This window comes from Kurthia sp. Dielmo (genome assembly GCF_000307285.2).
In the GTDB taxonomy this organism is placed as follows: Bacteria; Bacillota; Bacilli; order Bacillales_A; family Planococcaceae; genus Kurthia; species Kurthia populi.
Genome location: NZ_HE578961.1, coordinates 183,315 through 240,985, shown reverse-complemented (window position 1 = coordinate 240,985; position 57,671 = coordinate 183,315). Strand labels below are relative to the sequence as shown.

Genomic DNA, 57,671 nt, shown 5'->3' with positions numbered 1-57,671 from the left:
CCTACTGACCACTTAAAGATAAAACCAGTGATTGCTCTTTTCGTAACTACATCTTCATAACTAACATCGAGTTCTGTATACTTGTTGATTTCCTCTACTGCTACATCTAGCACACCACGCTTAAATGAGAATGTTTTGTTTTGATATGTTTTGCGATCTTCTACACCAAACAATCGAAGAGTAGCTTCTTTAGATAATTGCTTATACCAGTTGCCATAATTAGCTTTTAAATAGTCGTACAGTTTCCATGAAAAGCTACTATTGAACTGTGCTGTGATAGCTAAATCGTTCATTACATATTTTTCTTTTAGGCCTGTTATATGAGGAAGCATATCTTCTGTCCATTTGAAAGAAAACTTCCCATTGTCGTAACTGATTTTTTGAAATACATTTAGGTATTCGAAACTGTCCTTCTCTAAATCTTCCGTTGAAAAATCTAACTTCAATAATTTTCTAGCATCTTTTTTCGCCTGTGCGGACTGGTACCTACTTAATTCAAACTTATTTTCAAAATCTACTCGTGCAAACTCAGTGACTTTTGAATCTTGCTGCGTACGGAATATTGTATAGATAAGTAATTGCATCTGATTTAAAGTAAGGCTTTCGCTCATCTTCGCCATAGAAAATTCATTACTTTTTTTAACTGCATTATCATTGCTAATCATAAGCTCGTTCTTTTTATTACTTCTCAAAAATAATCACTCTCCCCTTTAATATGATGTCTTTTCTAATGTTGATTATATGTTTAGAGCGCAAAATGTATTCAAATTTTACGCTTACGTCATTTTCTTAATAGGATGGAATTTCCATAAAACACAATATGTAGCCTTTTTCATACTGAAATCCCCGCTTATCTTGTTCTAGAGCGCAAAATATATTCAATTTCATTACAGTATTTGTTTTACTTAATAGTAAAATCACTTGTAGCTGAATATATAATGTGCTCTAACAGAAGTTGAGCGCATTACGGTGAAGCAAAAGCGCTCTCTGTGAATACATTTTGCGCTTTAAGTTCTTCATTCACGTAGATAGATGCTTAAAATGCCTATATATCAATCTTTTAGACGCATCTATACCGCTATGATTCAAGGATAATAGTATGCCAAAACGACGCGAAAATGCTAATTAAATATATTTTACACTATAAATCGAATGAGCGCATTATCTAAAACACAATGCGCTCATATTGAATATATTTTACGCCCTCTCTGAATATATTTTGCGCTCTAACAAGACTTGAGCGCTTTATGTGTAATGCAATGCGCTCTCTGTGAATACATTTTGCGCTTCTAATTGTTATTAGATAATGTTGCTTATAGGTAATAGGTTGATTCTCCTCTCTTATATATACTGAAATGCCTACGTATATAGGGGGAAGGTTGGGATATTCATATAATAACTGAGGTTTTTTGTGAATATATTTTGCGCTCTCTGTGAATATATTTTGCGCCCAAACTGAATATATTTTGCGCTCAAACCGAATATATTTTGCGCTTAAGTTGAATATATAAAGCGCTCAAACTGAATATATTTTGCGCTCTCAACCTTCGCGAACGTAGTCATACCAGTGGTTTAGAAGTTTGTTAAAGGTTATTAAATCTATTAAGTCTATTAATCTTTATATAAATAATATATATATAATCTATAACCTGTAATTTTTATATCAATCTTTAAAAAGTTATCCACAGTTTTTTTTGAAATAGCTGTGGATAACTTTGCAAAATAAAAAAGCGAGGTTTCCCCCGCCTTAACTATCTAATCGACAAACTTTTTTTATCAATAGATGCTATGAATAGATTTTCTTTCAGTTTTTTAAACTTACTTGCAGACGTTTGAAGTAATTCAGAAAACACAATTTCTTGTGTACCTACTTTTGCTTCGAGCATTTCTTGCTTAGGAATAGCATATAGCGATCCCCACTTAGAAGTATAGTAAGTATCTTCATTGCGAGTACTTTCTAAATAAACGCTCTTTGGCTCACTAGTATCTTCGTATGCCTTGTAGCCCATAGGTGGCTCATATACGAAATCTGCTTCTTTAAAAGCAAATACAACCTTCCCAGTGCTTGTGGATAAAATCGAAACATAAGGGACTCGAGCGATTCCATCTGCAATGTTGCCTGTGGATAACTGCCCTTTATCTACACCATTATAGGTGAAACCGATTTTTCCATTTTCATAATCCATGTAAACACCGATTACTGTATCTGTAGAAAATGAGCTTGTATAACCATTAGAAACATTACCAGTTGTTGAATACGCAACTCCACTGTTTGTAAGGTATGTACGATTAAGCGAGCTAGATGACGTTGTATCTAAGTAAGTAGACTCTTGTGCTAATCCAACGTGGATCGTGCCGTTATTTGTGATAACTTTTACTTCGAAGTATCGGCGTCCATTTGTAAAACGCTTATTAGCAAAAGCAGATGTAGTGCCACCAGAGCCAGTCACCGTAAGTTCATCACTAGATACTACAGCTGTTGAAAATGGTGATTTCATTGTAACCATTATGCATCCTCCTCTACTCGTTCAGCACGAGCTTTTATTGTGAAAATATCTTGTGTAGGTTTTGTTACAAACAGTGTTGTTTTTAAACGAACGAGGAATTCGAGTTGTTCTCCGTCTTTCAATACGCCGTCAAAATCCAAATAAGGCTCTGAGACGAACTCCATTCCGTTCCTACTGATTTGTACTTCAAAGTCGTCATGAAGGTTCTGAACGGCGATATGGACGTTTTTAACATCATATCCATATGTGTTTTTCAATCGAACACGCTGCTCCGGTGTCGTTTGGCCTGTAATCACTTCACCGAAATCTAAGTAATGTAGTAATTGTTTCGTATCTGTTGTTAGGTAACGATCCTCGTCGTCCATAAACAGTAAGCCATTATACTCGCCCCAGAACCGCATAGAAGCACTTGATTCAGTCCCAAAAGAATCCTGGAATACGACGTCTACAATGTTCCACGCATTAACGTTGATGCGTGTACTATCAAATACGAGGTCGATACCTACATTAGGATCTGCTAGTCCTGTGAACACACCATCTGCTGGGTAGTAATTTTGACCGTTTAATTTTACTTTGTATTGTACCTTCGTTTTATCTTCATCGGAGATTGTTGCTGTTAAGTGGCGTCCTTCCATTTTTGTTGTGATTTCAGACTGTGTATTCAATACATAAACTGTCGCATTCGTAACGGCTGGTGAATTTAAAGGAATGGAATTCACAAATTCAACTTTCGTCAGTCTTGTTTTCGTCAGTCCATATTCATCATCATCCACAAATACGCCGAGTACAATATTGTCGTATGGCCATAAATTCAAATCAACGTTTTTTAAATCCTCGTTCTTCAATGCATGCTTATCTACATTATCTGCAGTCCAGTCATATTCAATGAAAAGTCCATCTTCAAATGTGTATCGAGTTGAATCTTCTGTTGACGAAAATACATAGCGAGAACGTTTGATGTAGCCTGTTGATACATCTGTTACTCGGAAGTAACTTGCTCTGTTTAAGATTTTCGCGGCTTTAGAAATCTCTACATAGGCTTTCTTCGGAACACCGGTTACTGAAATCGGATCTAAGTTTGTGCCATCTGCAGACCAGTAGCCCACATAAACATCGCCTTCGAATTCATCAAGCACACTAGCTTGCTTCGTGACAGTGGCTTCTTCTGCTCCGTCCAATTCGATATGGAATTCTTCGTCTAGCATATCCCCAATGATGACTGGAGTGTCCATCTTCTGAATGACATATCGGTTAGCTCGATTATCTTTGCTGCTCCACAGAAGTTTTTCTCCAGGTGCTTTCAGCATAATAGCGTCAGTAAGCTTCCCTAACTCTTCGATTAAGATGCCATCATTAGCAACTTGTGTTTCCTTAATAGTGCTCCATGTGTTGTCTTTGTATGTATAAAACACCCCTGCTTCATCCATTACAGCGAAGCGGTCGGGCTCATACGGTGTATTATCTGTAATAACGAAATCAGAAATACTCATGTTTGTAGGTAAGCTCACACCATCTTCCATTGCAAGATAGAATGGAGAGGTTACTTCAATACCTTCTCCTACTTCCGCTACAGCACTTTTTACAAGTGTGCCGTTGATGAACAGTTTTAAGAAGTGTCCATCAAATTCAATTGTGTAAAGACGAGTCGACTTATCTAATGTTACAGGTGTTTCGACAACAGCGATTGGGTAGCCGTTATGGAGGGCTACTTTTAACATGCCATCTTCTGTATAAATAGCGAGACCATTCGTTGAGCCATCTACTTTAGCAGTTCCCATGACATAGCCGTTATTGCCAATAAAGCCTTTAAAAGATAAATTGAATGGCTCTTTGATTCTTTTTAGAATTGGTCCATCGAACATGCCGTACTCACCAGAAGGGATTGTGACAAGTTTAGCCGACGTGTTTCGTGAAACGTTTGTAAACGAAACCTTACTACTAGAATAGTAGTCGATCATGCTGCCATATAGCGAAATGAATTCTGGTTCAGACAGATAGTGCTTTTCTTTGTAATCTTCTAATAACATATTCAATCACTCCTTACAGTGAAATATTTGTAAGCACTTTAAAATCTTCGCGATTAATTTTTTTTAAAAAGATTTTTCCTTCGGGAATTGACTTTGTATCTACAATGTCAGGGATGAACGTAATATTACTCTTGCTCGTCAGCCCACTATTGATTGTTACGTACTGATCATCTTTTACATCCTTTACACTTGTAAAGTTCGCTAATGTGCCAGGCGTTTCAGAATTAGCTGCAGCTAATTCAATCTTGATTCGTATGTATAATTCGTTCGGCTCGATGATGACATTATCAGCGCCAACCTGTTTCCATCGTGACCACGTTAAACCATTTCTTGAGGTTGCTGTGTACACATTGACAGTGCCATATTTATTCGCCAATGTCGTAATTACTTTTTCATAGCCTTTGAATGAGCCTGCTACTTTTACCGACTGTGAAATGAAATAGCCCTCTTGGTGATAAACGTTCACGCCATTTAGTTCGGTCGCTTCCTTGTCCAATGCCAACTTCAATTGATTGTTGCTGTATTCTGTTTTGACGAAAACGCCATTTAGATTAACGAACAGCCCTACAACTTTGCTTTCTATTTTTGCCATCGTCTCACTCCTTGTTATGATTTCGTGTATATAGTACCGAAAAAGAAAACCCTTATAGATCCAATTCGATGATTCCAGCGCAGTCCGGCTCAATTGGCGCTGGTTCCTCATAGATAACATTGCACCCTTTTCGGACAATTAACTTACCGTTCATTTTTTCGTCAGATACAATACGGATCAGTAGTGAGCGTTCATCGTATTCGATGCCTTGTTTTATGATGAACTTTAAATACATGTCATCGACTTTTGAGTTGTAGCCGAATGTAACAGCACTTACGCTGCCAATAGCAGTACCTTCGTGTCTGTCTGAAACATTTACATACGCATCTTTGTATGTGATGATGCGTCGGCTATCATCTGCAGCAGTCAACAATATACGGCGGCCATCTTCAAATTCATACAGCACCTCTAAGCGTTTACCATCTAAGATGAAGGTACCTGTATTGTTCTCGTAGAACATTTTCGTTTGTGAATTAAATAGGCCGAAGCGGGCAACCTCGTCTTGTTTGATTGAATAAAAATCATTTTTGTTGTCGCAGTCCTCGTACTCATTCATTGCTGAACCGTCTTTGTATTCAACTCTCCAGTTCAGAGGGATTGATAAAGCTTGCGCTGTTTCATTAGTAGTAAAAGACATATGTTATGCTCCTATCTGTATTTTTAATAGTCCGTTCTTTTTAGCTATTTTGCCTTTAACGGTCTGAATGGATGTTAGTTGCATACTATCGTATGCATATGTATTGTAAGCAGTTTCGAATAGACCTTCTTTGTAGGGATCTACTTTCATATCTTCTATAGGTAATCTATCTACGAAAATGCATTTTCCTTCATTAGCTGTAATTAAATACTTCGTTTGTGCGCGATTGGTCAGTACTAGTTTTTTTAATGACCGAGTACTGTACGCAGATATACTAGCCGTAGAACTACTGAAGCTACCGCTTATAGAAGCAAAAGCCGTTAAGGACAGTACGTTCTTGATTTCTCGAAACGTTGTTCCCCAGCTTACACGTTCGCTTTTTAACACACCAGTATCATCCAAGTATTCAATGGACGTATATCCACTAGCGTATTTACTGCCATTAAGTGAGGTTTTGTAAACGGAAATATCTACAGGTCCACCTATGGAGTAAGCAGCGGTGTCCTTGTCGAAATTCTCTCGCCTTGTGCTTGCAGAAGCTTGTGCGCTTCCTAAGTATCTATATATGGGCATTCTAACACCTCTTTTCATGTATGCTTGCATACATATAACATAGTATATTCGCATATGATTATACATGTATGCTTGCATACTTTAAACAAAAAAGACATGCGCTGTGCGCATGCCCTCTTTAATAGTAGCGTACCTACTACACGTATTGATAGAACACGCGTTGGATAAGTAAGTTTTTACCTGCCGATGCGTCGACTGGAACGTCAACATATACTGAAACTTTTGCGAAGTTACCAGCTGCATCTGCAACGTTTGAACCGTCTGCAGCAGCAGCGTTCGCAGCGCCAAGGATTTCACCTTCACCTGGTTTGTGTTCTTTTGCTAATGCAACAAACACTACAGTACCGTCAGCTACTTCTTGATCTTCAACTGTAACGAACGTAGGAGCGTCAGTACCAGTAGTACCAGCTGTTTTAACTTCGTAAACGAAGCCGTTCTCTGTTTTTGGTGCAATAATTGCGCCAACAGATAGTTCTGTTGAAGCAGCCCAAGCTACAGCTTTTGCAGCTTTAGGGTTTTTTGTGACACCTTTTGTGCCCAGCACAGCGACACCGCTTACGTTAGCAGTACCAGCGCCACCTTTGCCGACCGGTTTAAAGTCTACTTCATCTAATGTGTCCACACGTACGTTAAACCAGTTATTCTTAACTGCTTCAACTACTGAACCTACAGTATCACCTAAGCCACCTTTACGGTCACGAGTTGTATACTGAACGTTTTGCATTTTTGCAACGTCTGTTGCACCAGCGCGGTTGTTCCAGATGAACATTGTTTTTGTAGCTGATTGAGTATCAGCATCCACTGTTCCGTAGTTTACTGTACCTGTGATTTCGTTAGCCGCTTTATTTTCTTCTAAGTACCACGATACGATTGGTTCTGCCATAATAAAATCCCTGCTTTCTTATGTATTATTTTGTTTTAATTGCTAGACTGATAGATAAGTTTTTACCAACAGTCGTTTTGCTCAAATACCGTACACGTAAGTATGTGCCGATTTCGATAGTGCCGTCCTGTGCAAAGACAATAGCGTCGCCAGTGACATGGGCGTTAGCTTTAATAGCGATTGGACTTTCCGTAATGCTTGTCCATGATTCTAAATCACTCGAACGTTCAATAACGAGTTGAACGTCAGCATTTGGCTTCTCAGATAAGAAGCCTTCGATGGACTGGTAAGTGCCTTCGAAAGGAAATTTCACCATCGCATCTTGCACACCAACCTCTACGTTACCTGGGCAAATAAATAGTACCCGTCGATCATGGCTATTTGATGCTTCTGCAGCAATTTTCTTTTCTACTTCTTTTAAGTCACGTTCATCAACGATGCGTAAACGAGGAGTAGCCATGCCTTCTACTGGAGTACCGTTTGTTCCAGTACCTACATAAAGTTTATCCGTATCAGTCGTTAAACCAATTTCGGCATCGCCTAAAGCATAGTTATTTAATTTCGTTTCTTCACCACGAACATTATAGATTGCCATACAATCACCTCCGACAATATTAGTACCTAGATAGGCTAGACCTATAACATGATTAATTGGCTTTTACAGAAATCGTGCCGTTCGTTTTATTTGTCTTTTCATGCGTTTCTAAATTTATGGCCAGCGGAACAGAAGAAAATCCAGCGACAGACTTGTAGTTTTCCTCTGTAATCTTTACGTAACCAGAAGTAGTCAGCTTTACATAGCTATTTTCTAGTTTCAAAAACAAAGGTTGACGAGGTGAAATGTAGGAGCATACATCGCGGTCTTCATCATATTCTGTCCCAGACACGCCTTCTCTCGTAGGCGATAGTTCGTTTTGAAACACTGTAGCTTCTGTGACAAGATAAGAGTCATCGTTCGATGCTTCATACTGCATACCAGCCTTGCCTTTTGTTGCTAAATGCACTTCGTTACTTGCTAACGCTAAACTTTCAACTCGTACTGATAAATCAATGAGGGTATGAAAGTCGATTCCACAGATCATTTAATCACCTCGTTTTATTCATAGATATGGCACAGTCTCACGCAAGAATGTAAATAACTTCCGGTATAAGTATTGCCAGAAGAAAACTTAAACATACTTACGTTCGAAGTTACGCTACCACCCCAATAGCAGTTTTTATTCTCCGTTAAATTTGGTTGTATACATCCCGGGCCGATTCTTCCCATTGTGATGACGTCATCTGCAGCAACACTACTCGTATATAAATCTGATCTAGTTATAGTTGAGTTACTCGTCGTCGTAGGAACGAAAACGCCTGTTCTACCAACCTGCGTCAATCTATAAGATTTATTTTGGTCATAGTAACAGTAATAATTACTCACTCCCTGCGCAGGAATGGCCAGTTTGTTATTAGCCATAGGAGATGAATAGCCAAGTTCTAAGTTTGGCGTATCTTTGTTTCCTGTTATGTAAACGTAGTATGTTCCGCTTACATGCATTCCACCAATCGTTGTACCCGATCGACCGATTACAGATTCGATGCCTCTATAGTCGATATAGGAAGAATCCGTTGCCTTTGAATAATTATCATGGCCATTGCTACCTAGCCCACTTGAAGTGCGCAACCCCCCTGTCGAAACACCGCCAAATTTTTTAAATGCATTCACATCACCGAATTCAACAGACATTAAGCATTGAAGCATTCCTACGTGAAAGACATCCATCATGCGGTAGCCGTAGCCATTCGCGCTACACATAGTATTGATTGATTTCCACCCATCATCTTTAATTGTGTACAACGTATTATGATAAGCGACAGCTTTACTTGGCAAGCTACGATACTTTCCACCGATTAGGCTAGAAGCGAATGCGCCGACATATTGATAGGCCTGCTCTTTATCGTTACGAACAAAAGCGGGGTGAATAGAGAAACCGTCCACTGGTGTTTCCGAGATTTCAATACGCGTCACATTTTCAGACACGCCATATTCTCCTTCTGCAGCTCGATAATAGAATTTCGGAATTTGAACCATGCAGTTCCAACCGTTGTTTAAGTAATTGGACCAATTCACAGGCGTACCATCTGCCCATTTATTTGTATCATCTTTATCGTGAACACCTTGTACTTGCCCATTCATGTCGAGTGCAACCCTCTTCATCTTGCCTTGTGGCATTTCTTCATCGAAGAATTCCTTTGTTTTTGTTGTGTAATTTACTCGTGGTAATTGTGGCATAAGCGCCCTCCTATTTTTTAATTTTAATTCTGCGTAGGCGGTTCTTAACGTCCTTCATTGTTGCAGAGTGTAAAACAATTCGCTCTAAAATTTCGTCGTCATGCGAGGTTTCTTTGAAGTTACCCGTTGTCAGCGGAATCATTTCTCCGCTATTTAAAAAATAATTTCTATCATCTGAATGGATGATTAAGGCTCTTTTAAACAAGCGTCCAATATCAAAACTGTAACTTTGTCTGTAGCCGTTTTTCACCACACTAGATAAGGTTTGGTACGTTGTTCCGTTCTGCGATATTTCTAGCAAGAAATCTTTACCATACGTGGTGTTACTCCATACTACAAAGGTCATTCGCCAAATGTCTTTCGGAATTTTCATCGTAATGTAGCCCTTACTAGATCCACTATAATATGGAGCAAGGCCACCGTTATGAACATATCCGAACATGGCATCATAAGATGTGTCACTATCCCTGGCATTCAAATTCGTACTAACTACGCATGAACGGTCCATTCGTATTTCAGCGCCTTGTTTTGTATAAAAGTGCATCTCCAGAAAAAAGCCAACTCCGCCATTTTTTAAAGCGGTGGCTCTTAAATAAACCATGAGCATACCTCCTCTCATATATACAGTACGCATTTTTGAAGGAATATTAATTCAAAATAAAAAGCCCCGAAGGGCCTACTTGTTTTAGATGCCTGCAACTTCTGTTGCTTGGAATCCACGACTAGAGTCGAGTAAAGCAAATTGTACAGCTGTACCTTCTTTAAGCTCTAATCCATTTGTTACGTTTTTCTTCGCTACAAAAATTTTTGTTTCTTCTTCTAAACCATCTGCATTTGCGATGTTCGTTTTGATAAAACCGAAACCTTGCTTTGGATTAAACCAATCGACGACACCTTGTTTTAATTCTGCCATGTAAACATGACCTCCTTTTAACATTATTGTGTTCACTATATATAGTACCTATAGCTTTTGCGCATCTACTCGTTGTAAAAAAATTCTTTAGATATTGATACGTATAACACCTTTTTTTAATTCGATGCCGGCCGCATTGTGTGAAGTAGTTCCATTAGCTGCTATAACGCTCGTGCCTTTTTTATAAGTTCCGTTCTCTATGACAACACGCTCTAATCCGACTGCTGTCATTCGGAAATAGATAGTCTTGTAACTTCATTAAAATCCTTATAAGAACCTTCCTCTACTTTGTAATAGAACTTAGGAATCTGTACCATGCAGTTCCATCCGTTTGCTTCATAGGCAGCCCAATCCACATGTGTACCATCAACCCACTTATTGTAATCTACCGCATCGTGTATGCCCTTTACAGCACCATCCGCATCTAGTGCAACCATTCGTAATTTTCCATGCACACTTTCTTTATCAAAATAATCCTTATTGATTTTTCGATAGTTTACTCTCGATAGCTCTGCCATCACGTATCACCTCTTATATAATTATGTTTCGTGTATTCATTTTGCGTTGTGTCTTCTCATGTGATACCACTGTTTTCTTTATAGAAGCAAACTTCGAATCTGTCTGCTTTAAGCTGCCCAACTCGCCATAGCAAACAAACTTAGCTGGAATACCTTCAAACCATCGCATCTCATACGATTCAATTCGATTGGCGTTGTTCCAAGCTGTTGTTGCTCGTAGACGATAGTGTGTGTATTTGGATGTGTTCTCAAACACGACGTCGAATGAACTCTTATAATTCACAGTGTTATACCCACTGTACAGTGTTATCCATCCGCCACCAGAAGCATAAGCTTCGATGACGAAGTTTTTGGGGTAGCCATACCCTGTTGTGTGGTAGCGTAGTTTATTTATCCGCTTTGCAGAAGGAAAAACAATACCAAGCTGTGCGTAACCGCCAGCCATTGAACCGATGTCTGGAGAAACAGCTCGTGTCGTCATAAGCGTGTCGAATAGCGCACCGTATATATTATTATTCATGTATGTATTACGACCTATGATTACACCATGCCCGAACGAATCGTATGCACCGTTGGGCCTTTGAACAGAAACAGGTGTGATGTCTACATAATCCATCTTCATCGCATGCACCTCCAGAATATTAGTACGCAAAAAAAGACCGCTTATGCGGTCTCTTGTCGGACTAGATTTTTTGAGAGTCATTCGTCGCTACTGCTGTATGACTGATTTTTTTGTTAAGCTCTGAAACAAATTCTTTATATGACATTCCGATTCCCGATTTGTTTCGGTCGATAAATACGGCTGTTCTTTCTTCACCGTCATGACCTATAAAATCTATTGAAATGATCTGTTCGTCTGCTTCTACTTTCTTCGTTCCAACTCCAGAAAGTCCGCCGATAATTGCAGCTACAGGACCTAAGAGTAAACCACCCGCAACTGCTCGCCCGATTACAGATTTTTGTTTTTCTCGCAGCTCATTGTTCTTCATGTGCTCTGCTCTTTTTATCTGTCTTAAAGGAAAACTATTCTTCTCACCAATTTCTAAGCGCCTATCTGATACACGTAACTTTGTAAATTCACCAGGCGCTAAATTTGGTATGCCACCAACATGTAAAACATCTAACAGTTGCGCAGAATAGCCTTTATTCTCCATGCTTTTTTTCTCGCCAGAATCCCATATCGCCATGATGACATAGCAAGCAATTATCACGATAATACACCATACAAGAAACATACCCATCCTCCTTTTGTTTGTAAAAATAGCGACCTATTTCGCGTTGTCCACTCTAGTAAATTAGGGAACACTTCATTTTTACTTTTATGAATAGAATTCCTTTTATGTTAAATATGTAAACTCTATAGTATTTACTATTGTTATGTGATTCTTACTATGAAAAAAGGAGCCACTTGTGCGACCCCTTTAGTAAAAATATTAGATGCTGACGGGCTGATTCATGAACGCAGTCACGACATCAATGCCTTTCGAGCCGTCTAGCATATCTGCATTATTAACAATGAACGAATTCTCGCTCTTCTTGCCCTTCATGATATATGTTTGACCTTTCTCTAAAAACTTATGCTTTTTATAGCTTGAAGAGAACATCAATGCTTTGATTTTTTCACCTTCGCAAGATAGTGTCATATGCGCCATCGCACGACCGTTACGATCGTTGCGCACGTTTAACGCTTCAACTACGAATGTGTTATTAACAGTTGCATTATCTTTTAGACGAGAGAAATATGATTTAGCTGATAAGCACATACCCAGTGTTTCACGTTCGTAGCCCATTGCAATTAAACGATCGTATGAATCAACTTCCTCTAAGTCATCTTTGTCTTTGCGAATAATATGGAAACGGTTCACTGTGTCAATTCGGTTCTTACCTAACTTGTCAAAGCCACCCGATTTAATCAACGCCATGCCTACACGTTTGTTGAATGATTTCTTAGGAACACGTTCCACTGCATCTTCAATAGAAGTGTATGGTCTGTTTTCAATTATTGGCGCAGCACTTGCTTTGCTGACACCTTTAATAGAGCATAGGCCGTAAATAATTTCTTTCTTCGTAGCAATCGCTTTGAAATCGAAATCTGATTCATTAATGCTAGGCACAACAACTTTTAATCCGAGGTCTTGCGCTTCTTCTACATATCGAGATTTCTTCGCTTCATCATCTTCCATTGTTAATAGCGCAGCCATGAACTCTGTTGGATAATATGCTTTCAAATACATTGTTAAAATCGTGATGTATGAATAACAAGCTGCGTGGCTTAAATTGAACAGATATGTTGCGTACCCCTCAATGTCCTTCCAGAATTGTTTTAGCTCCGCTTCGGAATACCCATTTGCAATACCTCCAGTAATCGCAGTGCCATGCTTTCCAGTTGGATCGTACATTGGTTGGTCCAGATTGTTTTCGTCATAACCTGCTGGCGCTGGCTCATTACGCTTACCGTAGATAAACCATTGGCGACACATATTCATTTTTTCAATTTTCTTCTTTGCCATGGCTTTACGTAAGTAACTATCTGCTTGGTTATCGTTGAAGTCAGCGACACGTTGGGAAATACGCATTACCTGTTCTTGGTATGCAATGACGCCTTGCGAATCCTCTACGATGTCCCATGTATTAGGCAACGGCTCTTTCGCTTTTTGGATGCCATTCTTAACATTCGCATACATCGTATGCATTCCTGCTTTAAGAGGACCTGGGCGAGCCACAGATGTAATGACTACAAGGTCATTGAATTCAGACGGTTTAATATCGTCAATCAAACCTTTGAACAGATTAGAACCCATTTGGAAGGTGCCGCTTGTCTTTTTATCTCGGAGCAGCTTGAATGCTTTTTCATCCTTCATATCAATGCATTCATATAAATCTTCGAATGTAAGGTTTTCATCAATCGCTTTCAATGCCTTCTTAATAACTGTTACTGTTTTTAATCCTAGAATATCGAACTTAATAGCGTTCAGTGCTTCAAGCTGTACGCCTGTATACAGTGTAACAGTCGTACCATCTTTTGCTTTACGCGTTGGGAATAAATCAGTGACGGGTTCGGGCGTTACTAATACGCCAGAAGCATGTACCCCTACCCCACGAGCAACGCCTTCGAAACGGCGAGCAAGTCGGAAGATTTCTGGATTCGCTTTTTCAAGTGCATCGAAACGTTGCCATTCGTTAGGATCGCTTTCTTTCAATTCGTCGAGGTTTTCAAATGCTAAATCTGGAATATCGAGAATGTCACCAATCTCTTTCGTGATGCCATTTACAACATCGAATGGAATATCAAGCACACGCGCAACATCTTTAATACCAGACTTTACGCCAAGTGTTGAGTAAGTGCCGATATGCGCTACGTGGTCAATACCGTACTTTTCTTCTAAATGTTCGATAACTCTTGGTCGTCCTTCGTAATCAAAATCGGTATCTACATCGGGCGGCGATGTACGATCCGCAGTAAGGAATCGGAAGAACAGCAATCCATTTTTAATCGGATCAATTACGCGTGTTACACCTAGTAGGAACAATGTTAAGCTACCCGCTGCAGAACCACGCCCTGGTCCAGTTGGTACGCCATTTTCGTTTGCCCATGTGATGTACTCTTCTACAGCTAACATATAGGGCGCATAGCCTTTTGGATTGATGATACTTAGTTCGTCACTTAAACGTTTCTCGTAGATACGCAGATTGATTTCAGGATTTTTCGCTTTGTACTTGTATAGGTTTTGGAAGCAACGTGATGTTAGAACAGTTGCGCTATCTAAACCATGCGGAATGTCTAGCTTAGGAAACAGCGGTTTGTCTGAATTCAGCTTCACATCTTCTACAGAAGCGGCAATAGCGTTCGTGTTGTTCAAGCCTTCAACGATTGCTTGAATGTATGTATCTCGGTCGTATAAATCTTTTTCAGCAAAATCAGTCGCTTCAATCATAGAAATCTGTTCAGAGAAATAGTAAAGCATTTCATCGAATGAACGGACCCAGAAGGAATTGTCGTAATGCATACGAGCATCTTCCGCTTTCTTCTTACCAGTACCGATACAAAGTAATGTATCGTGGTCATCGTGATCTGATTGCTCTGTGTAATGAACATCGTTCGTTACGATGAATTGCTTATTGTTTGCACGAGCCCAGTTGATTAATTTAATATTTGCTACCCACTGTTTTTTAAAGTTGTTAGGTTGTAATTCTATGTATAGGTTTTCACCATAAATGCTATCCCACTCTTCTAAGATAGCGATTGCTTCATTGTCTTTACCGCTTGCGAATAATTCGCAGACAATATTATGTACGCATGCTGTTGTGCAAATGACGCCTTCTGAATACTTGCGCATCATCTCTGTGTCGCATAGGAAACGACCATTATATGTACAGTGGTCAGCCGCTTCGGATTGAAGCTTCACTAGGTTGTGCCACCCTGTTTGATTCTTCGCAAGGAAGATAATATGATATTGGCTTGTGTCGTATTCATAATTTCTAATGAATGGTTCGAGCTGTCTCTTCGTAGGCTTTTTGTTATTGATTTTTTCTGGAACATCGACGCCATCTGCACGAGCTTGCTTGATTGCATACTCGGTACGTTCATCGGCAGTTAGGCTCAAAATGTTTGTATCTTGCGTCCAGTAACCTTCGAAGCCAAGAATCGGCTTAATGCCTTCTTGTCGCAAGCTTCTTTAAAGTCGAGTACCCCACATAAATGATTGTGGTCGGTGATGGCCATTGCTGGCATACCAAGCTCTTTTGCTTTCCTTGCTGAATCCTCTGGGCGGTTAAATCCATCCAAGAAGCTATATGTAGTATGTAAGTGTAAGTGAATGAAGTTTCTTACGCCAATGGCAGTGGCGGCATTCTCAATCGCTTTTAAAATAACTTCACTTTCTGTTTGCGGCAGTTCAATTGTTGATAAATCCATAAGATATTTCCTCTATTCGTTTTTATTATTTTGCTCTAGTTTTAAATAAGCATTTGTTAGTCGGGTATTCATTTCTTCCATGGGGATGATTTCGTTAAACCATCCATCAACGGAAATATGTGTTTCGTATATAGTGCGTCCACGAATAGTAGTACGCTTCTGGTTATATGAAAAGGACAGCTTACTAATAGGTGTTCGTGTTACGTATGAAAAGTATTTCTCTATTATCTCGATACTTTCATTCACTCGGTTCAGTGATGCGAAGATAATGAACGTATTTTCCACATCTACACCTATCATTCTTCGAACGGTCCTCAGCATGCGTAGTCCTTCTAGGCGATGTAAGCAATAAATTAAATCCATGTGGCAGCAGGATCCTTTACGACATCTCTTACTCGCTGTGCTGCATTCAACGCATCATCAAAGAAATTAAATGCAAGTACATTGAATAGCTTTAAGTGTGCGCTTCGTTCGTTTAGCTTTTTATTTTCGTGATTGGTACGATAGCAAATATCGCTTTTGTTTATTAGAAGGCATAGGTCTTTCCTATCCTTGAATCGAATAATGAACACATCTTGTTTTTTGTATTCTTCTGCAGATAACTGTGGTGCTTCTGTTCGATAACGCAAGTCGTATCGCGGCTCAGATATAAAGCGTTCTTCTCGGGAGCGTCTATATAAAGAAATCCTATGCTCTTTTATAGAATCGAGCCTTGCATCATAAGCCCACACGACACAGATAGATGTCTCATTTTTATCCATCATCATATCAAGTAGATTCACTACGCCACCCCTTTGTATACCAATTGAATTGCAGATTCCAATGAGGTGATTTTACGAGCGCTAGTGCATTCTACGATAAGCTCAACAAACAGTACGCCATCTTCCCTACGCGCTTTTCCAAAGCAACGATCTAGCACATCTCTATTTTTAACGATGATAATTTCGCCTTCGCACTCAACATCGAATAAAGTATATGGCTTCATCAATGAATTTATAATCGCTTGATGCGATTCAATAAAAGTTTGTCTACCTTTGCACTGAAAGGCCATTGTTATTCTCCCGTTGGCTTTTGCATCTAACGCTACGGATGAACATTTTACAATGCCATACGGAGCATGAACCATCTTCTTAACTAACATGTCTAGCAAGTTCATTTAATCATTCCTTTTCTGATTCAGTCACTTCTAAAAAGTTCGGCTGATTAACATAAATAGTGAATACGGATTTCTCGACGATCTTCGATTCGTTGATTGGTAAGTCTCGGTAATAATCTTTCGTTCGCTTTTCGATACTAGCTATACGCAATTGAGCAGTTGAACTAGGAATAACAACAGACACTCGTTTGTCCTTGATGCCATCTGCAATCAACTCAACATCATCACCGTTTAAAAGTGCTTGCTTCACGCGGCTCTCCAATTTAATGCTTACGCTGAACTTCACTTCAAGATACGTTTTCATTGTTCCTACATTTAGACGAGCTGTGTGCGAATGCTGATTAAAGTAAAATGTTTTAACTGGTAGCTTCATACTTTCACCTCCCTTCAATTACACTACATCATTACGATGCAATGGTTGCTGTACTTTTCTCTGCAACGAATATGTTCGATACATTCAACGTAGCATATCGTTTATTTAAAAAGTTGATGTCGATTGAGCCAACAATATCAATTGTTTTGGGCTCTCCTAGTTGCGAGTAGCGTATGCCTTGTCCCCATGCCCATATCTTCAAGGTACGTTGACCATCGTCTATTTCAAATTCGATATTATCTTTATTCTTTTTAGATACTTTATGTGCCTTCACTGTCACACCTTTTAATACGAATAACGGACGCATGAATTTTTCTCGGTCATAATACAGTGTATTCAACGCATAGAAGTTATTTTTATTTAGGTCTGCAATATGGATTTCACTATCAACCAATACAGTGTCATCTATTTCTAAGTTATCCACGCTTTCTTTAAGCTCTTTGTTTAGAACAGCTTGGAAGGCTTCGATGTTTTCGGGCTTTAGGTTAAACCCTGCAGCTTGTGCGTGACCGCCATACGATTCAATGACGCCCTGCTCAACAGCTGTTTCAAGTGCTGGAATTAAGTCGATACCTTCTGGCACTCGTGCTGATCCAGTGAGCGTTCCGTTTCCACTGACCGAATAAGCTAATGCAGGTTTCATCGTTTTATCGAGAACCTTACTTGCTACAATGCCTGTAATTCCTTTCGGGAACCCTGTCGCATCAAATAAGATAGCGGCGTTCTCCGGTGGGAAGTCCATGCTACCGATGATTTTCTTCGCTTCGTTTGTTCTGCTTTTACGTTCGTTATTCAACTTTTCAATTCGTTCAACGTATTCAAGTACCGTATCAACATCTTGCTCATAGAAGAATCCCGCACCTACATCGACTTCACCCATTCGACCAGTCGCATTTAGTCGTGGTCCAAATTCCCATGCGATGCTGACTGGTGTAACGCTTTCCATACCTAGATGCTTTTTGAACTGCGCAATATTTGAAGGACAATATTTTCGAGAATTCATTTGCATAATCCCTAATCGAATCATGACTTGGTTCTCTTCATGCGGTGGCATCATATCTGCGACAGTACCTAATGCTACAGCGTACAGATAGTCTTGACTGTACTCGTTTAAGTCTGCATATTTTTCAATGCACTGAATGACTTTGTAACTTACACCCGCACCGCAAAGATGGTGGAACGTCGTGTCTGTTTCAATGTGAGGATTAACGACTACACAGTCGGGCAGCACTTCTTTAGGCTCGTGGTGGTCGGTCACGACAACCTCAACGCCATTCGCTTTCAAGTAAGCAACCTCTTCCACCTTCGTCACGCCATTATCATTCGTGATAACGAGTACAGGCTTATTGACTTCCTGCATTCGTTTAACGATTCGTCTGCAGAAGCTCATGCTCAACCCATAACCTTCTGTTCTGTTCGGATAATAAGGATAGACTGTGTTGTCTGAAATCCTGCGTAAGAAATCTGTCATAATAAATCCACTCGTCATGCCATCGCAATCATAGTCATTAAAAGTCCAAATCTCTGCATTCGCTTCAATCGCTTGAACGATTACTTCTGCGGCCTTCATTCCGTTGACGATTTTCTCCGCTGGAATAAGTACATCGAGTGGGTTGTTGAAGATACGGTCAATCGAGTTACTCTCTATCCCACGATTCTCCAGCACTATTTTCAATAGCTTATTGTCGCCACCGTCAACGTTAGTCTGCTTGTCTCTTAGCTTCCACAATTTTCTTCACCTCCTCTGACCTAGAGATGATACGAGCACCAATCTTCGATACTGTGCTGCCTTCCTCTTCTGCAATCGCCTTAATAGCGTCTTTTACTTCTTGTGAAACAACTAAGTTTAAATAACAGTTGCCCTCTTTAATTGCCATATTTAATTTCAGCTCCTTGATAGTTCACAACAGTTGTGAACCTTTATGTGATAATAATAGCACCTTATACCTATAATTACAAGTGTAAACGACAAAAAAGTAGCCATAAAGGGCTACTTTTTTGTTACTTCGGCAAACGCGCTTTTGCGCCAGAGTTTCGAACTCGTCGGATCCACTCTAAATTAATGCCTTGCGATTCTGCAATTGTTCGTATTGCTCGTCTGCGTAATTGGTTTACAGCGTTGATGTGCATGCAATAAGCATCACTGATTTGTCGGTCGTTCCAGTTTTCAAGATAGTACTTCACGATAATCTTGCGTTGAATTGGCGTAAGACCTTGGAAGGCTTCACCGCATTCCTCACCAGTAATCCAACGCTCATCTGGAATCCCCAGGTTGTGTTCGAATGTGTCATCTTCTTCTTTTGTGATGACGCCTTCTCGATTGTATTCATGCAATGTTTCATCATCTACAATCTCGCTTTTAAATTCAATCACGTTGCTTTTAACAGACATTGGTTCTTTTATGTATGAAGTGATGTGACGGTATAAATAGAATCGGAATGCATTATTAATGTATCCGCAGAATGTTCTGCCCATCGGCTCGTAGCGCTTCATCAAGTCACAAAAGACTGTGTGAAGGTCGCTTAAAATATATTCCTCGTCTAGCGCACCGTATGTGTCCACGACGAAATTGAATTTGTCGTGAATCTTGCGGCGAAACTGGTTGTTACTTTTTGTTCTCGAAAGTGCTGATTTCAACTGTTGGTCGTCGATGAATAGACGAACGAATTTTTTGGAAGTACGATCTCTCCAATTGAAGTTACCTGTGCGTACGAGTGATGAATACTTATGGAATAAGTTTTCAAATCGTGCAATCAGTTCTTCCCCTGCGCGTTCCGAAGCTGCGATAACTTCGTCGTCTACTTTTTCATCGTCGAAACGTTTTTTATAAATCATGACTAGATCTTCGATTTCTTGCCATGCGATTTGCTTTTGCTCATACACTTCACGTTGCGACAATTCTTCATTGTCATCAACCTCAGAAGTGATAAAGTCTAGTTCTTCGTTCACTAATTGTCTCCTAACGAATCTCCTCGTCCGAATCCATGTTGAACCAAGCATCTCCTTTAATCCGTTCACGAATTTTAATCAGCACCAGTTTAGGATACATTTCTGGTAAGTGTTCATGTAAAAAATCATATAGCTTGCGTTTGATTTTAAACGTATCTGTTTCGAATCCCTTTGTATCAATCGCAACAATGCTTTCATCATTGCGCATAACAAGGAAATCGGCACTATACGTCATCTTGCGAACCATCTTGTTATCTTCTTTGCGGCGATAACTATTCATTAATACATAGGTAGGTTGTAGTAAAAAGTCTATGATTTTACCCGTAGCTTTTTTCTCCATTAGGAACAAGTAGAATTTTGATTCTTGTACGGAGTCGAACTCGATTCCATTGATATAGCATTTACTGCTATTGAGCTTCTTTCCATTAAGCTCTTTAGTCGTATATCGTTCGTTTCCTTGTTCATCGGTTTCAATAGTTTGGTGTGGTACATCAAATGATTGAATGAAGCCATTGGCCATTAGCTCTTTCAAACGTAGGTAGTATAAGAGCATCAATTTTGTTTTAAACACACAGCCATCCGATTCAAACTTTGGTTGAAGTTTTACCGGTCCCGAATTGTGCTCTGGCTTTGAGCTCTTCTTGACGTTTACCTTCGCTTTACCTTTCACTAATGCTTTTACCATGTTTCTCGCCTACCCTTATCCCCTAATTCTTTTTCTTTGGTTGACTTACTTGTTTGCCGTTTTTTGAATTAGGCATTAACGCTTCTTTCTCTGGCATCGGCACCTTTGTAGCGGGATCTTCCGCTTCGAAATAGTCTTGGTGTTCTTTAACGTCCATGTGCTTCACCCCCTTAATAGTTATTGAACCAGTACTTGCACAGATTATTAACAGGACATATAGCGCAGCCATAATGATCGCGAACGTAATAGATGTTGTTTTCTAAGCTTTTACACACACCATTTATCGTTCCGAATAGTCGTTCGTAGTCTGAGTTTTTTCTGAACGTAAGGCTGTCCTTCCCATGCTTCACATGATGTATGCGAATACCACTTAAATCTTTACCGTATTTCAAACGGTATGCGTACGAGTCAATCGTGTATTTTAATTTTAATGCGTCTAGATCTTCGTGTGACATTCGTGGAGAAAAGCTTGTTACGAGCAGCTCGTCTCTGCCATTTTTGCCAGCAGCGATAACACCCATAACGCCTTCTAGTTTATTCTTACCAGAAGTAATTGCATAAGGAGAGTCGATGTCGATAACAACCAACTTCGTCTCCTTCGCCCAATCGTATAGTTTCATTAATAGCTGTAATCCTTCGATGGCTTTTTTCTCACCGAGGATTTCTTGATACGGTTGGAATACCATATCCCATTTTCGTTTCAATGTTGCAAGTGTTGGTACTTCCCCAAGGCTCAACTGCAAGTAGAAAAATCGCGTAACTTTCATCAACAAGTCCGAAAGCTGTACGGGTTGTTCAGACGGTAGCTTCTTATTTACTGTGATGTCATAGTAAACAGGACACTGCAGATAGTCGAACAGTTGTTGTTCAGTCACATCCATTAGATGTGCTCAATCGTCGCTAGGTTTTTCATGTATGTTTGCATCCAACAAGCGTCAGCAAACATTGCTGTTGGGGTTCCTTGTTGCGGAATGCACGATTTCACTGGAGAGTTTACACCAAACTTGCCTTCAATTGAAGCACAAATTGCATCAATGATTTGTTGTGGCAGTGTGAACTCTGCATTGTATTGTTCAAATAAGTCACGTACGAAGAATAAGTCGCTAGGTTTTTCAACTGAGTGGATATTGTGCAACAGGCATGCTGCCGCTAATACATCTTCAAAACCTTGTTGTGGTTGATCTTCGTGAATAACGCCACGATGAATTAGTAGCCCATGTAAAAGGGAATGCAATTCATCGCTCGCTTGAAGTGTTTCTTTGCTTGCATGTTCTTTCAGCATAGCTGTAACAATACTTTTAATATCCTCATAAGCAATGCTTTCTAATGCAGTTGATTTAATATCGTTCATTTTTAGTCCTCCTATAAAATACAAATAATATTGAAGTTTTTGCGGTTCTTGTAACATTCGACTCCGAATGTAAAATATGTATGGCCGCTTTCCCCTGCATCTTTATAGATGTAAGTATCTGCGGAATCATGAATTGCTTTGTTATGTTTTGATACGATAATCTTCGTACCGATATGTGTCGCAACAGCACTCGTTGCTTTCATTACGCTATCATCCGTTATTCCTCTAAAACTAGAACGTTTGATTTCGTTACTCTTATGTAATTTATGTAGTTCAATTAATGCACTGGCGAAGAATGCTTCGTCTGCAGTTAAGTTATGTTTAATAGCTAATTCATCTGCCAAGTCGAATGAAGCGGATGAAATATAGCCACTATAACAAGTTGTTTTATTTCGCAACAATCGTTTCCCTCCGAATCATCATCGCTAAACGATCTGGTGTGTGACGTTCCGTAGCACAGATATTGTCTTTTGCATTATCCTCTTGGCAAGCTCTGCAATCCTCCAAGCTAGAATCAAAGTTTCTGCAACCATAGCACATAGGGCATAGAGCGAAGCGTGGGCAGTTATCTCTTGCTCCCTTTGCACTCCATTGCTTTTTATTCAGCATCTACGTTAGCTGCTTCTACTTTAATAGCTTGCTCGCTGTCGTACTGCTCAACGACTTCACGCATTGCTTCAATTGATAAACAAACGTCACGACCGTATTGGCGGAATTTAAAAACAGGCTTTCCTTCTAGTGGCATTGTTTTACGTAGCTCAATTTCAGCGCCACTTAACGTAGCGTTTTTTGATGATGTGTATTTAGCGGAACTAATGACACATACATCTTGACGGTTGCCTAATGTAATTGTAGGCTCGCCTTGGTAAATTGGTTGAAAATATAACATGTGAATGATTCTCCTTATCCTTCTAAAATAATTGTGTCGTAGCTTCGTTTTGTTTCAGCGTCCACTTCTTGTAAGCGAGACTGGTCTGGAACAAAGAATGAGTACGTACGGCCTTTGTATGAAGATTTCTTATTTTTAGCCCAGTCCAATTCGATAATCGGACGACGTCCTTCGATTTCAGTGTCAGTGTAGAATACGCCAGCAGCTTCTTTATTCTTAGAAACATCGTTATAAACTAGGAACAGCACTGATGATTCGTATTGATACTCAACTGTATCTTTCAAATCTTCTGTCGTTGGACGACGGTTGCCATTTAGTTTTCTTAAATGCGTTGTACCGAATACAGGAATGTCGAAACGCTTCGCAAGCCCCTTCGACCACTTAGCTGTTTTTTCATTACGCTCTTTCGCTTCTAAGCTCTTGCCCATGTGCTGTACATCGTTAAGGGAATCAATACCCACAACCAGTTTTCTCTCTGGATCAACTGCTTTCAAATATAGGACTAGCTTCCTAATATACTCTTCAATTCCTTCGGCATAACGTAGGTTTTTAGTCTCATCCTTTAAAGCATCTACTACTTTAAACATATTCTTCTTATCTTTCAAGAGTTGAATTCCTTTTTTCGTTTTTCTAAGTACTCTTCAAATTTTAGTGTGTCGGGAGAACCATTATTGATTTCTTCAACGTATCGGCTTGGTTTGCCAACGGCTGAAATTGGAATGCGTTGTTCTGCGGCAATGACACGAGGTAGCACTTCATCTTTCGTGTCATCAATTGTGATTAGTAGCGCAAGCACGTTATTTTCTTCGCACATGCCGACATCGTATAACATCGCCATCATTGCTGCCGTTTTACCCATATTGGATTCACCGGCGAAAATATACAGACCAGATTCAAGGCCTTCTAGTCGCTCTTCTACTTCGGGGAAGTTTGGCAGTTTGTAGCCAGCACCTTTTTTCCAAGCTCGTTCCTCAAAGCTATCTAAGTCATCATCTGATTCCTTGAAGAAGTCAATGTTACCGATAAGCTCGTCACCATCTTCTGCATCTTCAATGATTGCGCCCTCTTGGATTTCAAAGTTTAATTGCGGTTTTGTTGCGAATAGATTTTCGTTTACTGTTTCCTCTGTTGTTGCTTCAATATCGTTTAATTGTTTGTATGCTGTAAATGGATTCATAGTTTAGTCGTTCTCCCTTAAAAGTATTATTTTTTGAATAGCTTACATGTTTCTCCTACGCAATAGCCGCTTCGTTTGAAGTAGTTACAACCGTAACCTCGCCCTGCTTTTGCAATATCATATGCACTTCTTACCGTACGCATTACTTCACTGAATGGTAACGGTGGTTCCGTATTGTCATTCCATGACGCCATAATTTCTGTTGCTTCGTCTAGCGAATAGCCCGCTTGTGCTAGGCTAGATGCGATAGCAACACAGTCATTATTACGATGCCCTTCTTTAGAACCTTGCTCAATTAATAGCTGTACACATGGCAGTGGTGGACGCTTCTTAAATGAGACGATGCTTTTCGGATTGCTTTTCCTATGTGTGGCAGTCACTAGGTTTTCAGCATTGCTTACGATTTTTTGTAAGGCTCCTTGCACCATTTTCTTTTGTGGCCAGTCAACTTGATGCTGTTGAGAAGCGTACTGCTTCATTTCTGTTAAATCTGTTTTGCGCAATTCATCAATCGTAATAGGTACCTTGTACAGACCGGTTTTGCTGTTGATGGTGTTTGGCATTCTGAACAATCGCTTCTTATCGAAGATGGATGTATCAATGAAGCCACCAATTGTTAGGCTATTGATTTTTACCGCAATCGCTTTGTAGTAAACTTCAAGGTTTTTCACAGGCACAAGGCCAAATGATTCTGGTTGCACTAGGATGTGAAACCCTTTTGAACCAGAGAAATATAGCTCAACTTGATCTTCGGGAATACCGAACAGTAATTCAAGTGCGCCAACGGACATTAGTACGTCACGTTTTAAGGCGTTGAAGTCCTCGTCTGTATCGAGCTTGCCATCCAAGTCTAAGTAAACCGGACCGTACATCATCGCTTTATCAATTTCGGTCGTGTCATATATGTAGACTGACGTATAGCAATCTGTTGTTCTGTATTTCTTTACGTGCTTATTAACGTTCTCGTAATAGGTATCGTCAACTGGAATGTAAATCTTTCGAGCGAAATAACCGTCCTTCGCTCCACCCAGTTCTTGATAAGCTACACTCTCCATACAATCTCTCCTTTTCCATTCATTGTGCCGACACGATGCAGCTCATAAGCTTCTTGCTCATAGTTAGAAAGCTGAATCGCTTCAATGTGTTTGTTACGCGCTACGTCAATTAGCTTTAATAGGAAATCAATCGTTGTCCCTATGTCGATACTTCGATACTTATTGAATAAGAACTCAAAGGATCCTATCGTACGCTTTTCGTCGTAAAGCGATTCAATTGGTTGTACAGTTTTTTTATAGTAAGCAATTAAGTCTTTTACGGTGTAGCGGATTTTCATTTCTAAAAAGAATGGTGTTCTTTCGACTGCGCCAGTTGACGAGTTGAATCGTGGAGCTGGTGCCATCAAGCGAAGCTCTGGATGAACGTAGAACGCATCTTTGTCGATAAATGAATCTTCCCACATGGATTGAGGAATTGTATCAAAGCGAACGTCCTCCGCGCTTTCCTTGCTTTCTAAGAAGCTTGTCACTTCTTGCTCTGTAATGCCGCCTTCTAACATATGCGCACATACCGCACACATCATTTTATAGGTATCATCAGCCACTTCACAGCCTAAATAATACGAAACGTAATCGTCTACTATTTTCATTAGGTATAACCTCCTGCGTCTTTTGTACTATTATTATATTACTATAATAAATAAAAAGTCAAGAACAGTTCACAACTTTTTTCAGAACTTCTCGACTTTTTTATTTGAGTTATTTTGTTAGGATTTCATCGAACTGCAAACTTGCGTAAGCATTTTTAATTGGTAGGCTAATATAAATTGTACGTGTATTAACGGACAGATAATGACGGTCGTCGTTGATGCTCGTTTCAATCTCATAGTCAAATATACCGTTGCTATAATTCAAGTACAGCTTCGCGCCAATGTCAGTCAATGTAGTCTCTACAACTTCTGTTGGGGTTTGCAGATAAACCTTTTCACTAATCGAATCAATGAAGTCTGTGTGCTTAAACGCGATTACTGCATTTGATCGAGTGTCTGCATTGAAGTCAAGGAAGTAAATGTGATTCAAACCGAACGGGTATTTACCATTGCTGTCCTTGTAATGGAGTTTAAAAGTAAATGTCACTTCACTAAGGCTCACCTTCTTATCCAATAAGTAGCGGGTTGGCCCAGCATTGATTAATGCGGAATCAATCTCTACAACTTCGTTTGTGTAGTAATCTTTTAACACCATCTTCTCTAAACGGAATGTGCTGCCAATTGTCGGGGCAATCTCAATCATATCAATATCCATTAATGCCACGTAGTTCTCGTCATTGACTTTTACTTTTAACTCGACTGTATCTTCATCGAAGAAATCAAAGTAGTAATCTTTCTCTGCATGATCTTCGTGGTAAAGTGCAGCCTGTACATCACGATTCGTTACGCCATTTAATGTACAGATAACATTATCTCTAAAGATAACTTCTTTGCGACCGCTAGATAGTACATTCAATAAGTTACGCGGCTGACCTGTCGCACTCACTGGATGAATATAGTTTCCGTATGTATCGTATGTGCCATCAACTGCATCATCGAGCACCATTGACTTATTGTAATTACCTAAGCTGGCGCTGTTTAAGTTAAAGCTCATTGCCTCCTGTATTGCATTGCCGATTCGTCGGTACTTCTCTGCTTGCTTTATCTTCTTAATAGCCATGTCGTGCATAGCATTCATTTTATTCGTAGCTTCTTTTGCGAAATTATTTAAATCAATCGAACTTGCTTTTTCAATCATTTTAATAAGCTCCTTTCATTTTTTTTCGAATAACGTTTGTTTGTAAGTCTGAACACATAAGCGCTTTCGTACTTGCGATAACTTCGTCGCATTCTTTCATCACTTGTTTAATATTGTCTGTGTCGTCATTATCTAATGAACGAGTTAAGCTGTTCACTAGCTCTAATAGGAAGATTGTATGTCGGTCGTATTCAAAATTACGTCGATACGGGAAATGATGTCGTCGCATTTAATTCACCCCTATCGCACGAATAAATACGCCTTTTAGTTTTGAAGCGTTACCGTCTTTGATTTTTAGAAGCCCTTCACAAGCGCTGGATGCACCAGAAGATGTCTCAACAACATAATACTCATATTCTCCTTGGGCATCTGCAACATATAAGCCTGTTTCATCTACGAGCCCCTCTTGCTGTTGACCGAACAATTTGCCATCTGTTTCAATATGGAAAGACTTTGATACGTTGACCGCATCCTCTGCATAAGAAAACTCTAGTACCTCTAAAGCCTTTGGATTATCTATCGAGTTTCCGATGAAGTTTTTATTTGATGGCTCATTGGCGAAGTATGCGCGAATAAATGTCGCATCCTTCACATATATTTTCACATGCGATCCCACGACTTCATCGAAGTCCTTCGTAATATCTACATAACTAACAGTACCGTCTTGATGCATCATACGAAATTTGTTTTGTTGTGAGAACACTTCGTACTTATGCGCATCGTCTAGATTTGACTCGTATCGCAAATAAGCAACGTTCTCTACTTGCAGACCTTCATCAACTAAGCAAGTATAGGAAGTCGACGTACTAGCTCCTACTTGTAGAAGGTTGTGATTGTTGGATTCATATGGTGACATAATCGTAGTGATGCCATCATGTACCAGTGTGAGCTGAATGTCCTCATTATTCGTTTCGTCACTCTCAACAAACAATGCTAGTCGGGTTCCTCCTGGCACATCAAAGGCTCCGATGTCTACATTCAAGTATTCATTCGTTTGGTATAGATCGAAGTCCTTCGTTATGCTGACAACGTTCTTCCCATCTAATGCTGTCCCTGCTTCTATTTTTGCCTTTAATAGTGTTCTTTCTGAACGAATCAGAATATCTCGCATGCTTGCTTTTACGCGACGTTTCGTTTGGTCTAAGTTGCTCAGGATTTCATCGTAGATAATTTCATAGATGATTTCTAAGTCTTTCATGATTTCTCGCAATCGCTTTGCGTAATCCTCCGCATCGAATGTCATATCGTTCTGGATGTTTGTGTGTGTGTAAATAGCGATAGATGCATCAATGTTCGCCAACCGCTTCTCAATATTCCCTGTGTTCAATGGAATACCGTAGTAGACCAATTGCTCGATAACTTGTTGTCGGTAGAAGTAGAGCTTTTTAATATAGTCGCTAAACATTACGCATCCACTCCTTCTTTGATTACTTTGATATTTGCTATTGCAACGGTTTCGTCGTATCGTCCCTCGATTACAAGTACAGCGCTAGAGATATAATCATCAATCAACAACGTATTATCAATCTGTTCTGTACCATCTTTTCTGCGAATGAACTTAATTTCATCATTTGTCGCAGCTACATTGATTGGTACAATTTTTTGTGTAATGCTTCCGTTAATAATTAGCGTGTATGTAAGTGAGGCTTTTTCGTTTTGCGCATCATTAATTTTATTTGCGTAGACCGCAATCATTTTAATTTTTGCACCTTTGTCGATTAGCTCGCGGCTTTGCATCGACATGCTTTTTTCATATGTATGTTTTGAAGCAACAATGTTATTAAGTTTTACACTGTGTCGTTTCGATTGATAATCGCGTCGGAAGCGGCTGCCATTCTTTATGAATGCACTTGCATACGATTTTTCTTTCATCGTTGTCATCCTGCCACCTCTTCTTCATAGCCTAAGATATGTGAATCATATGTATTGTTTTTAAATCCAATGCGCACATAAGTAGAAGGTGTAATATCTATAATCCCTGTACCGTATGCGACTGCTGCATCTCGATATGATGCTCGTACGTTATTAAATTCTTCTTCTGTCACTAGCTCAGTAATCCAGTTTGTACCGTCAGTGCTTGTTTCGACGAACGCAATTTGCAACGTTTTCGTATCAGAATCAATGATTAACTGGTCGAATATTTTTCGTGATGATAGCACAACGGTGCAAGATAAATCCTCATAGAAATTCTTAAATTCAATCGGACGAGTCTTTCCGTCGTTTGGCGAGTGGATGCGTGAGTATTCAAAGTACGATGTGATGTCGTTATCAATCATGTTTTCTCGGTCGGTTGAAACTAGGTCCTGTAAGAATGTCGTTTCATTTGCCAGTGCATATTGATTACCTTCGTACCCATTGCCTGTGATGCTCTCAATAGCGAGCGCTACTTCTTCGTTATCTGAAACTGGTGGATAAAATACGCCGTTTAGCTCAGTGAATTCCCCTTCGAAATCGTCTACTGTTAGATTTTCAACGATTGCGCCAGTGAAGTTTCCGTTGATGTAGTTCAAATCAGCAGCGATGGTTTCCTCTGTGCGTATGTTTGTTTCGATTAAATTACCGTATGTATTTACTGTGCCAACGATTTCTTCGAAGTCTGTAGCAATCGCTACAAACGTTTCATCAGCATAATCAATAGATTTTCCTAGAGTGTTATGTATAGAGTTGATTGTATTAATTTCAGGGACCCATTCTGGATGCGGCATTACACGCAATGCAGGGGCGGTTAGTTTGTCGTCATTAATTTCAAAAATCAAATCTGCGTCTGGAACGCTTCTGACAGATTTGTTGTGCTCTTTGATAATCGTAGCTTTATCCATTTAGATTGCTCCTCTCTCCATCGACAACCAGCATCGCGCGATTGATTCTAGCCATGTCGTGTTTTGTATCAGACAGGTTGCGTAGTACATACTTTGGAACAACGTACGATTGATCTCGCACATAAAGTGTTTTAGCGTCATCAATATCAACTGGATAATAACTGACCGAGTAGCCTTCTAGTGAATCAGCCTGTGCTTCTTCAAATGTTTTCGACACCATTTCACCTTTGTAGTAAACAGTCATGCCTTTTGTTTCATCTACTGGGAATCGTGTTGGCATCCCATAAAATATCTTTTCATTTCTAATATATGTATCGCCTTTTGGCATGATAGGAAACTCTTTCCCACCGATAAGTATGCTGGCTTCAACGGATGTCGAGCTGCCACCGTAATATGTAAGGTCTAGTGATAGATAATCACCATTGATTTTCATTTGTCGTGAAATGAAACAAGCACTATGTTCGGCTACTTCCTTCGATAGCGTAATGTCGCTTATACCAAAGTGAAAATAATCTTGCTCTGCTAGTGCAATCATTTCTTCGTTTTCGGGCTCTGCATAGTTCGCAACGAACACATACATTGTATTTGAGCGAATTTCAATCTCGCCAATTTGAACTTCTGTACCTAACGCTTTTACTGGATCGCCTAGAGTACCGATTCTAAATAGCATGTATCCCTCTTCAAATTCATCATCGACTTTTAGGATTTTCCTTGTGATGCCGCCTTTGAACTCCGTAATCAATACGTTGTCATTCTGGAGCCGTACGTTATAGACTTCATCAATGATGCTTGCGTCCTCCAGGTAATCAACGTTGATGGTAAACACATCGGATAAAATTGCTTTCGCATTTGAATAAATGATTGGCACTATACCACCTCTTCCGTTGTTGCGACTGTGAATTTAATTTTATGTATTTCTTGTTCAAGGAACAGCCCGCTATTAACATCTGCCACTTCTGTTTCAACATTGTAGTCGTTGAATACGGAGATGGCGATAACTTCACCATTCATCTCTTTAAATGAAATGCGGTTCGCTTTAAATGGCGCATCTGGTTCAAATATAAAGGTAGAAGCCACACGACCATTTAGTCGAGAAGACTCTTCGATAATCAATTGAATTCCTTTGCCTTTTTTGTATTCTGTCACATCAATCAGAATTTCTCCACGATTACTATAAACAATGCCGTATTGCCCGCCTGTCGCAGTAGATGTATAAGGGACTAGCCCACTTTTTTCTACTGTACAATTGCTCATGATTGAACCATCACGATCACGATAAACAACTGTCGTATCTTTTTGAAGAAAAGTATCTTCAATATAAATAGAAGGAGTTTGTCGCATAACATCTAAAACATTGTTAATTGAACGTTCTACATTGTCCATTCGATTGCTATATCCTTTAATCTTTTCATTGGCAAATGTCTCAATATATTCATTCAGTTCAAATGCAATGCGTGTCTTTTGGTAAATGCTATTCAGTGAGCTTTCGAATGACGCAAACGTGTCGTTAAATGCTTTAGCGTCCAATAAATTTGTTTGCTCAGTAAGCGTTGGCTGGCTCCTTTCTCGAAGCATGGCAATAGCCGATGCGTAGTTTTTTGCTGTATTCAGCATGTGTATTCCTCCCTTGTCTCAAAAGACTGAGGACATTTTAACATAAAAGGGGACCCCATAGTAGAGGCCCCCTCGTTCAGTGTATGTATGTTTTAAATTGTTGCATCCAGTGTTAGGTTGATGTGAGAAATCGCACCGTATAAATGCTCTTTAGATTCTTCATCCAATAGGACGTTCGATGAATACGGAGATTTCCATGCAATTTGCAATTCATATTCATCGAATAAAATTGGTTCACCATCTTCATCTTCAAATACACCCTCAAAGATAATGCGGTCCGATACTGTATCATCTTTACGAATACGGTCACGCACAACACAGCTAGGCGCCAACTCTGCAGCTACACGTTTTTCAGTTTCGTACGTAGCGGTATCTTCATTGAATGTATGCTTAATTGCCACTAATCGCACCACGTAGTTGTCGATGTTCAATACATCTGCTCGTGATTCAATTTCAACAGCACTTTCTGCAACTACTTGGTCAATACCGTTCGCTACGCCTTTAATCAATTTACCGCCAACAATAACATGGCCACTATTGACGGCGTTCAATCCAATGCCGTTTGTTGAGTACAGGTCGTAACTTCCGCCAGCACCTTGCTCTTTTGCAATAGCGAATAAGTCGCCAGCTTTAATGTGCGTGTCGGCTTCTGCAGCAGACACTTCAAACATACCTTCTCGGTGAACACGTAATGTTACACGAGCATATGAAGCTTTCATGCAATCCGGTAGCTTACGACTAACAGTGTACAATCCATTTTGGAATGGAACGATTGTGTTTTCTACAATCTCTCGTGTACCAAATGAATAGTAAAGCTCTTTACCTTGGAAGTCGATGTCGATTGTCGTTGAGCTGTCATTCGAGTTGTATGCAACCTCATGGAAGCGGTACATTGAATTGTTCGTTTGTAGGTCTGCTTCAACAGCGCCCTCTTGACGATACAATGTATTGAATGCAATGGCGCATTCTGTTGGGAAATCTTTACCGTTTGGATTCTCTGTTACTACGACTAAGCAGTAACGGACAGGAATCAAGTTATCATCGTGTGAACGAACAACAGGATATTGGTCGCCATCGCGGAAAGTGAATGGGAATACGTGACTATTGCGTCGAGAGCTGACAACAAGTGGCTGAGATTGCGCAACGATTAAGTTATCTTCTTGTGCTTGTTCTACGTTTTTAAAGTTCGCACGATCACGCTCATGAATCACATAAGCTGTTAAGGTTTGCGATTCATCTAGCTTCGCTTCATTCACTACTGTTCCACGCAATTTTAAATCGCATAAGTAACCGGCAGTTTTATCTTCGACACCGCTGAACGCTTGCATGCCTAATTTAAACGAATACGCTACGCCCGTTCCGTTACCTACGATATTCATGTTCTTCACGTACTGGTCGTCATCGACTGTTGAGTGGTTTACCTCATTGCTTGGAACGTTTTCATCTTTAGATGCGAAAGCAAATGAACCTTTGTAATAAGTACCTAACGACTTCACTACTTCAACATTTGAAATGTCTGTATCGCCAGGGTATGAAGGCATGAAGGTGAATGTTTCATTTTCCACATCGGTTACGCGGCATACGTGTCCACCATCAATATTCTCCGCTACATTTTTAATGACTAAATAATCTCCGATGAATACGTCATTTGATAAATCTTGAGTCGTACGAATTTTGCTAGTTGACAGGAACGCTTCAATTTCGCACACAGGATCTTGATTGTAAATAACATCATGCTTGTTGAATGTGTCGTGGAAGCCTTTGTAGCTATCGACGTTAGCAACAATGCCCTGGCGAGTTAGGTCAGATTTTAATTGATAGAACTCGTCTCGGATGTCCGTCATTTCTTTTGTGTACGTTGAGCGAATCTTTTCAAATGAAGTGATAATCTTACCGCCATCATCTACTGTTAGGTATTCGCTTGCTTCTCGGTCGCCCAATTTCAAACTATTACTGACAGTGTGACGGTCGCCTTCGATTGAAATGGCGATGTTGCCAGAGGGAATGCCTGCAACGTGTAATGTGTCATAGGCTGATTCGTCCCCTGCTACAAAGCCTTGCTTTAATTGCAGATACGCTTGTAAGTCCTCTAATGGAAGAAGGCTTAAAGATAGCTGTGTTAAATCATGTGCTGTTTTTGTCATGTGTGTTACCTCCACTCGATTGTTAATAGATGGTCTTTTGTAATGTCCTCAATGGACTTGTTAAATAAACGTTCGTATTGTTCAGCTAATACAGGATCACTTGCTACCAATGTATATAATGGATTGGTTTCTAAATGCGCTTCATACAATTTGTCGTGAATCAGAATCTTACGTTGCGTCGGTACAAGCTCATACTCCTCATTGTTCCAGCGTAAGCCGAGGAACCTGCCATCTAGGAAGAACAACATATGGTCCTTGGTATCTACTATGTCGTGATTGATTCCGCGCTCGTCAAGGTCAATTGATACGCCATCTGCAAATGATGTGAAAACGAAACTATCTTCATTGCGTGAAAGTAAATTACGACGCTCGATTAAGATACGGTCATCATTCATCATCGGCACATCCACCGCTTCGTCGTTGTAATCAATCGTTGATAGCGTTGGGAACGTATCGGTAGAGCCGATTAATTTACGCGTGGCATCTTTAAACATAATGGTATGCGCATCGAGAATTGTGTAACTCTCTTTTGGCTGGCGAATACCAGAAACATATACTGTTAAAGAACCAGGATAGAGGGACTCTTTCGTGCGGTAGATATTGCGCCCATTGTCGATAGCATCACTTGCATCTAATACTTCACGTTCGCAGCTGCGTACTTCTCCTTCGTCGGGCTTCTCAATAATGTATGAAACAATGCCGATTACTGGATAAGGCAATTTGAAGCCATTACCTAGTTTCATTTCTTCGACGTCGTATTGGCGTACACCATCAACGAACACCTGTAATGAATTACGCCCCGGTACGTACGTTACATTTTTTAAGTAAAACGTATCTTGCCCATACCAATCTAGCAGTTCATCATACGTCTTATTCTCGCTTTCATCTGGAATAACGTTACCTTCCATTCGACCAACGATTAAAGGGTTACTGATGCGACTGGCTAATTTATATGCGTACACACGTACATCTGCATCATTCCCAATGCGTTCTCTAAACAGAATTGAACGAGGGGCTTGTGTGTATGTATTCGTCAGTTGTTCGATGTATGCGGCATCTTCATCGCTAATTAGCTGCCACTCATTGTAGTACGTGCTATATGAATAGTAATTATATGTATTAAGATTCTCGTCAAATGCGCTAACAATGCGATTATCTTCTCTCTCTGCTTCTGCTAAGTTCAATTTAGTAATGAAGCGGTGATCTAATTGAAGGAATCCATTTACGTACACTAACGCTTCATCTGCGCTATTTGTACGGATGACATCTCGGTTATCGCCTTCGCTATAGAGCGCATGGAATGTATCAAGCAGCACGATGTAACGTTGCATCTGCTCTAGGCATTCTCCTTCATCTCCATCAATAGCTACACAACGTTGACCGTTCTCGTCATGGAATGTATAAATCGCTTCTTTTGTAACGGCATTGCCTTCCACGAACAGCATGACATGTTCATCTTCTGGAACGTCTGGGATTGGAATGTACCATGTTTGTTGTGTATCTGAATACAAACTTACATGACCACTGCTAACAAATGAATCTGCATCGGGTACACCGTTAATCTCTGATGGCACATAAAGGTCCATTACAGTGTATTCCATGTTCGCATGAGCACCAGTAATGTACATACGGTCAATTGAGCTATCGTATTGAAGGTCTGCAGAATCACTACCAGCGTGAAGTGCTTCACCATTTACAAAGACTAATGGGTTGGTGTATTTTTTGCGCAATCGGATTGTTGCGCGGTTATGTGTGTACTGTGCCTTAATGACACCGGATTCCATGTGTTCAACATTCGACATGACCATTACTTCTAAATCATCGTCCATCTCTGGATCTGTAATTTCCACGTAGTCGTCCACTGGATCATATGTATATTGCTTTGGGTCCAATTGGTAGCCTTCAACAAATACGTTGACGCCACCAGTGAGCCCTGTTGTTGCAAAGGTATGTCGTAGCTTTTCATCTAGTACTTCAAGCTCACCAGATGAACGAATCCATCCGAATGAATAATGCACAGCAAGGATGAAGTCATACTTCAACGCAACGACATCACTTAACAGGATGCCTTGATGCTGCGCTTTGTAATCTACAGTTGGTCGCAATAGTGAACCGCCGTAACTTTCACGACGGAACCCATAGAACTCTGTATTACTTGATGTGTGATTGATGAACTGCGAAGTCTTGTCTAATAAGAATAATTTCTTTTCGACATTGCGTAGCTTCGCTGGGTTGACATGCACCCATGTTGAATTGTTTTCAGAGATAAGGCGCTTATCATATTGCACTGTCACAGCGTTCACTCGGTCATAGCCTTCTTTTAGATGGCCATAACTATAAAAGCGTCCAGTGTCTACACGCGGCACAAGGAATTGAGCATACTGTTCATCTTCTTCAATTGTGCTGCCGATTTGATTAATCGGGTCCAGAATCAAGAAATCCTCAAAGATACTAACGTTTAATTCACTCTTATCTTCTAAGATTGTTTTAACCGGTCGCCATCCATTGCCGTCGTAGTAAAACAGCACATCTTGATTTAACCAAAGCTGACCGAACACTGGGCTATCGCTTGGATAATCTGTTAGCATCTGGTCAGTGATTTGGAACTTCTCACCGAATACGTTGAGCCACTTATCTTTCGCGATGTCGTAGTAGCGAAGCTCGCCACCGTCATCATCTAAGTACAGCCCGCGGTCAATTACTGGTTCGGGACCATCTTCTCGATCAGTGCGGTCAACGTTTAAAGTAGAGACGGTTTGTAAAACACGTAACGTTTCGTTATCGAGTACCGCCCCATTTGAGCGCCCTTCTTTGTATGAGCGCTCGCGAATTGTTTTCCCTCGCATGGAATTCCCTCCTATCGAATTAAAATATCGAATTCTAAATCAACATCGAATGTGTTGAAGATTTCAATGAAGCGGCTGTCACGCGCGATAACAGATACAGCGTCGCCATCAATGAAGCGGCCTTTCGTAATACCAGCTGCAGTATCTTTCACACGTACCTCGACGCTTAAATTCATCGCATCTTTGCCGTAACGGAATACATCCCAGATGTCGATTTTAACGCTGCCGTTGTAACCAACAAGTGATTGTAAGCGATAGATGTAGCCGTAATCATTGTTGACATGCATATTGTCATGTACAACAGTGACGTTGTAATCGACTGTAATCGCTGGATATGAAACTTCATCATCATAGTCCTCGCCAAGAAGTGTCAATTGACCTTCATCTAATACAATGGCAATTTTACAATTATCTTCGAATACAGGTGTTTCATCCTCTGTCACTTTGAAGCGAGATGTCATTGTCTCTGTAGATGATGATTCACCTTCGTCGCCAACGATGACTAAACGATGACCTAAGCTATGCGCAGTATTTAATGCAATCTCTTCACCTTTCGTACCTGGATCAACAAAGAATGTTGGATGGTTCTCTACTTCTAACATTTCTTGTAGATTGAAGTAATTTTCATCGCTATCTTTGTCGCCAGACAGGTCTAGCCATAATTGTGCTGGTCCATATTTCTGACGGCCACGAGCAATCGCATGGAAATACTTAACGGAGATTGTTGTACCTACCTCAAGGAATTGACCTAACATCAAGTCACTTTTGATAATAAAATAGTCTGCATCCGCTTCGATTAAACCGCCACTAGCTTCTGCATCCACGTATTTTACACCATTAATGATGGCGTGGATATAGCCGCGACCACGACGATAGAAACCTTTTTTTAAGTGGAATTCATAACCTTGATTTGTAATTTCACCCTCGTATGTATCGCCTTCAAATTCGTACCAGAAGCGGCGTGTCGTTACATCATTTTGTTTGATTGTGTATGTTTCTTCATAGCGTGTGATTTCTGCTGGCGGCATAACAGAGCCGTCCATGCGCAATGCTAATGGTGTGAAGAAATCATTTCCACCAAGCTTTGAGTAAAGTTGGCCAGTTTGCGGATCAGAACGTAGCGAACCGTCGGGAATTCGTTTCATATCCAATGAGCGTTCATCCTCATTGATAACAAGTGAGCGTCCATTTTCAATAATTGTTTCGTTCACTTTTTTTACACCACGAATATTCATATATGATTCCTCCTTGTAATTTGACTTTCAATAGATTAGTACCTTCAATTTGTAAACCTATACACAAAAAGCACCCAAAAACGGGTGCTTTAAGTTATGCTTCGTGTGCGCCTGTGTGATGGTCGTTATCGTCATCCTTTAGAATACCGAATACAATAAGCAGACCTAGTAGCAATTCAAGTACATGTCTTACTTGCTCACCCACCATTTGTCCATCAAAGCCATTTTCATAAGCTAGGCCTTCTACTAACAATACGATAGAAGCAATCAGTGCAATAGCTTTCGTTTTGCCAATATTTTTTAATCGACCTGCATACTTATATGCTTCTAGTTTTAAGATGGTTGAGAGAATTTTTGCAGTGTTCATATTATGTATGCCTCCTTACATTCCGAGCAGACTTGTTAGGTCAACGTTAAACAGCACTTTTAATAGCACAATAATAACAATGAATACGATACCGCCTTTTGAAAACACTTGTGTTAGCGTTTCGAACCAATAGTGTCGTGTTTCGTCACGAGCTGTATTTTCTCGTTCACGCTGTTTTGTTTTCTCGACTTCACGTTGATTGATAATTTCCCATTGTTTATCAAGGACGTTATTAATCGTCGTACGGGTATCGCGATTTTCTGACATAATTGTGTTTTCTAAGCGCATGAATCGTTGGCTCATTTCGTCGAAACGTTCATTTGTTTTGTCGACGCGAACATTCGTGTCCTCGATTTCTTGCTTCATTACACGACCGTCTTCCTCTAATGTTCGTAGACGACCTTCGTGATCTTTCAGCATAATCTCGCAGTGATAATGTGCGCCAGTTTTCTCAGTGTTACTCACGTTAATCACCTACCGTTTTGTTTTTTTGTAGAACATTTTTAGCATTCTACCCAAGAACAAAGACACACTGGTTTCTTAGGCCAGTGTGCTTTAGAAGTTCTACCAAGTACCGCCGTCAATTACATCGAATGATAAATCTGATGCATTAACATCCGCTTCAATGCTGATATTGCCTTCTCCATCTTGTGCAAGTTTTAAGCTGCCACTTTGGAAGTTGACTTCTTTTTTCTTAGTGGTTACAACGTTTTCACCGTTTACTCGAAGTAATAAGCCATTCAATGTATTTTGCGATTCCGTTGGCTCTGGTGGGATAGGTGTACTACCTTCTCCAGAACCGTTCACTGCTGGAAGCCCTTTGTTATCATCCTTTTTATTGTCATCGAATTTCACAACAACCATGGATAATCAACTCCTTTTCGTCTGTATTGTGATACATAGTATCAGTACCGCTACAGACGGCTCATTTAACGGATTTCAACATACAATTCTTTCAAGTCGTTATTTTTTAATGTTTCATTTGCTGCGTCGAATACTAGCTCGATTGAAACGTAATTGCCTGTATTTTCTTCAGTGCCGTTGTTTGCATCGCCTACGATTAATCGTGGGAGGACGACGATCGCTTTGTTATTCTGAATAACGAAATCTACTACGCGGCCATCTACCTTTAACGTGTAGTAATTAAGCAGGTTGTTATCTTCTACATTTTTGTAATAGAAGTACATGGTCGGCTTAGTAACCATGTCCGTATCTTCTGTGCCATATCGGTTGTTCCACAGTTGTAACTTTGTAACAAGCTGTTCATCACCACTATAGTTCCCCATGTTATGTTCATATTTTGCTTTGTATGTATCATCTTCTAATACGAAGAATTTTAATTTAGACATATGTACCTCCTATAATCCAAAGTGGACGCCTGTAATTTGTACAACGCCGCCCATTAGAATTGATTCTTGTGATAGTGCAAATTGGATGCTGTCCTTCGTTTCCTCAGCTTCATAATCGACACCTCGTTTTAACACTTTCGATTGACCGTTCATTTCTTGTGAAAGAATGTAGAAATCTCCAGCCACCAAGTCTTTAATGCTAATCAATGGCTTCACATCAACCAATGTTAAATATGTATTGCTCTTCAATCCTTTGCGAGCAGCCGCTTCTAAATTACGGATGCTTAAAATCGAATCAGCCGTAAGGAAACTATCGAATCGTTTAACCGCTGCTTCGAGCGTTTCCATCTTGTCATTCATTTCAGACATTTTGTTGTTCGCATTTTTTGCAATCGTATTCGCTTTCTCCACTGCAGCATTAGCGCTCACTAACGCTTCGTTGACTGTCTCCTTCATTTCTATTAACAGTTTATCTAAGTGAGAGTAGCTAAATACATTCTGCTGTACGCGGTAACTAATCGTCTGGCCATCTTCGGCTTTGTTGCGCAGCTTAAAATATGTACTAAGTTGGGTCTTATCAGAAGTACCTGCAGCGATGCCTACTTCTCTGCATTCGTACCAATCAATATTGCGTACTAAGCGACGACCGTCTAAGTATACTTCCAATTGGTTCTCTCCCATTCGATATTCTTTACGTGTCGTGAAGTTCATTCCATCAAGATCTGGTGCGGCTTCGGAATAGGTAATACTGTTATCTTCTACATATGAGCCAACACGTTCAAATACAGTGTTAATTGGGTTTGTTTGTACGGTATGCGTTACGATAATTTCAACGAAAGAAGGTTCGTCCAAAGCGTAGTTCAATTTAATTCCAATACCTGTACCGTTAGTTTCATCACCCTCAACAATCTCTGTGAATTCATCTTGCATAAGAACATTATTGTTAACATTCACTTGTACTTCATAATTGCCTGGTAAGAAGCGCATATCTTCACGATGCTCAAAATTGAATGTTTGTAAATCTTCTGGGTTGTCCTCGGGTTTATAAAAAGCAAGGCGAGCAATCAACGATTCATTACGAGCGTTTACCAGCACCCATTGCTCAACGCCTTCGATACTTAACCATACATATAGTTTATTATTTTCTACGTCGTACCAAAACGTGCGAAGCTGCGGTACAGCTGGCTCTTCAAAATAAATGAAAGTACCTTCGTATGGAATTCCGTTTAGATACAGCTTGTTGTTTTCATCAACGTATACGGGACGAACCTCTTGATAAGGCGGCGTCGCATAAACCTCCAACCGGTCTGGATCATCAACGATTGTTTTCACATAGCACACGACAAACTGGTCAGCGTAGTCATCACGCGCAGCGATAGAGCTTGACGTTGAGTTAACAGATTCAACAATTTTAAACTGGCCATCTTTTGTAACGGTCACAATGTCAGTACGATTGTTCGCTCTTAAGTATTGTACATTTACCTTTTTGCCAGCATATCGTTTGTCCAACGTTAAGATGTTCTTATCAATATTTGTTGCTTGGATTCGTGTATTTCTTGTATCACTAATCGTGATTAGAAGTTCTTCCTCAGAATTAGGATAGGCACTGCTATAATAGCTGCCTGTTAAGTAACCACGATTCTTTAATGAATACGGTGCGTAAGCAAGTGTGATGGTACCATCTTCACCTACAATATATGTGTCACTGTCAATGGAGTCTTTATATGTAATTTCCTTTGGAAGAATGAAAGGTATTTGTAATGTCGTGCCTTTGACTTCCTGTACGTCACCTTCTCGTGTGACAATTTTCCCTGCTGGAATATGTAGTGTATAGTCATTAACAGTTACCTTAAAACCGTCAATGATGCCGAATCCGCCAACGCGAACACGTTCTTGTTGTAGTTGCCCTTCTAATTCATAGAAGTTGGACATAATGTCGTTTGAGCGAATACTTTTCGCAAAATCAACAAGAGTCATTTTTGTCATCTTTCTTCACCTACTCGTATTTTATTTTGATGATTTCGCCCGATGATTGATGCTTTTCAATCTCCGAACGAATCTCTTTGTCGTACTCTTCCAATTGACGGGGCAATTTTATCACAACGCCTGAGCTAATGCGATACGGTCGTCCTTCGATACTCGCAATATCAAGATAGTTGTAATCATCATCATATTGCACAGGTAAACCACCGCCGGGAACAAAAGCATCGAACAGTTTTCTTGTGTTCTTTTCCACGACGTCCAATCGCAGCAATGGAATATAGTCATCAGAAAAATCTGCCTGTCTTAAAATAAATAACTCTTTTATCATTGGTTTCGCACAAATGAGGTATGTTCCGTTTTGCTTAGGTACGTTTGCTACTTGTGCCATCGTATCTAATGAGTATTTGCTCGATTTAATCGCATCTACTGTTACTTCATAAGTTGACGCCATTTCTTGTACGCGATAGTTGTAGCTCGTTTCACGACGGTACAACTTTTCTTTATAGTGAACGATGCTACCATTGCGTGTATAAATGGATGTGGTTCCTTTTTGTCTAGTTGGATCAGTCGGAGATAACTTAGCAAAACGCAAGTTTCCTTCAAGCGTTCTTGATAGATATTTCACGTTGCTATTATCTGTTTCGACACCATGGATCGTGAAGGCAGTAATATACGGGTCCACTTTCGTCAATAGCTTCACGATGTTGATAACGCTTTGGTTATCCATATAATAATTTTTCGGAGAATACAGCATCGAAATCGTTTCGTCTGCAATCCAATTGGTTTCTGTCTGGATGTTTTTATATCCTCGATAATAAATATATAGAAGCATTTCAGATATGAATTGGCGATTCGCAAGCGCAGCTTCAAAGATGCCTTTTTCAGAGAATAATAGGAAGGCATTTCCAACGTTTTCAATGGCGCCCACTGGCTGATTATCTACGAATAAATAACGTGGTTGGTAGATGTCGTTACTTGTGCCGCGTAGCTTTGCCAGCAATTCATTCATATACCAATAGCCTGTTATTTTATCTAGCGTAATGAATTCTTCTTTATAACAGAATGGTTCCTGTATCACGTAATTGAATGGCTCTTGCATATCTAGTGCAAACCCTTCGTCGTCAAATATTTCTTGAGCGCTTACTTTTTCAAAAATATCCTGCATCTCATTCGTAGCAATCAGTACGTTAATATGCTGGTGAAGGAAGTGCTCAAAATCGATCACTTCGTTCGTTTCTGCATAATGGACCCCATCGTGGGATTCGATAATTAGAAGGTCTAGTTCGGATTCGTTGAAATCATAAAACGAATCAATCGACGTATCTTCGTTGTTGATTCGCATATTCGCAGGAATCATTCCTCTACGACCGCCATCGCCTGTTATTGATACAAGGTTTTTGGCGATGCTACTCATGCTAGATTCAATTACGCCAATCCGAAGATTGACGGCTTTTGTAATATCAAAGTCCATGTTTTTCTTTACAGTGACAGAAGCTTTAAAACGCTCTGGTGTAAATTCTTTTACGATACCTGCTTTTATTACGTTGACACCATTCACTTTTTCAATGAATGTCGTGTTGTCAGCAACCGTTCCCGCTTCATCAAACAAGTATTCGTTTGTATCTTGTACAGGTGTATATGGATATACCGGCTCTGTAATGTCACCTTGGTCAGTGATTTGCGTGATTTTCTCAACGTTCATATTGATTTCACGATTCTCTACAGACACATAGGCGATTGGGATGTCGCCATCCACAAGGGATTGGCGTTCTTCTATTTTGCTAAATGATGGATAGATCTTCATTGTGTCCTCTCCTTAAATTGATAGCACGATGTATTTATTGTCGTCCGGCTTAAAACCAGTTGAAATATACTGGCGCACTGAACCGTCGTCACCAAAATCGTATAAAATTTTTGTCGATGTGGAGCTTGAAATATCAACCTCATAAGACTGCAGCTCTTTGTTGTAATTGATTGCGTATGAACGCTCTTTTAAATAGTCAACTACGAAGTAAGCATAGGCTTTAGATACAGCGTTTTTTAAGATGACGAAGCTACCATTCGTGTCGACTTGGTAATCAGACGGTGAAATCATGTCATATTCCGCGGCGAAATTTTCAATCGTATCTACCCCTTCACTGATTCGATAAATATTTTCTTTATGGACGTTGATTCCATTAGGGATTCCGTATACAACGACATCTGGATTATTAGTGCGCAATGATTTTTCAAGCGAAAGCGCGGCTTTTTCATTTGTGAACCATTCACGCTCTCGATTCGTATACGCATACTCAGCGCCATTTTCATGCTCAATGATTCGATATGAGCTAGATAAGTCTAATGGCTCGTAGTATTCATCCACTGCAAGCACAGGAGATGTTATGGTGTTTGGTACATAGTACTTGTCAGTCACCTCATTCAAGTAGTCAATCTCTCTTCCATCTTTGTAACGAACGACAAACCGACTAATGATTGCATCTAGATTATGCAGTAAGTACAGAAGCGGTTCAGAGTAGTCAATGGCCAATGTTGCTTGCTTACCAGTTGTTAAGTTCTTCGATAGTAACTCGTCCTGCTTAAGTAGCATTGAGAATAGACAGTCTTCCCCTAGTCGTGTTTCCGCTTCACGATATTCAACGCCTTCGTATTTAACGTAGTAATACGATTTATCATCGGCAGTTGAATCAGTGATTGGCGTAGAAACAATGCGCCCCTCTAATTCAAATTCAACGATTTGATCTAAGTCGATTTGAAGAAGGCTTCCACTTTTAGCTTCATTTGTTCCAGTCGTTCCAACGTACGGTAACGCAAGGAATTTTTTGATAGCAATTTGTTCAATTGCTCCATATTGGCCACAAAAATGAACGTTGATATAAGCATCCTCTGAGAGCTCTAATCGGTTCCCCTTTAGTATGTTTTTATCTATGGCATTTATCTTTTCATCATCGCTATAATATGCGTAACATTTGATGTCAAATTGCCCTTCTACCGGCACCTCTGAATACGTTAAGTAATACTTCCCTGCTGGCAGATGAATGCGGCTTTGTTCTACTTGTACGTCGCTTCGTGCGTCTACAATAGAGAAGCCATCTTGATAGAATTGAATCTTGCCACCTTTTGAGCTAAGTACATTCAAATCCCACTCTTGCGGCGTATTTGATTGATAGTTAATAGAATGAATTGTATTCCATCTATTAGAGTAGAAACCGAATCCATATGCTGTATAAGATTCATCGAGCTTCGTATAGAGAATCGTTTTCCCGCTATTCATCACGTACAGATAATCGCCATTCTTGTAGACTTCTAATGTCATCGCTTTAACAGGCATTGTTAAGCGGTACGCATATTTGTTGATAACTGTACGGGTGCCTTCAATGTAACGAACCAATTCGATAGCATCTTCTACAAGGAATATGCCATAACTGTCCTCCATAAGCGACGCATGTTGGAATCCACCTTTTGAAACCAATACTCCAAATCCTTGATTTAAATAATCTAATTTAATCGTCACCTTCGTAGCATTGTAAAATACTGCATTGTTCACGAGGAAATCTGGCTCATAAAAATATGCGCCGTTGTCATTGATTGTTCGGTTATAATCCATTAGCATCTCACTGCACCTCCACTGTAAAGTTATTAATTTTTGCGTAGGCATCTTCTGTTTCGAGCATTAGTTTAAATTGCAAGAATTTATATTGCACAAATTCATGTTCTTCTGCGATGTCATACCATTTTGTCGGAACGAAATTTCGACCGTCCATCCGAATACCACGAACGTATAGACGAGCATCTTCCGCTGTTAATTCATTCTTCACCTTGAAGTCTACAACGCTTCCTAAGTCATATATCTTCGTCGTGAAGTTACTATTTGTGTTATACGTCAAACTCATATTGCCATCGTATGAATTGTAAGCCACGTAAATGTCGATTGCTTTAATGTGTGCTTCGCCTACAATAGTGGCTGCAATTTTCACATAGGCATCTAGTGCGCCAGCTTCTAGCACGATGACACCGTTGCCGATTTTTGAAACATTCACTGTGCGGTAAGTGCCATTCGATGTTTTCGAAGTAAGTACGCTGATCTCAATGTCTGGATTATTTTTCAACTCTTCGACGTAGATCAACAACTCGCTGACGTATTTTAATCGAGGGATGGTTGCAGCTTTCGTTTCAAACGTACCGCTGTTTGTTCTATTAACAATGGCATTTTGTTTGTATAACTCCATTCCTGTATAGCTCACATCGTTCCAGTTCTCTGCAAACTTCTTAATGTTTGTATAGCCCCAATTAAGCGATGACTCCTGTCGGATAGCTCCTTTATAGAATTCGCATCCTTTGTACAACAGATCTTCCTGTGCCAATGGAATCGTAATGACTTCATCTTTTGAGCGACGGAATGAAAAACCTATGCCATAGCGCTCAACATTTGTTGTATGCATATCCTCTGTGATGTTCACGCCAGTAACAATATCGTCTACTGTCATTGCTTGATTGATATAAAGGAAAATGCTTTGCCCTTTTACTAAGTAAGTTGTAACATCAAGCTCCCATAAGTTCTTCGTATGCTCAATCATTGGAACTTTCTTGACTGGCGCAAAGCTGTCATTTAGGTTATCGCCGTTTGCGTTTTGGTACCCAACTGCAATGAAAGGCTGTTGTGACGCATACAAGCTAACGACACCACGTTTTTCTAGGAACAATTTATTCAGCTGTAGCATCGCATATCCTGCTTCATCATTGCTCGTAAAGTTTAAGCCATAGCCGTTGTAGCTATCTACAAGTCCTGTGCTCATGTTGTAAGTATTCCAAAATGCTGCGTGGTCGCAAGCTGTGTACGTCTTCGCTCCGCTTGTTTCATTCACATTGTATTCATTTACAAAATCAATATGAGAAACCGTTTCTATTTTATTTAGGAACATGCTAGAGTTTGGCATAAAATTCTCTGATTCCTGTGATAGCTTTAATTGCCCTGCGTACTTCATGCCGTTTTCAATTTTGATGCCGTTCGCTCCAGTAGTGTCAGCTTCGAATGGTTGCGCAAAATGATAATACTCGTTTCCTCCTCGATAGTAATAGCCACTATTAACAAGGATCGCATCGTCATCATTGATTAGTTGGAATATCAACATCTTCCCGATGATTGTTGCACGATAGTTCTCATTGTTCACTTCGATTGTGTAGCTGTCCGCTTCACTTATTGAACTGTACTCGCTATCTGACAGCTCGACGTATGTTCCTACGTTATCGAATACAAACGTCCCTGTGTGTTCAAGTGTGTCAACCTTGTACCCTACTTTTTCGTACAGGTAGTCAAGGCTCAGTACACGCAACGACATTGGGACTTTGAAGCGGTAGCGAATGTCGATTGTCTTACCATATAGTGATTCATCATTCCAGCAGATAATGCCTTCTTTGTTAAGTAATGTGTATAAGGCGCTGCTTACTTTTGAACCGTTGACCATAATATAGTCAATACTTTCAATGTTGGATTTTTTAAGTTTGTTGAAGCCATCTTGCTCCGCATAAAATGATTCAGAAGCTTGTTCTGTGCCGTTTGCATAAACGACCTCTAATCCTTGTGGTGGAGAAATCATATATTCCGCTAAATCAATTTCTTTGCCTTCCTTAACGAAAGTACGATCTAGGTACATTACATTTGATAGTACGGCATTCCGTCTCACCACGACTGATTCTTTTATGTAGTTTGATTCGTCCGATGCAAAATTATCCAATTCAATTTTTACATATTCACCGATATAACTTGTGCCAATATTTGTGTCCATGAACGTTACTTTAGCGCCACTTGTCGACGTTTCGATATAGAAACAGTACAGTTGGCTCGCTTCTAGTTCTGGATAGAATAAGCGCGCTACCTGTATATTCTCTGTGATAGAGCTAAGTACACGTTGCGTGTTATAGCAAATATGCTGTTCTCCAGCAATTGCTACACAACCAATTTGAACAAAATCTTGTTTGAAGTAAGTTGTCTCAACTGAAATGCTACTGTTAGCCGTTGCCATAAAGTTATAACGAACGTTGCTTTTTGAAATGATTTCACAACTGTTAAACGTTGGTGCATCTGAAAACATATCGCGCACCAGCTTAACTTCGTGACCAGAGATGCCATCAAAGAATCCATTCTGGTAACTTGATACGTAAACGTTTTGAGTGTTCAATACGTCCTTAATAGTTTTTTCATAGACGGATTTTTTATATGTACCATTCGTAATAAACGATGAAATGCTCGCCCCTGGTTGAAGCGATAAGTAATAGTTTTCAACACCTGCTGTAAAGATGCGATTGATAGTGTAATTTTCAATTGAGAAGTCTGTATAGTTCGCGATATTTAGCTTTACATTCATCGGCGTTGCACCATTGTTTCTAAGTGCAAGTACCATATCTGATTCGTGACCAATAACGCGACCATCCGTTAAATCTTCTACGGTAATTGCGCCATCTGCTTTTAACAGAAGTAGACTATCCTCTTTCGGAATAATGTTACTAACAACGTATTTTTTGCCTTTGACGATACCGCCAATATGTATGTATTCAATAACTGGTGAGAATCCGGTTTTGCACGACATGTCTAAAATCAACTTGGCGCCCGGATCCGCTTCGTAAATAATGTGACCGAATGTATTGTTGTGATAAAGGCTCGCCCCATCAACGCTCATGCTCAATTCATAATTGTTGTACATAAAGTTTGAAAGTATTGTGCTTTGCGTACCGACTGGGCGAATAACCATCTTAATTTTAGTTGGCTTATCAAACGAATATTTTACATCGTCGGTAGTTATGTTTGATTCGGAAGCTACATTTTCACCATTCACGTACAAATCATAATTAATGCGCCCACTTGATACAGCGAATTGCATATTACGACAAGTCATTTCAATCGTAATGCGGTCACTTTCGTTTCGAGATGTTAACATGCCATTCGTTAACGTGAAACCTTCTGCCTTAAGCAACGCATTGTTACCTGTGAACGAAACCATTTGGCAGCTTTCTTTGATGATAAGGTATTTGTTACTTGCTCCTTCAATAGAAATTTCAGCATGGCCTTTGTTTGCTGTGTCCTCTAACTCAATGCCATCTAATGTTGTCACGAAGTTCTGTACATTGTACATATCTTCTGTAGAGTTGATTCGCTTCAAAATGTTGTCAGGAATGTAATTACCGTCACTGTCCTTTTTAAAGCCAGCATTCGGCTGTAGATATGAACGTTTAGAGCCATCGCTGTTTAGTAGTTCAAGTTGTTCTACTTTTAATGCGTCATAGTCACCTTCCGCTTCTACAGTGACACGATAATCATGACCAGCTTCAAGTAGATTATTTGATGTAATGTTCGCTCGGTAGTCCGTTAAGTTTGCAACGATGTCTTGCAAGTGACCGACGCTTCTGCCGCTATATTCATTGTTCAGTCGAATAACATCGTTAGAAACGTCCGTCACTTTTTCTGCGGACACTTTGTAACTTACCTTTTTAGAATTTAACCGGTTTGAAAGTTTCGTTAGGCCTAAGTTAATATCAACGTCAATATTGTTCGAAAGCATGTAGTTTGAAATCATAGCTTCTGATTTGTTATATGTATTGACGACAGCTCTTTTGAATAAAGAATCTGAAATGTCTTTTGCGTAAGTGGCACGAATGTCGCCTACCCCATCCTGTACGGCTGGCATGACTACATCCCATTCACTCGGTACGTTTTCAATACCAGCAAAAGGATGCTCCCACTTTGAGCGCCCCCATACTTTTTGACGCAGCACATCTTTATTAATAAAGCTAAGGTTTTCAATCAATTCGATTTCATCGAAGTATGTATGTAAGTTTTGTTCGTTCATTGGCTCAATGACAATATCATCTGGAATGATTTCTACGTGATTACTGACAGCGTTTATAATGGCATTCTTCAATCCTATTGCAGAGCTATTTGTCACGTTACGATAACTTAGGAAAACGCGATTAAGTAATTCTTCGTTCGACTCATTATCAAAGCGATCAATAGAAGAAATCATCGCAAACTCATCAATGATGTTCCAGTACGTCATATCTTTTAACTGAGCCGTATATGTATCACCGTTTGCTCGATATGAAACAAAGAGCGTGTTTTGACGATGTAGGTAGCAAAAGCCATCTTCAACGATGAATGTCTGCGCATCATTCATGAAGTGGTTTTCATCAAGAGCCTGTGTGAAACCGTCCATCTGAATGTCGTCTGCAACGGATCCAACCGGAAACATTGATAAGTTCAATAGAAGTTCGTCTGCTTTCCCCTTGTAGTTAATAGCAAAGAATGAAGCACGTAGCTCTTCGATGGCTTGATTGAAGTCGTCTGCTTCTTCTAAGATGCTGCGAAGTAGCTTGGCACCGTTACTGGTTTTTCGTTTACGAATGTCAGAGCGTCGAGGGAAATGCATTATCGCATTTTCATACAATTGTTTCTTGTCTAACATATATGGTTCTCCTAATCCCAAGAGACGAGATTCAGTACGAATTTCTTGTCAATCTCTTGTAAGTTTTTATTCGACTTTGTTGCGCTGCCGCCAATGTACACTTGCGTTACATTGAAATAATCCACACCAGCTAAGTTAATGCCAATACGATTTAGCGCACCGATTGTTAAGTAATCATTTGGTGCAATGTTATTGACATACTCTCGTATTGCCGAATTCACCGCTGATTTTAGCAGTGTTTGATTTGAATTGCTAGTTTCGATTTTAATGTCTAAATCAATCGCAACCATGTCTGGAATAACATACTCCATGTACATCCCTGGTGAAACAACGGCTTCGATTTTCTTCTTCGCTTCTTCGATGGCGGCTAACTTCGTTTCAACCTCATAATCATTAGGTACGATATAGATAGAACCAGTATTGGCGCCGTTTGTTAACGGAAGATACTCCATATACGAAGCGTTCACAGGATTGATGATTGATGCTTGAATTGCTGTTTTATTCCCTGCTTCTGAAATTAGCTTCCAATTAATAATGCGGTACAGATAGTTTTGGTCGCTTTCCCCTTCCTCGCGAACGAGGTTGTACATCTGGCCAAGGTCATCTAAATTGTCTGCGAAGTTTAAAACTTGACTGTACAAGTAAGGGCTACGGGCCTTATCTACTTCTTCGTATACCTTCTCCTCAGAGTCGGCAATAGCATTAAGAACGTTGTCGATAAAGCTACCTTCGTAGAAATCAACGTTCATGTTATTTTTTATATCTTGTTTAATCGTACTTGCTGTTTTCATAATGTCCTCCTAAATAGTAAATGAATGATGGAATCCTGTTGCTTCAATCATTGCATGGTATGTTTGATAGTTAAAAACGGAAGCATCTTTATGACGCTCAATCGTCACTGTCGCATCAGTAATGTATTGATCGACGATAGATTGGATGGACAAACGGATAGCTTCTGCCGTTTCTTCTAGTCCAATCTCTTTGTGCATACTCTTGTACACTGTACTCCCGAACGTACTTATCGGTAATTCACCGATTTCTGTTTTGCATTCCCATTCGATTTGTTGAGATATTGCATCGTTGTCGGAAACAATATCAACGTCTAGTCCTGCGTCATCAGTGACGGTTCTGAATGTTAACCGAATACCATCTGTGGCGCGGCTTTGCGGTTGATTACTTGTAGAATGAGATAGAACAATACATGCATCTGCTGTCTGCATATTCAATACAATTCCAGCTTTTTTATTGTAGTCTTTGAACACGATGTCACCGTTTTTTGTCGTTTGAAAATCGACCATAAAATAAAAAACCCCTTTCTTTCATGCAGTATTTTACTGCTTGCGCGTGCAAGTTTACATGAAGAAAGAAGTTTTTTAAAGATGAACAAGTAGTCTTTTTGTAATACGTCTAAAAGTAAATCCCCTTGCTTGATTTAAAAGTCAATTTTTAAATAAATTTTCATCACTCAAGCCACTTTATAAAATAAAAAATCACCCCTCACAAACGCCGCTGTTACGCCATTTTGAAGAGTAATTGTAATTGGTTAATAAAATACAAATTTGACAATTAATAACCAATATGTAAACATTTAAAAGTAAACTGTCTTTAAAATGTCGAGTTTGGAGGTGTAATAAGTTGGGTGAAAAAGTTATTAAAATAATAAGTATTTTAGGTATGTTGATTTTTGGGTTAGTTTTTTTAATAAGATGGTTTAACACTGGTGATATGTTACTAGATCAATTGCTAGCTTTTATTGTGGCACTTTTAGTTTATTTAGTAATCAGAGTTAGAGAGAGAAAAACTACATAATATTTAAGGGAGTTGCTTTGTTTTGAAGAAAATTTTAAGTGTTATCTCAATGGCCTTTATTCTGGTGTTCTCATTAACGCCTCAACAATCCACAGCTGTTAGCAATATTGCAAAGGAAGATTGCCAATGTGATAATCCGAATAGCGATGTACAAAAAGCTATTGAACAATTAGAAGCGTCTGGTACAGAAGTCAATCAAGAGCTTAGTAAAAAAGTGAAAAAGTCTGTAAACAAAGTTGCTAAGAAAGATCGTAATTCAGAAGCTAAAAAAATTCTAAAGTCTTATAAGAAAAAAGGATACCTTCTAGCTAAAGATGCGCAAACTTATACACAATTTAAAAACCTAGAAGACCAAGGCGTAAACTATGAAAATGTCGTAAGTTATGCTGCTTATTACTATGATAACAATAATAAAGACAATAAGAAAATCTTACGCGAGATTATGTGGATTGATTTAAAAGAGAAAAAAGTTTTAATGTCTAACACAGTTTTATTAGATTTCTCTGATGAAAGTTATGATGTTCTAAATTCTTTCAATATTGGAGAAGTTGAAGAAGCTAACGATTCAGGCATTGCTACTTATAAGTTTAAATTCAATGGTGTAGCTTTTGCTTGTAGTATGTCTGGATTAATTGCTTGTGGTTCTATGTGTGGTGGATTGCATTTCATTCCTGGCGTGGGACTAGCTGTTGGTGGTGCGTGTGACTTTGCATGTGCAACGGCATTCGCTGTCGGCTGTGCAATTGAATAGTAGGTAACAAAAAACACCCATTTTGAGGTGTTTTTGTTACAATTTTATTGTTTCTTAGCTGTTTTTGTAATGGGTGTGCCACCTTTAGCTACGATTGAATCAGCTACTTTGGATTTTTTATCCGCAACTGTTTCCACTGCAGCTGTGCCATCTGTTGCTTTCTCTACTTCACTTGCGTTCGATACGCTTTGATTTGTAGAAGCAATTTCCTCGATCTGCTCTTTCACTGTGTCTGGAACACCAAGGTCTTTTGGAATCTGTGCTGTATTTAAACGTGGGCTAAACATAGATAGGTTCGCAGGTCTGCGAATCATCTTATACTTTTTGCTCGAAGCATCCCACGCTTTCACCATGACACTCCCCTGCATCTGAAACGACGATACGTAGCTATCTGTATCGTTTAATACTGACACGCCATCCGTATAGTAAAGCAATTGAGGATTCATTTTATGATTGTTGATAACAATATCCTCAACTTCAAGCGTTCGTCTATTTGCAATCGTGATGCTATCTTGTGTCATATCTAAGGATTTACCATTGTTATCTAGCTTCATTTGCGTTTTCGTATTTGAAGCTAGCGTAATGTCACCATCCTTACGCATAGTCAAGCTCGATTTCGAATGCTTGTTGACGAGTGCCTTCTCGATTCCCGCTTTCGTGTTTGCTACATCTTTTTTGATTCGAGCAATAATATTGTCTGCTGGTTCATCCTGTACAAACGTGACGGCTGCTGCTTTTTCGCTCATTAGAAAATCCAACCCCCTTGTGTATCTGTCGCTGTCATGTCGCTATAAATGTCACTGACCAGTCGCGAATTCCGTTTTCGCATCCCTCGTAACTCTGCATCAGAAGGGCCAGTTACATAATGTCGCCCATTGATAATGTTGACGAGAACATGGTCTCCTTTCTCTGGGAACCAATCAACGAACGAAACACTACCTGTACGAACTAATACGTTTTCTCGTGTGACGCGGCCTTCACCGCTTCGATATGTAATTGTACATGTGCTATTGTCTGCATCAATCGTGCGGACAATTGCTTCTACATCAAAATGGTCGCCATCGTTATTTACCGACGGAGATACAACCTTTTCGGCGATAACATCTTTTAATCCAGCCATTCTCTCTCCCCCTATGCTGGTGGGTAAACTGTTATACGGACACTCTTACCGTCCTCAGAAATCCCGCCTTCTTTAATTTTTGTACGTTCAAAGATAATGTAGTCGTCTGGTAAGCCAACGCTTCGCATTTCATCCATCGCTTCATTAATGTCATGTAGCACATTTTTTAGAATTGTTTTAGAATCTTTTCCGCTTGATTCCAACTTGAATGATAGCCCTGTTGACGCCAGTGACTCCGTATCACCGATACGCGCTGCAGATGTTACTGCAATGAAGTTTGATTCGTTCTCGTTCTTTTCCTCTTCATCTGATACCAAATAGTTACTGGCCACTCGACAAATTTCTTCGAGAAGTGCTAATGCATCTGGATGCAGGAATGGAATATCGTAGCAAGTATCGCTGTTCTTTTTAGAAACAACTGTCTTGATACAACGAGCTTTAAGGTTCTCACCTTTGGTTTCAAACGTCACGTATTCGTAATCTTTTTCATCGTTAAATTTTTCTTTCCAAATTAAACGCAAGATACCACGATCTAAGTAGTCAGCGATTTTCTCACTACCTTCGATTGCTACCATATTCTCAACAATCTTCGCATTGCCGCCCATGTTGGTAATAGTGTCTACTTTTAGCTCTGTATATTTTGCATTCATCTTCGTTGCGTAATTAGCTTTTCTCTCCGTTGACTCACTACTTGGAGGAGGTGTGACGCGTGGCGTTAGCAGTAACTCGGAAAGGCCACCAATCTGAACCGCTTCTTCTTTCGATACAGATGCAAGTACATTGTTCAATACGCTTTGTCGCGCATATTCTGTACCATCTTGAAGTAGGTTTTCATTGCGTCGCCCAACAGTACGCATATAATCCACTGTATCGTCTGCTAATAATGTGTCACGAACAAAACCGAATACGCGGTTATCATCGCTCTTATTAACGAACCAGTCTACAACGCTATCGACAACACCGTTCATACCACCAGTCGGTGAACCAACGACTAAGCCCATTTGACCTGTAAGCCCTGCAGTCAGTACTTTTGTATTCTTCTTAATAGGATAAATCTCTAGCACCTGCTTGTTTCGTAGCGAGTGTTTAATCTTATTGTTGACTGCATAACCGATACTCATTGAAACAAGTGATTCGACAAAGAAACCAATTGTTAATGCAGCAACACCAGCGGGTCCACCAACAGCGCCGGCTAACCCAAGTTTCGCACCGAGGGAACCGAGCTGACCTTTAGAAGCATTTAATGCTTTATATAATAGGCGCAGTCCTTTCCTTGAAACTTTACTCGCATCCTTTGCCTTATCTGTATCACCAACCAGTTTCTTCACAGTGTTTGCAACGTAGTTTACTTGCTTACCTTTGGAATTCGAAAATGATTTTAACAGAGATAGCGTCGGTGACAAGGATTTTGTTGAAGCCGCGATTGCTGTTGTTACAGCGCTATAAATCATTGCTGGTTTAATATAGTTGTTCACGAAAGATTGAGTTGTTGTTTCGAAGCGGTCATCCACTACCGCAATACAATCCGGAACAACGTCTGTAACAAACCCTGTATCCGGGCTCATAATGTGCGTTACTGATTCAACCAACACTGGTCCACTAATGTTTTCATATGTATCATAAATTTCTAAACGGTCATGCGGCTTAATAGAAGGATTCCCGACAAGCATAATGTTCCCTGTATACATATCGTGAATAGAATGTTTCAATGCTTTCGCTGTTGAACGCCATGCCTTCTCTTTACCGCCACTTGGCAACTCGAACGCTCGGTCAGTAATTACTTTTGTTGCGTCCCCTATTAACGGAACTTTTGATACGACTTCATTGTTACCTTTGTAAACAATCCCTGTATCGTGTACGATAGATCGCTGGTTCTCTGGGTAGATGTCCCAGTCAACGTATAGTCGTCCAGTCGTATATTCTTTTTCACCAATTGTGAATTTTGTTTTGTACAGTCCCACTGCGTTTGTCGCAATGCTTTGAGATGTCGCAGTAATATTGTTTTGAATAATGTCGCTCATAGAGGAAACCAAGTGGAACTGTTGGTATGGTTTACGCTTCTCTAAATAGTTTCCATCTTTATCTTTTATGTAATCGTAAGCATAATAGAAACGCGGATGCCCATGGAACAGTGTAGAGCGCATACCGAACGGTGCGATACCCAAAATGAAATCTGGTGACATACTTGCTGCGATGTTGAAAACATCCCATACAGTGCGTCCACGCGTCATGATGCTGATCTGTGGTGGCTCCTCTAAACCATATTCTGCTGATTTAGATTGCTCCTTATACCATTTAGGTTGAGTAGTCGCTTCATAGATATTTTGTGATGGCTCACCATTTTCGAATATAACGTTGTAACGTGGATCGCCAAAGTGAACAATTCCGTATTCATTGTATGAACGATAGTAACCATTCGATACAGTATCTAAGGCGCGCGACGTCATCGTACCTTTATTACATAGTACTTTGTCGAATATTTCTTTTGGCGTTTGTTGGCCATCTACTTTTGAGTACAGCCATAGCTTACCGTTCCCTTGGTTAAGGGACTTAGACTCTTGAACGGAAATCGTATTTAATAGCTCAACACCATCACCTTGCCCTACAATTTCAACTGTTTCGCCAGCTGACACCTCAGCGATTCTACCGTTGAACATGATTGGTAAAGTGGCTGCGTTTGAATTGTAGCCCATACGCACATGCATACGAATGCCAGGTTTTAATTTTGCGCGATTCAATGGTTGCTGCCCCATTCGCTTCGCTTCTTCTTTTTCGTAGTAAGCTTCGGAGTTAAAGATAGAATTGAATACATCTCGATAGTCATATTCAAAATTTACTTTTATATCTTCGTCATCCGTTGTATATGTATGGAACATATTGGACATCGTTATCTTAATCGTGTCTGCAGGATTCTTACGAGATTTTGTGATTGCGATTTCAGAAATAGAGTTGATGTTATAGAAGTTATCATGTAGCTTCCAAAGACCAATTCGTCGCCCTTCATCTACTAACAACATATAGAACGTTGGAAATGCTCTAGCCATACGCCCACGCATATCATTGACAGTCATATCGTGGAACGAGTGCGTAATGTATTCGCTAGGATTGTTCGCCGCTTCAATGTAAACACGTTCACGATATTCACGACGTCGATCCGTTACGATGTTCTTATCGTCGTTCCCTACTGCTCCGAGGTTATCAATCATTTTGTAATCAACTAGTTTACGGAAGAATTTACGATAGAAGATTGCTTCGCTATTGTCGTAAAGCTCCGTACCTTTTTCATTAATAGACTGGTAAACCATTTGATTTAAGTCCTCATATCGACCTTGCTTCACGTACTCCAGAACTTTTTGTGAATTGGTCGCTGCAGCTAATGAACAGATAAATAACTTACCAGCATTGATTGGTCTATCCTCGTCATTAAGGAAATCTTCGTAATCATTGATTTCATCTGCTAGTTTCTTATTCTCTACACTCTTCATTGCTTCGCGAAGTTCACTGGCCATCAAGTCAAATGTAATGTTAGGGAAGATGTATTCGTCGATTGCTTTTGCAAGGAATAGCATCGTATTACGAACGAAAGCCTGCGCTGCAACAGTGTAATCTGTACAACACGCGCGCTTGTACTCTTCAATTTCTTTTGCTGTTACACCTTCACGACGGTAGTACGGATCTAACGTGTAATAGTTCATATTCACGCTTACATCATCGTCTACACGCTTATGGATTTCGCCATATACTTCAAGCTTTTTAAGCTTTTTGCGTTTCAGCATTTTTAATCCGAAAACAGAAAACTCTACGCCATTCTCAACAGCATCATCAATCGAAGCGGCAGAACGATTACCAGAGCTGTTCGTATCAGTATCAATTGCGTAACCTAAATATTTAAAATTAGCGTCGCCATCTTTACCGGCCTTCTTAGTCCACTCTTTTTTACTGCTAAATGCTGTAGCGATTGATTTTAAAATCTTGATG

General features: G+C 39.9%; 57 protein-coding genes and 1 pseudogene (2 of these 58 cut by a window edge). 2 read left to right on the top strand and 56 right to left on the bottom strand.

Annotation, left to right across the window (positions count from 1 at the left end; genetic code table 11):
* The 53 genes and pseudogenes from KTHG_RS16655 to KTHG_RS16400 form a co-directional block, all read right to left on the bottom strand.
* A protein-coding gene (locus KTHG_RS16655) for a replication initiation protein (protein WP_139995389.1) crosses the window boundary here: on the bottom strand, positions 1-692 show its 5' portion. Its footprint begins 508 nt before the window's first position; 692 of the gene's 1,200 nt are visible here — the first part of the coding sequence; it begins with the start codon at positions 690-692; the stop codon falls past the left edge of the window.
* A 1,059-nt stretch (positions 693-1,751) separates the two neighbouring features.
* Positions 1,752-2,507: an SPRY domain-containing protein gene (locus tag KTHG_RS16650; RefSeq protein ID WP_139995387.1), complete on the bottom strand. Its 756-nt coding sequence runs from the start codon at positions 2,505-2,507 to the stop codon at positions 1,752-1,754.
* Entirely contained in the window at positions 2,507-4,534 is a 2,028-nt protein-coding gene (locus tag KTHG_RS16645; RefSeq protein WP_139995385.1) for a hypothetical protein, read from the bottom strand. The genes KTHG_RS16650 and KTHG_RS16645 overlap by 1 nt, the downstream gene beginning before the upstream one ends.
* A 13-nt stretch (positions 4,535-4,547) precedes the next feature.
* Positions 4,548-5,126: a hypothetical protein gene (locus KTHG_RS16640; protein ID WP_139995383.1), complete on the bottom strand. Its 579-nt coding sequence runs from the start codon at positions 5,124-5,126 to the stop codon at positions 4,548-4,550.
* Between the two features lie 52 nt (positions 5,127-5,178).
* Entirely contained in the window at positions 5,179-5,763 is a 585-nt protein-coding gene (locus tag KTHG_RS16635) for a hypothetical protein (protein ID WP_139995381.1), read from the bottom strand.
* 3 nt (positions 5,764-5,766) lie between these two features.
* Positions 5,767-6,336, bottom strand: a complete 570-nt coding sequence (locus tag KTHG_RS16630; protein WP_139995379.1) for a hypothetical protein — start codon at positions 6,334-6,336, stop codon at positions 5,767-5,769.
* Positions 6,337-6,472: 136 nt separating this feature from the next.
* Positions 6,473-7,219: a hypothetical protein gene (locus tag KTHG_RS16625; protein ID WP_139995377.1), complete on the bottom strand. Its 747-nt coding sequence runs from the start codon at positions 7,217-7,219 to the stop codon at positions 6,473-6,475.
* Positions 7,220-7,244: 25 nt separating this feature from the next.
* Positions 7,245-7,814, bottom strand: coding sequence for a hyaluronate lyase N-terminal domain-containing protein (locus tag KTHG_RS16620; protein WP_139995375.1), 570 nt, complete (start codon positions 7,812-7,814; stop codon positions 7,245-7,247).
* Positions 7,815-7,866: 52 nt separating this feature from the next.
* Positions 7,867-8,301: a hypothetical protein gene (locus KTHG_RS16615; protein ID WP_139995373.1), complete on the bottom strand. Its 435-nt coding sequence runs from the start codon at positions 8,299-8,301 to the stop codon at positions 7,867-7,869.
* 14 nt (positions 8,302-8,315) lie between these two features.
* Entirely contained in the window at positions 8,316-9,494 is a 1,179-nt protein-coding gene (locus tag KTHG_RS16610) for a hypothetical protein (RefSeq protein ID WP_139995371.1), read from the bottom strand.
* A gap of 10 nt (positions 9,495-9,504) precedes the next feature.
* Entirely contained in the window at positions 9,505-10,095 is a 591-nt protein-coding gene (locus KTHG_RS16605) for a hypothetical protein (RefSeq protein WP_139995369.1), read from the bottom strand.
* Positions 10,096-10,179: 84 nt separating this feature from the next.
* Positions 10,180-10,407 (bottom strand): cold shock domain-containing protein, encoded by a 228-nt coding sequence (locus KTHG_RS16600; RefSeq protein WP_186439676.1) that lies wholly within the window; start codon positions 10,405-10,407, stop codon positions 10,180-10,182.
* 227 nt (positions 10,408-10,634) lie between these two features.
* Entirely contained in the window at positions 10,635-10,925 is a 291-nt protein-coding gene (locus tag KTHG_RS16595; RefSeq protein WP_139995365.1) for a hypothetical protein, read from the bottom strand.
* A 13-nt stretch (positions 10,926-10,938) separates the two neighbouring features.
* On the bottom strand, positions 10,939-11,547 hold the full coding sequence (locus tag KTHG_RS16590; protein ID WP_139995363.1) for a hypothetical protein: 609 nt from the start codon (positions 11,545-11,547) through the stop codon (positions 10,939-10,941).
* 61 nt (positions 11,548-11,608) lie between these two features.
* Positions 11,609-12,160, bottom strand: a complete 552-nt coding sequence (locus tag KTHG_RS16585; RefSeq protein WP_139995360.1) for a hypothetical protein — start codon at positions 12,158-12,160, stop codon at positions 11,609-11,611.
* Positions 12,161-12,358: 198 nt separating this feature from the next.
* A complete protein-coding gene (locus KTHG_RS22065) occupies positions 12,359-13,108 on the bottom strand; it encodes a helix-hairpin-helix domain-containing protein (RefSeq protein ID WP_305000252.1) in 750 nt (249 codons plus the stop codon).
* A 279-nt stretch (positions 13,109-13,387) separates the two neighbouring features.
* Positions 13,388-15,840 (bottom strand): annotated as a pseudogene (gene dnaE / locus KTHG_RS16580) (DNA polymerase III subunit alpha); the annotation flags it as partial.
* A gap of 353 nt (positions 15,841-16,193) precedes the next feature.
* Entirely contained in the window at positions 16,194-16,622 is a 429-nt protein-coding gene (locus KTHG_RS16570; RefSeq protein WP_139995354.1) for a hypothetical protein, read from the bottom strand.
* On the bottom strand, positions 16,622-16,996 hold the full coding sequence (locus tag KTHG_RS16565; RefSeq protein ID WP_139995352.1) for a hypothetical protein: 375 nt from the start codon (positions 16,994-16,996) through the stop codon (positions 16,622-16,624). Before KTHG_RS16565 ends, KTHG_RS16570 begins: the two co-directional genes overlap by 1 nt.
* Before the next feature lie 4 nt (positions 16,997-17,000).
* Positions 17,001-17,369, bottom strand: a complete 369-nt coding sequence (locus tag KTHG_RS16560; protein ID WP_139995350.1) for a hypothetical protein — start codon at positions 17,367-17,369, stop codon at positions 17,001-17,003.
* A gap of 31 nt (positions 17,370-17,400) precedes the next feature.
* Positions 17,401-19,098, bottom strand: coding sequence for a single-stranded-DNA-specific exonuclease RecJ (locus tag KTHG_RS16555; protein WP_139995348.1), 1,698 nt, complete (start codon positions 19,096-19,098; stop codon positions 17,401-17,403).
* Positions 19,070-19,246: a hypothetical protein gene (locus tag KTHG_RS21515; protein ID WP_186439675.1), complete on the bottom strand. Its 177-nt coding sequence runs from the start codon at positions 19,244-19,246 to the stop codon at positions 19,070-19,072. The genes KTHG_RS16555 and KTHG_RS21515 overlap by 29 nt, the downstream gene beginning before the upstream one ends.
* A 124-nt stretch (positions 19,247-19,370) precedes the next feature.
* The gene (locus KTHG_RS16550) at positions 19,371-20,318 is read right to left on the bottom strand and encodes an RNA polymerase sigma factor (RefSeq protein WP_139995346.1); all 948 of its coding nucleotides are present in this window, start codon (positions 20,316-20,318) and stop codon (positions 19,371-19,373) included.
* A 10-nt stretch (positions 20,319-20,328) separates the two neighbouring features.
* Complete coding sequence (locus KTHG_RS16545; protein WP_139995344.1) at positions 20,329-21,003, bottom strand: DUF1064 domain-containing protein; 675 nt, start codon at positions 21,001-21,003, stop codon at positions 20,329-20,331.
* Between the two features lie 22 nt (positions 21,004-21,025).
* Positions 21,026-21,160 (bottom strand): hypothetical protein, encoded by a 135-nt coding sequence (locus KTHG_RS21965; protein ID WP_255512490.1) that lies wholly within the window; start codon positions 21,158-21,160, stop codon positions 21,026-21,028.
* A gap of 13 nt (positions 21,161-21,173) precedes the next feature.
* Positions 21,174-21,884, bottom strand: coding sequence for a hypothetical protein (locus KTHG_RS16540; protein ID WP_139995342.1), 711 nt, complete (start codon positions 21,882-21,884; stop codon positions 21,174-21,176).
* The gene (locus KTHG_RS16535) at positions 21,884-22,354 is read right to left on the bottom strand and encodes a hypothetical protein (RefSeq protein WP_139995340.1); all 471 of its coding nucleotides are present in this window, start codon (positions 22,352-22,354) and stop codon (positions 21,884-21,886) included. The genes KTHG_RS16540 and KTHG_RS16535 overlap by 1 nt, the downstream gene beginning before the upstream one ends.
* An 11-nt stretch (positions 22,355-22,365) precedes the next feature.
* A complete protein-coding gene (locus KTHG_RS16530; RefSeq protein ID WP_222424355.1) occupies positions 22,366-22,755 on the bottom strand; it encodes a hypothetical protein in 390 nt (129 codons plus the stop codon).
* 197 nt (positions 22,756-22,952) lie between these two features.
* Positions 22,953-23,243: a hypothetical protein gene (locus KTHG_RS16520; RefSeq protein ID WP_139995334.1), complete on the bottom strand. Its 291-nt coding sequence runs from the start codon at positions 23,241-23,243 to the stop codon at positions 22,953-22,955.
* Between the two features lie 14 nt (positions 23,244-23,257).
* Positions 23,258-23,848, bottom strand: coding sequence for a P-loop NTPase family protein (locus KTHG_RS16515; RefSeq protein ID WP_139995332.1), 591 nt, complete (start codon positions 23,846-23,848; stop codon positions 23,258-23,260).
* Entirely contained in the window at positions 23,845-24,420 is a 576-nt protein-coding gene (locus KTHG_RS16510; RefSeq protein ID WP_139995330.1) for a DnaB-like helicase C-terminal domain-containing protein, read from the bottom strand. The genes KTHG_RS16515 and KTHG_RS16510 overlap by 4 nt, the downstream gene beginning before the upstream one ends.
* Positions 24,421-24,446: 26 nt before the next feature.
* Entirely contained in the window at positions 24,447-25,475 is a 1,029-nt protein-coding gene (locus KTHG_RS16505; protein ID WP_139995328.1) for a primase C-terminal domain-containing protein, read from the bottom strand.
* Positions 25,463-26,065 (bottom strand): hypothetical protein, encoded by a 603-nt coding sequence (locus KTHG_RS16500; RefSeq protein ID WP_139995326.1) that lies wholly within the window; start codon positions 26,063-26,065, stop codon positions 25,463-25,465. Before KTHG_RS16500 ends, KTHG_RS16505 begins: the two co-directional genes overlap by 13 nt.
* Positions 26,066-26,174: 109 nt before the next feature.
* Positions 26,175-27,203, bottom strand: coding sequence for a hypothetical protein (locus KTHG_RS16495; protein ID WP_139995324.1), 1,029 nt, complete (start codon positions 27,201-27,203; stop codon positions 26,175-26,177).
* A 1-nt stretch (position 27,204) separates the two neighbouring features.
* On the bottom strand, positions 27,205-27,432 hold the full coding sequence (locus tag KTHG_RS16490; RefSeq protein ID WP_139995322.1) for a hypothetical protein: 228 nt from the start codon (positions 27,430-27,432) through the stop codon (positions 27,205-27,207).
* Positions 27,433-28,608 (bottom strand): hypothetical protein, encoded by a 1,176-nt coding sequence (locus tag KTHG_RS16485; protein WP_139995320.1) that lies wholly within the window; start codon positions 28,606-28,608, stop codon positions 27,433-27,435.
* Positions 28,608-29,084, bottom strand: coding sequence for a hypothetical protein (locus KTHG_RS16480; RefSeq protein WP_139995318.1), 477 nt, complete (start codon positions 29,082-29,084; stop codon positions 28,608-28,610). The genes KTHG_RS16485 and KTHG_RS16480 overlap by 1 nt, the downstream gene beginning before the upstream one ends.
* Positions 29,081-30,022: a hypothetical protein gene (locus tag KTHG_RS16475; protein ID WP_139995316.1), complete on the bottom strand. Its 942-nt coding sequence runs from the start codon at positions 30,020-30,022 to the stop codon at positions 29,081-29,083. Before KTHG_RS16475 ends, KTHG_RS16480 begins: the two co-directional genes overlap by 4 nt.
* Positions 30,015-30,890, bottom strand: coding sequence for a hypothetical protein (locus tag KTHG_RS16470; RefSeq protein ID WP_139995314.1), 876 nt, complete (start codon positions 30,888-30,890; stop codon positions 30,015-30,017). The genes KTHG_RS16475 and KTHG_RS16470 overlap by 8 nt, the downstream gene beginning before the upstream one ends.
* Entirely contained in the window at positions 30,890-31,636 is a 747-nt protein-coding gene (locus KTHG_RS16465) for a hypothetical protein (RefSeq protein ID WP_139995312.1), read from the bottom strand. The genes KTHG_RS16470 and KTHG_RS16465 overlap by 1 nt, the downstream gene beginning before the upstream one ends.
* 92 nt (positions 31,637-31,728) lie before the next feature.
* Positions 31,729-33,780 (bottom strand): hypothetical protein, encoded by a 2,052-nt coding sequence (locus tag KTHG_RS16460; RefSeq protein WP_139995310.1) that lies wholly within the window; start codon positions 33,778-33,780, stop codon positions 31,729-31,731.
* Positions 33,781-33,785: 5 nt separating this feature from the next.
* The gene (locus KTHG_RS16455; protein WP_139995308.1) at positions 33,786-36,626 is read right to left on the bottom strand and encodes a hypothetical protein; all 2,841 of its coding nucleotides are present in this window, start codon (positions 36,624-36,626) and stop codon (positions 33,786-33,788) included.
* Between the two features lie 11 nt (positions 36,627-36,637).
* The gene (locus KTHG_RS16450; protein ID WP_139995306.1) at positions 36,638-37,861 is read right to left on the bottom strand and encodes a hypothetical protein; all 1,224 of its coding nucleotides are present in this window, start codon (positions 37,859-37,861) and stop codon (positions 36,638-36,640) included.
* Positions 37,862-37,955: 94 nt separating this feature from the next.
* Positions 37,956-38,228 (bottom strand): hypothetical protein, encoded by a 273-nt coding sequence (locus KTHG_RS16445; protein ID WP_139995304.1) that lies wholly within the window; start codon positions 38,226-38,228, stop codon positions 37,956-37,958.
* Between the two features lie 15 nt (positions 38,229-38,243).
* On the bottom strand, positions 38,244-38,693 hold the full coding sequence (locus tag KTHG_RS16440) for a hypothetical protein (protein ID WP_139995302.1): 450 nt from the start codon (positions 38,691-38,693) through the stop codon (positions 38,244-38,246).
* A gap of 99 nt (positions 38,694-38,792) precedes the next feature.
* On the bottom strand, positions 38,793-39,092 hold the full coding sequence (locus KTHG_RS16435) for a hypothetical protein (RefSeq protein ID WP_139995300.1): 300 nt from the start codon (positions 39,090-39,092) through the stop codon (positions 38,793-38,795).
* Between the two features lie 65 nt (positions 39,093-39,157).
* The gene (locus KTHG_RS16430) at positions 39,158-39,577 is read right to left on the bottom strand and encodes a hypothetical protein (RefSeq protein ID WP_139995298.1); all 420 of its coding nucleotides are present in this window, start codon (positions 39,575-39,577) and stop codon (positions 39,158-39,160) included.
* A 9-nt stretch (positions 39,578-39,586) separates the two neighbouring features.
* The gene (locus KTHG_RS16425) at positions 39,587-41,563 is read right to left on the bottom strand and encodes a hypothetical protein (protein ID WP_139995296.1); all 1,977 of its coding nucleotides are present in this window, start codon (positions 41,561-41,563) and stop codon (positions 39,587-39,589) included.
* Between the two features lie 10 nt (positions 41,564-41,573).
* The gene (locus tag KTHG_RS16420; protein ID WP_139995294.1) at positions 41,574-43,364 is read right to left on the bottom strand and encodes a hypothetical protein; all 1,791 of its coding nucleotides are present in this window, start codon (positions 43,362-43,364) and stop codon (positions 41,574-41,576) included.
* Between the two features lie 12 nt (positions 43,365-43,376).
* The gene (locus KTHG_RS16415; protein ID WP_139995292.1) at positions 43,377-45,170 is read right to left on the bottom strand and encodes a hypothetical protein; all 1,794 of its coding nucleotides are present in this window, start codon (positions 45,168-45,170) and stop codon (positions 43,377-43,379) included.
* Between the two features lies 1 nt (position 45,171).
* Complete coding sequence (locus KTHG_RS16410) at positions 45,172-50,013, bottom strand: hypothetical protein (protein WP_139995290.1); 4,842 nt, start codon at positions 50,011-50,013, stop codon at positions 45,172-45,174.
* A gap of 11 nt (positions 50,014-50,024) precedes the next feature.
* Entirely contained in the window at positions 50,025-50,804 is a 780-nt protein-coding gene (locus KTHG_RS16405) for a baseplate J/gp47 family protein (RefSeq protein WP_139995288.1), read from the bottom strand.
* 9 nt (positions 50,805-50,813) lie between these two features.
* Positions 50,814-51,311, bottom strand: coding sequence for a hypothetical protein (locus KTHG_RS16400; RefSeq protein ID WP_139995286.1), 498 nt, complete (start codon positions 51,309-51,311; stop codon positions 50,814-50,816).
* Between the two features lie 337 nt (positions 51,312-51,648).
* On the opposite strand from KTHG_RS16400, the gene KTHG_RS21510 reads away from it, so the two are divergent.
* On the top strand, positions 51,649-51,822 hold the full coding sequence (locus tag KTHG_RS21510; RefSeq protein ID WP_186439674.1) for a hypothetical protein: 174 nt from the start codon (positions 51,649-51,651) through the stop codon (positions 51,820-51,822).
* A gap of 22 nt (positions 51,823-51,844) precedes the next feature.
* Complete coding sequence (locus KTHG_RS16395; protein WP_139995284.1) at positions 51,845-52,573, top strand: putative immunity/bacteriocin fusion bifunctional protein; 729 nt, start codon at positions 51,845-51,847, stop codon at positions 52,571-52,573.
* 44 nt (positions 52,574-52,617) lie between these two features.
* On the opposite strand, the gene KTHG_RS16390 is transcribed toward KTHG_RS16395, so the two are convergent.
* The 3 genes in view from KTHG_RS16390 to KTHG_RS16380 are tightly spaced (at most 11 nt apart) and all read right to left on the bottom strand, a layout consistent with a single transcriptional unit that may run on beyond the window.
* Positions 52,618-53,319, bottom strand: coding sequence for a hypothetical protein (locus KTHG_RS16390; RefSeq protein ID WP_139995282.1), 702 nt, complete (start codon positions 53,317-53,319; stop codon positions 52,618-52,620).
* Entirely contained in the window at positions 53,319-53,693 is a 375-nt protein-coding gene (locus KTHG_RS16385; protein ID WP_139995280.1) for a hypothetical protein, read from the bottom strand. The genes KTHG_RS16390 and KTHG_RS16385 overlap by 1 nt, the downstream gene beginning before the upstream one ends.
* Positions 53,694-53,704: 11 nt before the next feature.
* Positions 53,705-57,671 carry the final stretch of a hypothetical protein gene (locus KTHG_RS16380; RefSeq protein WP_139995278.1) on the bottom strand. 4,208 nt of this gene lie beyond the right edge of the window, so only the last 3,967 of its 8,175 coding nucleotides appear in the window; its start codon lies off the right edge, out of view — the gene reads right to left on this strand; it ends in the stop codon at positions 53,705-53,707.

What these genes read in the sequence shown, in the direction of transcription:
- KTHG_RS16430 (WP_139995298.1), bottom strand. Translation starts at nt 39,577, where the DNA reads ATGTCTAAATTAAAATTCTTCGTATTAGAAGATGATACATACAAAGCA.
- KTHG_RS16445 (WP_139995304.1), bottom strand. Translation starts at nt 38,228, where the DNA reads ATGAACACTGCAAAAATTCTCTCAACCATCTTAAAACTAGAAGCATAT.
- KTHG_RS16510 (WP_139995330.1), bottom strand. Translation starts at nt 24,420, where the DNA reads ATGAATCCATTTACAGCATACAAACAATTAAACGATATTGAAGCAACA.
- KTHG_RS16415 (WP_139995292.1), bottom strand. Translation starts at nt 45,170, where the DNA reads ATGCTAATGGATTATAACCGAACAATCAATGACAACGGCGCATATTTT.
- KTHG_RS16520 (WP_139995334.1), bottom strand. Translation starts at nt 23,243, where the DNA reads ATGTTATATTTTCAACCAATTTACCAAGGCGAGCCTACAATTACATTA.
- KTHG_RS22065 (WP_305000252.1), bottom strand. Translation starts at nt 13,108, where the DNA reads ATGGAAGATGATGAAGCGAAGAAATCTCGATATGTAGAAGAAGCGCAA.
- KTHG_RS16420 (WP_139995294.1), bottom strand. Translation starts at nt 43,364, where the DNA reads ATGAAGATCTATCCATCATTTAGCAAAATAGAAGAACGCCAATCCCTT.
- KTHG_RS16480 (WP_139995318.1), bottom strand. Translation starts at nt 29,084, where the DNA reads ATGACAACGATGAAAGAAAAATCGTATGCAAGTGCATTCATAAAGAAT.
- KTHG_RS16535 (WP_139995340.1), bottom strand. Translation starts at nt 22,354, where the DNA reads ATGAACGATATTAAATCAACTGCATTAGAAAGCATTGCTTATGAGGAT.
- KTHG_RS21965 (WP_255512490.1), bottom strand. Translation starts at nt 21,160, where the DNA reads ATGGACGTTAAAGAACACCAAGACTATTTCGAAGCGGAAGATCCCGCT.
- KTHG_RS16405 (WP_139995288.1), bottom strand. Translation starts at nt 50,804, where the DNA reads ATGAAAACAGCAAGTACGATTAAACAAGATATAAAAAATAACATGAAC.
- KTHG_RS16545 (WP_139995344.1), bottom strand. Translation starts at nt 21,003, where the DNA reads ATGGTAAAAGCATTAGTGAAAGGTAAAGCGAAGGTAAACGTCAAGAAG.
- KTHG_RS16385 (WP_139995280.1), bottom strand. Translation starts at nt 53,693, where the DNA reads ATGGCTGGATTAAAAGATGTTATCGCCGAAAAGGTTGTATCTCCGTCG.
- KTHG_RS16635 (WP_139995381.1), bottom strand. Translation starts at nt 5,763, where the DNA reads ATGTCTTTTACTACTAATGAAACAGCGCAAGCTTTATCAATCCCTCTG.
- KTHG_RS16640 (WP_139995383.1), bottom strand. Translation starts at nt 5,126, where the DNA reads ATGGCAAAAATAGAAAGCAAAGTTGTAGGGCTGTTCGTTAATCTAAAT.
- KTHG_RS16505 (WP_139995328.1), bottom strand. Translation starts at nt 25,475, where the DNA reads ATGGAGAGTGTAGCTTATCAAGAACTGGGTGGAGCGAAGGACGGTTAT.
- KTHG_RS16450 (WP_139995306.1), bottom strand. Translation starts at nt 37,861, where the DNA reads ATGAATATTCGTGGTGTAAAAAAAGTGAACGAAACAATTATTGAAAAT.
- KTHG_RS16410 (WP_139995290.1), bottom strand. Translation starts at nt 50,013, where the DNA reads ATGTTAGACAAGAAACAATTGTATGAAAATGCGATAATGCATTTCCCT.
- KTHG_RS16620 (WP_139995375.1), bottom strand. Translation starts at nt 7,814, where the DNA reads ATGGCAATCTATAATGTTCGTGGTGAAGAAACGAAATTAAATAACTAT.
- KTHG_RS16605 (WP_139995369.1), bottom strand. Translation starts at nt 10,095, where the DNA reads ATGGTTTATTTAAGAGCCACCGCTTTAAAAAATGGCGGAGTTGGCTTT.
- KTHG_RS16610 (WP_139995371.1), bottom strand. Translation starts at nt 9,494, where the DNA reads ATGCCACAATTACCACGAGTAAATTACACAACAAAAACAAAGGAATTC.
- KTHG_RS16455 (WP_139995308.1), bottom strand. Translation starts at nt 36,626, where the DNA reads ATGCGAGGGAAAACAATTCGCGAGCGCTCATACAAAGAAGGGCGCTCA.
- KTHG_RS21515 (WP_186439675.1), bottom strand. Translation starts at nt 19,246, where the DNA reads ATGGCAATTAAAGAGGGCAACTGTTATTTAAACTTAGTTGTTTCACAA.
- KTHG_RS16460 (WP_139995310.1), bottom strand. Translation starts at nt 33,780, where the DNA reads ATGACAAAAACAGCACATGATTTAACACAGCTATCTTTAAGCCTTCTT.
- KTHG_RS16590 (WP_139995363.1), bottom strand. Translation starts at nt 11,547, where the DNA reads ATGAAGATGGATTATGTAGACATCACACCTGTTTCTGTTCAAAGGCCC.
- KTHG_RS16500 (WP_139995326.1), bottom strand. Translation starts at nt 26,065, where the DNA reads ATGAAAATAGTAGACGATTACGTTTCGTATTATTTAGGCTGTGAAGTG.
- KTHG_RS16600 (WP_186439676.1), bottom strand. Translation starts at nt 10,407, where the DNA reads ATGGCAGAATTAAAACAAGGTGTCGTCGATTGGTTTAATCCAAAGCAA.
- KTHG_RS16435 (WP_139995300.1), bottom strand. Translation starts at nt 39,092, where the DNA reads ATGGTTGTTGTGAAATTCGATGACAATAAAAAGGATGATAACAAAGGG.
- KTHG_RS16465 (WP_139995312.1), bottom strand. Translation starts at nt 31,636, where the DNA reads ATGCTGAATACAGCAAAAAACTACGCATCGGCTATTGCCATGCTTCGA.
- KTHG_RS16425 (WP_139995296.1), bottom strand. Translation starts at nt 41,563, where the DNA reads ATGACAAAAATGACTCTTGTTGATTTTGCGAAAAGTATTCGCTCAAAC.
- KTHG_RS16540 (WP_139995342.1), bottom strand. Translation starts at nt 21,884, where the DNA reads ATGGATGTGACTGAACAACAACTGTTCGACTATCTGCAGTGTCCTGTT.
- KTHG_RS16585 (WP_139995360.1), bottom strand. Translation starts at nt 12,160, where the DNA reads ATGTTTCTTGTATGGTGTATTATCGTGATAATTGCTTGCTATGTCATC.
- KTHG_RS16645 (WP_139995385.1), bottom strand. Translation starts at nt 4,534, where the DNA reads ATGTTATTAGAAGATTACAAAGAAAAGCACTATCTGTCTGAACCAGAA.
- KTHG_RS16485 (WP_139995320.1), bottom strand. Translation starts at nt 28,608, where the DNA reads ATGTTTAGCGACTATATTAAAAAGCTCTACTTCTACCGACAACAAGTT.
- KTHG_RS16400 (WP_139995286.1), bottom strand. Translation starts at nt 51,311, where the DNA reads ATGGTCGATTTTCAAACGACAAAAAACGGTGACATCGTGTTCAAAGAC.
- KTHG_RS16490 (WP_139995322.1), bottom strand. Translation starts at nt 27,432, where the DNA reads ATGCGACGACATCATTTCCCGTATCGACGTAATTTTGAATACGACCGA.
- KTHG_RS16615 (WP_139995373.1), bottom strand. Translation starts at nt 8,301, where the DNA reads ATGATCTGTGGAATCGACTTTCATACCCTCATTGATTTATCAGTACGA.
- KTHG_RS16630 (WP_139995379.1), bottom strand. Translation starts at nt 6,336, where the DNA reads ATGCCCATATATAGATACTTAGGAAGCGCACAAGCTTCTGCAAGCACA.
- KTHG_RS16650 (WP_139995387.1), bottom strand. Translation starts at nt 2,507, where the DNA reads ATGGTTACAATGAAATCACCATTTTCAACAGCTGTAGTATCTAGTGAT.
- KTHG_RS16390 (WP_139995282.1), bottom strand. Translation starts at nt 53,319, where the DNA reads ATGAGCGAAAAAGCAGCAGCCGTCACGTTTGTACAGGATGAACCAGCA.
- KTHG_RS16495 (WP_139995324.1), bottom strand. Translation starts at nt 27,203, where the DNA reads ATGATTGAAAAAGCAAGTTCGATTGATTTAAATAATTTCGCAAAAGAA.
- KTHG_RS16625 (WP_139995377.1), bottom strand. Translation starts at nt 7,219, where the DNA reads ATGGCAGAACCAATCGTATCGTGGTACTTAGAAGAAAATAAAGCGGCT.
- KTHG_RS16595 (WP_139995365.1), bottom strand. Translation starts at nt 10,925, where the DNA reads ATGGCAGAGCTATCGAGAGTAAACTATCGAAAAATCAATAAGGATTAT.
- KTHG_RS16475 (WP_139995316.1), bottom strand. Translation starts at nt 30,022, where the DNA reads ATGGATAAAGCTACGATTATCAAAGAGCACAACAAATCTGTCAGAAGC.
- KTHG_RS16560 (WP_139995350.1), bottom strand. Translation starts at nt 17,369, where the DNA reads ATGAAGCTACCAGTTAAAACATTTTACTTTAATCAGCATTCGCACACA.
- KTHG_RS16565 (WP_139995352.1), bottom strand. Translation starts at nt 16,996, where the DNA reads ATGAACTTGCTAGACATGTTAGTTAAGAAGATGGTTCATGCTCCGTAT.